Origin of the sequence: Rhizobium sp. B230/85, assembly GCF_019355735.1 — a bacterium.
GTDB classification, from domain to species: Bacteria; Pseudomonadota; Alphaproteobacteria; order Rhizobiales; family Rhizobiaceae; genus Rhizobium; species Rhizobium rhododendri.
On the sequence record NZ_CP072156.1, the window covers coordinates 403,700 to 445,000 of the forward strand.

Genomic DNA, 41,301 nt, shown 5'->3' on the forward strand with positions numbered 1-41,301 from the left:
GAGTGCCCCACCAGGTTGAGCATTCAGGCAGCCTGCGTGGCATCACCGAAATCCTCGAACTGGACGGCGAGCGCATCCTGCGTGTCAGCGGAATGCCGGAGCATGCCGGGCGGCGCATTGCAGCCTTCCTGAAGAAGGAAGCGCGCGCCGATCTGGAACGCCTGGTGAAATTGCACGCCGGCACCATCCGCGCCGATGTGGCATCGATCACCATGAAGGATACGCGCAGCCGCTGGGGCTCCTGTTCGTCGCAGGGCAATCTCAGCTTTTCCTGGCGGATCCTGATGGCGCCGCCCGAAGTCATCGACTATCTGGCTGCCCACGAGGTGGCGCACTTGAAGGAAATGAACCACGGCCCCCGCTTCTGGGCGCTGTGCAAAGAGCTTTGCCCGCACATGGAAGAAGCAAAAGCCTGGCTGAAGCGGCATGGCACCCACCTTCATGCCATCGATTTCGGCTAGCGCGGCAGGCTCTGAAATCCAGCAACTGTCGCGAATGGGCTCGACTCTTTTGCCATTTCGTGTCACTTGCCTGCCATGAAACCCGATATCAAGATTTGCGGATTGAAGACGGCCGAGACGGTCGATCGCGCTGTCGCGCGCGGCGCCACACACATCGGTTTCATCTTCTTTGAAAAAAGCCCGCGCTACATCGAGCCCGATCTGGCAGGCGTGCTGGCTGACCGCGTTCGTGGCAAGGCCCTCATCGTCGCCGTGGTGGTCGATCCGGACAATGACGATCTCGATGAGATTATGAACCTGGTTAGGCCCGACGTGCTGCAATTGCATGGCCATGAAAGTCCCGAGCGGGTTCTGACCATCAAGGCCCTCTACGACGTGCTTGTAATGAAGGCCTTTTCCGTGCGGGATGCCGAGGACCTCAGGCGTGTGGAGGCCTATATCGGCATCGCAGATCGCTTCCTGTTCGATGCCAAGGCACCCAAGGGTTCGGAACTGCCTGGCGGAAACGGCGTTGCTTTCGACTGGAGCCTGATGGCGTGGCTTGACGGCCGCGTCGACTACATGCTTTCGGGAGGCCTCAACAAAGACAACGTCGCCCTTGCGCTCGCCTCCACCAAGGCCTCGGGTATCGATATATCGTCCGGTGTGGAAAGTGCGCCGGGCGTCAAGGATCTGACCATGATCGACGAATTTTTCGACGCGGTTGCCTCGGCTCGCATGCCGGCAACAGCCTCAGGGAGTTGACAGTGAACGAGACGCCAAACGTAAATTCCTTCCGCGCCGGGCCAGACGAAGATGGCCGCTTCGGTATCTTCGGTGGACGATTCGTCGCAGAGACGCTGATGCCGCTGATCCTCGCCCTGCAGGCCGAGTGGGAAAATGCCAAGACCGATCCGACCTTCAAGGCCGAGCTCGATTATCTCAACACCCACTATATCGGTCGCCCAAGCCCGTTGTATTTCGCCGAGCGGCTCACAGCCGAGCTTGGCGGCGCGAAGATCTATTTCAAGCGCGACGAACTCAACCACACCGGATCGCACAAGATCAACAATTGCATCGGGCAGATCCTGCTCGCCAAGCGCATGGGCAAGACCCGCATCATCGCAGAAACCGGCGCCGGCCAGCATGGCGTGGCTTCGGCTACCGTTGCTGCTCGCTTCGGGTTGCCCTGCGTTGTCTACATGGGCGCAACCGATGTCGAGCGCCAGGCGCCGAACGTGTTCCGTATGAAGCTGCTCGGTGCCGAGGTCGTTCCCGTCACATCCGGCCACGGTACCCTGAAAGATGCCATGAACGAGGCGCTGCGCGACTGGGTCACCAACGTCGACGACACCTACTATATGATTGGAACTGCGGCCGGACCGCACCCCTATCCGGAAATGGTTCGCGATTTCCAGTCTGTGATGGGCCGCGAAGCCAAGGAACAGATGATGGCCGCAGAAGGCCGCCTGCCGGACATGCTGGTGGCAGCAGTCGGCGGTGGCTCCAATGCGATCGGCCTGTTCCATCCGTTCCTCGATGACAAGAGCGTCCAGATCGTCGGCGTCGAAGCCGGCGGCAAGGGCCTGGAGGGCGAGGAGCACTGTGCGTCGTTGACGGTCGGTTCCCCGGGCGTGCTGCATGGCAACCGCACCTACCTGCTGCAGGACAGGGACGGGCAAATAAAGGAAGGCCACTCGATCTCCGCCGGCCTTGACTATCCCGGCATCGGCCCGGAGCATTCATGGCTGAAGGATATGGGCCGCGTCGAATACGTGCCGATCATGGACACCGAGGCTCTGGCAGCCTTCCAGATGCTGACTCGCCTCGAAGGTATCATCCCGGCACTCGAGCCTGCCCATGCGCTGGCCGAAGTCATCAAGCGTGCGCCGAAGATGGATAAGGACCAGATCATCGTGATGAACCTCTGTGGCCGAGGCGACAAGGATATCTTCACCGTTGGCAAAATTCTCGGCGTGGAGCTCTGACATGACCGCACGGATGGACAAACGCTTCGCCGACCTGAAGACCGAGGGTCGCCCGGCGCTGGTTACCTATTTCATGGCTGGCGACCCAGATTACGAAACGTCGCTCGGCATCATGAGGGCGCTGCCGGAAGCAGGCTCCGACATCATCGAGCTCGGCATGCCTTTCTCGGACCCGATGGCCGATGGTCCGGCAATCCAGATGGCCGGTCAGCGGGCGCTGAAGGCAGGCCAGACGCTGAAGAAGACGCTGCAGCTTGCCGCCGATTTCCGTAAATCCGATGACGCCACGCCGATCGTACTGATGGGCTACTACAACCCGATCTATATTTACGGCGTCGAGAAATTTCTCGATGACGCGCTGGCATCCGGCATCGACGGCCTGATCGTCGTCGACCTACCGCCGGAAATGGATGACGAGCTCTGCATCCCGGCTATCCGCAAGGGCGTTAATTTCATCCGTCTGGCAACACCGACGACGGACGACAAGCGCCTGCCGATGGTGCTTCGCAATACTTCGGGCTTCGTCTACTACGTATCCATGAACGGCATCACCGGCTCGGCTATGGCCGATCCGTCACTTGTCTCGGCTGCCGTCCGCCGTATCAAGAGCCATACCGACCTGCCTGTTTGCGTCGGCTTCGGCGTCAAGACGGCCGAGCATGCGCGGGTCATCGGTGCGGCTGCCGATGGCGTCGTCGTCGGCACTGCGATCGTCAATCAGGTTGCGAATTCGCTGACCGCGGATGGCAAGGCGACTGCCGATACCGTGCAGGCGGTGGCAACCCTTGTTCGTGGTCTTTCAACCGGAACCCGCTCGGCGCGCCTTGTTGCCGCCGAATAGTTCCCCCACATTGGCCTTGGTCAATTCAGTCATTCAGGAGATCTCGATTTGAACTGGATCACGAATTACGTTCGCCCGCGGATCAATTCCATGCTGGGCCGTCGCGATGATATCGCCGAAAATCTCTGGATCAAATGCCCGGAAACCGGAGAAATGGTCTTCCACAAGGATCTGGAAGACAACAAGTGGGTCATTCCTGCTTCCGGCTTCCACATGAAGATGCCGGCAAAGGCCCGCCTGATCGATCTGTTCGACAATGGCGAGTACGAGGCCCTGGTGCAGCCGAAGGTCGCCCAGGATCCGCTGAAGTTCCGTGATTCGAAGAAATACAGCGACCGTCTGAAAGACAGCCGCGTCAAGACCGAGCAGGAAGACACGATTCTCGCCGGGGTCGGCAAGCTGCAGGGACTGAAGATCGTTGCCGTCGTGCACGAGTTCAACTTCATGGGCGGATCGCTCGGTCTCGCTGCCGGCGAGGCGATCGTCAAGGCATTCGAGCGCGCTATTGCCGAGAAATGCCCGCTGGTGATGTTCCCGGCTTCGGGTGGTGCCCGCATGCAGGAAGGCATCCTATCGCTGATGCAGCTGCCGCGCACGACGGTCGCAGTCGACCTCCTCAAGGAAGCAGGCCAGCCCTATATCGTCGTATTGACCAATCCGACGACCGGCGGCGTCACTGCCTCTTATGCGATGCTGGGAGACATTCACCTGGCCGAACCCGGTGCCGAAATCTGCTTCGCCGGCAAGCGCGTCATCGAACAGACGATCCGCGAAAAGCTGCCGGAAGGCTTTCAGACGTCGGAATATCTGCTCGAACACGGCATGGTCGACATGGTCATTAAGCGTCATGATATCCCGGATATGCTGGCACGACTGTTGAAGATCCTGACCAAGCAGCCGGCGACCGCCTCGCTTGAACCGAGCGAGATCGTGCTGCCGATGGCTGTCGGCGCCTGAGTCGACGAAGACCGAAAAGCGGAGGTGCGGAATGGGCTCCATAGATCACTCCACCAAGAGCCAGGCCGAACAGGTGATCGACGAGCTCCTGGGCCTGCACCCCAAGGGCTTCGACCTTTCGCTCGACCGCATCACGCGGCTGCTTGAGCTTCTCGGCAACCCGCAGACCAAACTGCCGCCGGTGATCCATGTCGCCGGCACCAACGGCAAGGGCTCCGTTACAGCGTTCTGCCGGGCGCTGCTCGAAGCGGGCGGCAAAAGCGTTCATGTCCATACGTCACCGCATCTGGTAAACTGGCATGAACGCTATCGCATCGGCGTCAAGGGCGGTCGAGGACAGCTCGTCGACGACGCCGTCTTTGCCGATGCACTGCGCCGCGTCGCTGATGCCAATGCCGGCCAGAAGATCACCGTCTTTGAAATCCTGACCGCAGTCACCTTCCTGCTGTTCTCGGAACAGCCCGCCGATGCGGCGATCATCGAGGTCGGTCTCGGAGGCCGCTTCGATGCGACCAACGTTATCTCCGACCCCGCCGTGTCCGTCATCATGCCGATCTCGCTGGATCATCAGCCTTATCTCGGCGACCGCGTCGAGTTGATTGCCGCTGAGAAGGCGGGGATCATGAAGCGCGGGCTTCCGGTCGTCATCGGCCACCAGCAATATGATGCTGCGCTAGAGGTCTTGACGACGACGGCCGAGAGGCTGCATTGCCCGACGGCAGTATTCGGCCAGGACTTTTCGGCCCATGAGGAATACGGACGGCTGGTCTACCAGGACGAGTTCGGCCTTGCCGATTTATCGCTGCCACGTCTGCCGGGACGCCACCAGCACGCTAACGCTGCTGCCGCCATCCGTGCCGTCAAGGCCGCCGGCTTCATCGTCACTGACGCCATGATGGAAAAGGCGATGACTACGGTCGAATGGCCCGGCCGACTGCAGCGCCTGACTGAAGGCAAGCTCTTCACTCGCGCGCCGAAGGGTGCCGAAATCTGGGTGGACGGAGGGCATAATCCGGGTGCTGGCGAGGTGATTGCCGAGGCGATGGCCGGCTTCGAGGAGCGTCAGGCCCGACCGCTGTTCCTGATCACAGGCATGATCAACACCAAGGATCCGATAGGTTACTTCAAGGCGTTTGCGGGTTTGGCGGAGAAAGTGTTCTGCGTGCCGATCGCCCATAGCGATGCGATGATCGATCCCGTCGTTCTCAGCCATGCGGCCTATGATGCCGGACTGGTCGCCGAGCCGATGTCGTCGGTCGGCGATGCGCTCGACGCAATCATGCGTGCTATGTCCCCGGATACCCTGCCCCCTCGCATCCTGATGGGCGGCTCGCTCTATTTGGTTGGCGAGGTATTGGCCGAAAACGGAACTCCACCGCAATAAAAAAACCCGGACAATGCCGGGCTTTCAACTCTGGTCGCTCTGGCGACGCAATCAGGCGGCGTTGGAAATCCAGCTTGCCAGCGCAGACTTCGGTGCAGCACCAACCTTGATATCGGCAACTTCACCAGCCTTGAAGAGGGCGAGCGTCGGGATCGAGCGGACGCCAAACTTGGCGGCGAGTTCGGGATTTTCATCGATGTTAAGCTTGGCCACCTTGACCTTGCCGGCCATCTCAACGGAAATCTCTTCGAGGCTCGGAGCAATCATCTTGCACGGGCCACACCATTCAGCCCAGAAATCAACCACGACTGGTTCTGCAGAATCTAGAACTTCCGCTTGGAAGTTCGAGTTATCGACTTTCACGGTAGCCATAAAAATGCTCCTTCACCGGAATTAACTGTTGAACCACATGTGATGTTGCGGTGCCGAATTTCAAGCTTTGGTATTTCACTTTGTCATGAGTTCGGCAAGCGCCGATCTGAGAGCTGCCTCCGACAGCGTGTGGACAGTCGCGTTCTCGGAGTAGACCAGCACGCAATCGATGCGCTTGCCCGGATAGAGCGGCGCCAGGATCTCGCGGTATATCGCCAGCTGAGCCTTGTGCGCGAAGGGTATGGCTTCGGCTGTAGCCGGCGGCACGCGATTGGTCTTGTAGTCGAGGATCACCACGCGATCGTCCAGCACCGCCAGCCGGTCGATACGGCCGGAGACCGCATAGGTCTGACGGTCGAGTGCAAGCGTCCCCATAATGGAAACTTCGGCTTGTGCGTGGCTACTGAAAACCCCCAGCAGGTCCTTGTGCGCCATCAGCGCCAAAACTGAGGCGACCAGCGCCTGGCGCTCCGTTGCCGGCCAGAAGCGCGTCGTCCGTTCGGCGTAGCGCGCGGCGGCCTCAGCGCGTTCGGCTGGAGGCAGATCCGGCAGCATCTGCACCATACGGTGGACCAGTCGGCCCTTTTCCAGCGCACGATCGGATGCACCCTTGTCGCCGAACAGCGGGGAAGCGACCGCCAGATTCCCGGCTTCGTCATCGATGATGGTGCCTGCTCCCGACGGGCTCAGCGGACGCGGGAGATGGCGGGGGGACGGAAGCGGTTGCAGCAGGGCAGGCGGCAGCGCCGTTTTGTCCCTTCGTGCCTCCGTCGACACTGCGGTTTCGAGATCTTTTGCCATTCCCCCGACGCGCCAGCGCAGGCCGGTCCAATCGCCGTCAGGTCCGGTGAAAGTGGCCTCAGTACAACGCTCGGGATGTTGTGCGAGGGTGGTCGCGATCATGCTGTGCCAGATGTCGGGGTTCTGTCGCACGCCGCGATAGCCGCAGACGATCAGTCTGTCAGCGGCCCGCGTCATGCCGACATAGAGCAGCCGGCGATATTCCTCCTCTGCCTGGCCCTGGATACGGCTGGCATTGGCCTGGGTCAGCGTGTTGCCGAGCGAACTCAGCGGCAGCCAGGCCGGCATCGGCACTTCTTCGCCGCGCCCCTCCAGCAGCCGCAGCTTCGGCAGATGGCTGGAAGTGAAGGATTTCGAGCCGCCATCGACGAGAAAGACAATCGGCGCCTCCAGCCCCTTGGCGGCATGCACCGTCATGATCCGCACCTCGTTGCGGCCCTTGTCCTGTTCGCGCTTGACGACCGGTGCTTCCAGTTCCAGCGTCGAGACGAAGGATTGCAGGCCGGGCAGCCCGGATGTCTCATGGTCGAGCGCGAATGTCAGGAACTCGTCGAGGATATCGCTGACTTCGCTGCCAAGCCGAGCCAGGAACTGACGCCGACCGCCATGGCTGCCGAGAATTCGCGCAAAGAGATCGTGGACCGAGTAGGTCTTCGACAGTGCCATGAAGAGTTTCAGTCGCTCGACTGCATCGGCAAAGGTATCGTTGCCGTCGGCTGCAAAGGCTTGGAGATGCTGCCAGACGCTGGTGCCATCGCCGCGCAGCGCCGCCACCATGAACACGTCGTCCTCGGAGAGGTCGAAAAGCGGGCTTTTCAGCACCGCCGCCAGCGACAGGTCGTCCTCCGGCAATAGCAGGAAGCGGCCGAGCGCCAGCAGATCCTGGATGGCGATATGGCTGGTCAGCACCAGGCGGTCGGCGCCGGCGACGGCAATGTTGCCACGTTTCTTCAGCGCACGGGTGAGGGCATTGACGAAAGCATCGCGCTTGCGCACCAGCACGAGGATATCACCCGCCTCTATCAGCCGCGTCTTACCCTTGTCGATAATGCTCTCGCGGCCGACCAGTGTATCCATCACATGAGCCATACGCCGCGCGAGAACTGCGGCCGGCGCGCTTTCAGGCGTCGAATCGAAGGGCGCCGTCCAATCCTCTTCCTTGGCGGCAGGCTCCGGCGCGATCATGTGCCAAAGGTCCACTTCCCCCGGATGACCGATACGACTGGAGCGATGGACGACGGCCTCATCGGTGGCGCTGAGGCCCCTGGCATTGTCCGGCGTCGAAAAAACGTGATCGACGGCTGATAGCACGTCAGATGTCGAGCGGAACGACAGCGGCAGCCGCACCGGCGAAAACGCCTGGCCACTGGCAAGCACGCGACGCCGCGTACGGTCGCTCTCCTCGGAGAAACGCTCCGGTCGCGCGCCCTGGAAGGAATAGATCGACTGCTTCTCGTCTCCGACCGCAAACAGCGTCCGCAGCGTCGGCCGGGCGCTGGCGCCGGAGAAAAAATCTTCCGCCAGAGACTGGATGACACTCCACTGGATCGGGCTGGTATCCTGCGCCTCGTCGACGAGAATATGGTCGATGCCCTGGTCGAGCTTGTAGTGGATCCACGGGCCGACACCGCTGCGCATCAAAAGATCGGCCGTTTGGGTGATCAGGTCCTCGAAATCGAGCTGGCTGCGCTGTTTCTTGAGTTCGGCATAATCGGCGTTCAGCCGGTCGGCAAGCGTCAGCGCGGCGCGTGTAGCGCGGTACATCTGCATGCGTTTCAGCCTGTCCCGGCAGTCCACGACATGGGCGCGCGCCGTCACGATGGCATCCGTCAGCTCCGGCGCCTCGGCCAGCATTGCCTTGACAACGAACTGGCCATCGGATTTTGGCTCGCCCTTGGCGGTCAGCATGACCTTTTCAAGGATTTCCACACGCTCGTTGGGATCTAGCGCGCGCATGACCAGCCTCAGGCCGTAGGCGATCTCCTGGGCCTTGCTCCCACCCTTGCTGTCCGCGAGCTCAAGATAGCGGTCCAGCATCGCACCTGACAGTCCCCTCAGCGGCCAGAACTGCTGTGCGATGTCGGCTTCCGTCTCGGTCGCCGACAGCCCCAGCCGCTGGCGCATCACCTTATCGAGGCCGCCGCGCTGTTCCGCATCGAGCGCGAAGCGACGGATGGCGTTACGGTGGGCAATGATCTCGCCCAGCAGCGTCTCGAGACCGGCTTCGTCCCCGAGATCGAGCACATGAGCAAAGGCCTCCGCCAGAGCAGCATCGTCTTCAGGCGTCGTTGCGGTTAGCAAGGAGCGTCGGGCGTCCGCCAGTAGCGTCGTCGCAGCGCGGTCGTCGAGCACCGAAAAATGACCGGCGACATTGGCTTCGAGCGGAAACTGGTGCAGTAGCGCCTCGCAGAAGGCATGGATAGTCTGGATCTTCAGCCCGCCCGGCGTTTCCAAGGCCTTTGCAAAAAGCCGCCGCCCCTCTGCCAGCTTGAAGACGTCCGGCACAGCACCCTCGACATCGGTAATGCGCTTGATCAGTGCTTCGTCCAGCAGTGTTGCCCATTCGGCAAGCCGGTCGAAGACGCGGTTCGACATCTCAGATGCTGCTGCCTTGGTGTATGTCAGGCACAGGATCGCCGAAGGCCGCGCGCCGGCCAGCAGCAGCCGGATCACGCGCTGCGTCAGGACATGCGTCTTGCCGGAGCCGGCATTGGCCGAGACCCACGCAGACCGGGTCGGATCGGAAGCCAGCGATTGCTGGACGGTCGTCCAGCCGATCCAGCTGCCGGCATCGTCGCCTTCCGGAAGCTCTGCCAGTTCACTCATCGTCTGCAGCCTCTTCCGCTTCGGCTGTCGACCATTCCGACACCCGCGCCAGATGGTCGTAATCGCCGCCGAATTCCTGCTGCTGGGCCGGGATCAGCCGCGAGGCGAAACCTTTTTCGCCGGATCGCAGCAGCAAAACGAACTGGCTGAGCTGTTCGATCGATTCGTGGCCGAGATCGAGCGCCGATTTCGGCTGTGTCCGGGCGCTGGCCTTGGCGAGCTCGTTGTTGACCTGATCCTCCCTGAATCGATCGCCCGGCCGTAGGCGCACGTAAAGCAGGTTTTCCGGCGTCAAAGTCCCGACATCGCGAAAGGCACCGGCCTGCAGCGCGTAGGCCTCGAGTGCCAGCTGCGGATCGAGCAGCGCCCGGGCCTGCTGCGGCGTAGGATTGAAGCCGGTCTTGTAGTCGATGATATCGGCCGCCTTGCCGCCCTTCAGGTCGATCCGGTCGGCAACGCCGGTCAGCCGGATGCCGGCGGCTTCGAGATCGACGGCGGCGCGGACTTCGGTAAATGTCTGGCGGATCTGCGGCTGCCGGGCCTTTTCCCAGTTGAGAAAGGCACGTGCGACCTCGCGAAAGCGCGGGCGCCAGACTGCATCGATATGCGGCGGCAACTGCTCGGCGTCGAACAGCTCCGTCAGGATGCGCTCCATTGCCTTCAAGGCATCCGGCGCCGTTGCCAGATGGCCCTCGCGGGTGAAGCGATCGACAATCCGGTGATAGAGCGTGCCGCGCTCGGCAGCGCCGGGGTCGCTGTTGAAAGGATTGACCGGGTCGAGCCGGAGGACGCGGCGGGCATAGATCGCGTAGGGATCGCGCCTCAGGCGTCCGACCTCGCTGAACGAATAGCTTTTCGGCTGCATCGCTGCCGGTGGCTTGGGCGAGGGGCGCTGGGCGGGTGCCTGGCGGTCGCCGGCATCGATCAGTGCTGCCCAGTCGCGAAAACAGTCGCCGCGCACCTTCAGCTCTTCTGCAAATTCCTTGCCGCCCAGCGCCATCAGCCTCTGCAGCCAACGCGAGGCGACTGTGGGCGTAGAGCCCTGGCGCAACGCTCTAGAATAGATGAGGTCCGCCGTGCCGTTTGCCATCTCGAAGTCATGGGCCAGCTGGCCGATGCGTCGCTCCGGCGGCTCCAGGCCGATCTCCGTCTTCATCATCCGCGACACGAATGGATTGTTGGCCGTCTGTCCGGGCCACGAGCCCTCGTTCAGGCCGCCGAGGATGAGGGTGTCGACGCTCTGCAAGCGGGCTTCCAGCGTGCCGAAGATGAACAGCCTGGGATGGCTGAGCGCCCGGGGCTTGACGGCCTGGCCGGCGGAAAGCGCCATCATGATGTCGATCCACTGCGGGCCGTCGGCTTCCATCTGGCCATCGGTCGCCATCACTTCGCGCAGCACGGTCGCCAGCGCATCGCCCGCTTCGGAAGACCAGAGCGCCGCAAGGTCGCCCTTCTCGTCGGCAACCACCGCTTCCAGAGCTCGCCCGGTGCGTTCGGCCCATTCCGACAATGTGAAGCTGGTCGTCAGCCGCCGATCCTCAGGACGGCGTCGGAGCAGGGCGCCAGCCAGCGGTTCGGTCGCGAGCCGCACACGATTGGCAAGTAAGGCCGCAATGTCAGCCGCTTCCGGCGGCAGGCTGTCGCGCCATCTCGGCGCATGGCGATCGTTCTCCTGGTCCGCCAATCGCTGTTCCAGAAGAGGCTCCAGCGTATTGATGTCGACCTCGCCGACGCCTCCGCGCAGGGCCAGCAACTCCAGCGCGTCGACGGCATGATCCAGCACGGATCGTTCCAGCCCGAAGCTCGCAAGGGGGTGTTTGAGCAGGCTGACGATGGCAACGGGGTCGCCGGGCCTGAGCGTTGCCTCGAGCAGCAGCGTCAACAGGCTGCCTTGCGGGGTGGAGGACAGGGGCGTGCCTGCCGAATCATCGGCAACGATGCCGAAGCGGGCAAGTTCAGCCGTCACGCGACGCGCCAAGTTCCGGTCGGGCGTAATCAGCGCCGCCTGGCTTTCATTGCCGTTACGGCCAGGCTTTTCCAGCGCCAGCCGCAGGGCAACCGCGATGGCCGTCGCCTCTTCGCGCTCGTTCGCAGCCTCGATCAGCGAGACATCGGCGAACGCCGCGCGAAACGCGCCGGGCGGCAGCGTCTTTTGCCAATCTCCCCAGCCGCTCGTAGCCTTGGCTGGCGCCAGCGCACGGGACAGGATTTCGGCACGCCGCTGCAGATCGACCGGCGCCGTCTCTATGGTATCGACCTCGGCCCGCTCCGTTTTCAGTTGCCGCAACAGGTGCGCAAGGCCGTATTGTGGATGGCTGCGGCTGGCCGGATCGACCCGATCGGCAATGCCGGCAATCGGCGCGACCATGGCCCAGTCCTCATCGGACATCGTCTGGTCGAGACCCGGCAATACGATGACGCCTTGCGGCAGGGCAGCGACGGCGGCTATCAGCTCGGCGGTGGCCGGCACGGAACCGGTCGAACCGGCGATGATGATCGGCCCTGTGGGCTGCGCGGTCGCCAGTCGTTTGGCCTCGGCGCGCAGGATGGCATTGCGATGCCGGGCTGGCGAGGACCGGCCAAGTTCGTCCAGGCGGGCCGGCCAGAAGGCGCTGGCGATCTGCAGAAATTCGGCTGTCAATTGCCACCAGAGAGCATGATCCTGGGCATCCAGCGTCGCGAGATCAGCCCAGTCGCGGTCTTCCGTCTCGATCGAATCGATCAGTTCGGCAAGATTGCGCGCAAGCCAGATCGCATCGGCCGGGCTGGCAGGCGCCACGAGCGGTGAATCGGAGTGGATGTCACGGACGATCTGCGGCAGCTTGTTGCGCCAAGCGAGGATCAAGCGGGCCAACTCCAACAGCCGGGCGGTGTTCGAGAGTGGCTGCAGCAGGTCGGCGGTAGCTGGCAAGTCCTCGTCGAAATAGCCGCTATCTTCATCGGTTTCGCCAAGGGGCCGGATAACGGGGAGGATCGCCGATTGGCCGCCGAGCAGATCGACAAAAGCGGAGCGCAGCACGCGGGCTGCACGGCGTGTCGGCAAATAGATCGTTACCTTGGCAAGGGACAGCGGATCGGCAGGATCGTGGCGAAAGTGTTCGGTCAGCCGCCCGTCGCACAGCGCTGCTGCAAGCGTCGCAAGGAAGGGCAGTCCCGCCGGTATCGTCAGGATGCGCTGCCGGTGCTTCATGATAGCTCGCTTGTGCCGATGCGACGGAGCGTCTCTTCCGCAGCTTCTATTGCATCCGGCGTCCCGACCGTCAGCCATTCGCCCTCAAGTATCACGCCGTAAAGCCTGCCGCTCGCTATGGCCCGGTCGAAATAGAGGTTGAGGTTGAAGGCTTCGTCCGGCGCGTCGTCGAACAGTGCAGGATGCAAGGCAATTGCGCCGGCATAAACCACGGGATTGGGCATTCCCTCGCGGTAGCGCGTCAGGCAACCATCGGCAGCCATAGAGAAATCCTTCTTGCCGTCATGGCCGGTCGTCTTTTCCAGCGGGACGCAAAGCAAGGCCATGTCCATGGTGCCCGCATTGAAGAAGTCCGCCAATCGCTCGAGGTTCGTTGGCGCCCCAGGCGTTTCGCCGATCCAGAAAAGGTCGGCGTTCATGACCAGAACCGGGTCGCGGCCGAGCAGCTTCAGGCCTTTGGCAAGACCACCGCCGGAGTTCATCAGGCCTCCGGTCTCGTCGGATACCACGATCTCCAGTCCCTCACGAGCTTGGAGATAAGCTCGCATCTGATCAGGATGATGATGAATATTGATTGCGACCCTGTCGACCCCTGCGGCGACCAGAAGGTCGAGCACATAGTCGAGCATCGGCTTGCCACCAATCTTCACCAGCGGCTTCGGGGTGTGGTCGGTAATCGGGCGCATGCGGGTTCCAAGCCCCGCTGCGAGCACCATGGCCTGTTTAATGGTCATCTGATCCGGTATTTATGATTCGCCTGCGCCTATACCAGCCCTTGCGCACCAATCGCGCAAGGGGGCAAGCGTTTCGTGCTCAAATGCACCCTGCAGGTAGGTGAGGGTACGCGGCATATGCTGGAGATAGCCCGGCTTTCCATCCCGCTGCTTCAACCTGACCCACAGTCCGGCCAGCTTGCAGTTGCGCTGCGCCGACATGATAGCCCAGCTTTTCAGGAACAACGGCTCGTCGAAGCCTGGCTGGGCGCGACGGAGCGCCAGGTAGTCACCCATCAGTTGCTCGAACAGCGGCCGCTCGATGGTGACGCGGGCGTCCTGTACGAGAGATGCCAGGTCATAAGCCGTCGGCCCGATCATTGCGTCCTGGAAGTCGATCAGGCCGATGCGGCGAATACCGACGTCCTCGCCACGCCAGATGATGTTCGGGGAATGCAGGTCGCGCAGCAGCAGGCTCTTTTCCGAGGCGGCGAGCTGGTCGATGAGATCGTCCCAGATTGCCAGATATTCTGCGCGTTCCGTGGTGCTGGCAGCTTCGCCGCGTTTCCAGGGCAGGTACCAGTCGAGCAGCAGGCGGGCTTCCATGCCCATCGCCGTACGGTCGAAATCCGGAATATGGTGGACATGATCTGAAGTCACCACGATATCGCGAGGCAGGGTTAGCCCGTGCAACTGTGCCAGGCAGGCGATGCCGGCTTGATATCGCTCCGGGATGGGTCTTCCGTGCGTGTCGAGAATACCATCGGTGCCGAGGTCCTCGATCAGCAGAATGCCTTGCTCGTAGTCGACATGATAGATTTCCGGCGTGGCGAAACCGTTGTCCCGCAGCGTGCCCGCGATCGCCACGAAGGGATAAGCGTCTTCGGCAAGGTGCGCGATCTTGGGGTAAGGTTTGCCGTCCAGCACCGGGGGTCCCTCCGGACGGCGTGGCCAGTCCATGAGGATGATGCGCTTGCTTCCGTCGGCAGGGTAGATCGATTCATAAGCGCGCATCGACGCATCGCCTGTCAGGAAGCGACGTTCGGCGCCTGCAAGCCCGCTCTCGTCGAGAAACGAGCGGATATCCAACACGCGCCGGATGCGGGCTGCCTGGCCTGGCGGTGCCGATATAGTCGCGCGGCGCCCTTGGCCTTCGGTCTCGAGACGAAGTGTAATACGACTTGCGGGTAATTCCGTCTCCGCCATTTCAGGCCATTCGACCAGGCAGATACCGGTATCGAGCGCCTCGTCGAAACCCAGTTCCACGAGTTCCGTCGGATCGCCGAGACGATAGAGATCGAAATGCGAAACTGGAATGCGCAGCGCATAGCACTGGACAAGCGTGAACGTCGGGCTAGACACTTCCAGGCCCTCGTCGTCGGCCATCGCCCGCAGGAAGGCGCGTGCCAGCGCCGATTTGCCTGCGCCAAGATCGCCGCTCAGCGCCAGGCAGTCGCCCACCGTAAGCGCGAGCGCCAGATCTTCGCCGAGTTGGCGTGTCGCCGCGTCATCTTGCAGAAAGACCGAGATCGGGGCGTCCATGGACGTCACTCGGCAGCGGCAATCGATTGCGGCACGTCTGCAGACGGAATGCGGCAGCGCACGATGGTTCCCTTGCCGGGCTGGCTGTCGATGGAAACTTGGCCGTTATGCAGGCTGACGAAGCTTTCGACGATCGACAGCCCGAGACCGGCGCCGCTGCGCTTTCCGCCCTTGCCGTTGGACGCGAAGCGTTTGAATACCGTTCCCATTACGTCTTCCGGGATACCCGGGCCTTGATCGGCAACAGAAAACAGGAAGTCGGTGCCGTCACGGTGGCATTTCAGCGAAATGACCGAGCCTTCGGGCGCAAAATTGGCGGCATTGTTGAGAAGCTTCAGCAAAATCTGCTTCAGGCGCTGCTGGTCGGCAACGACGCTGCCAAGTTGTGCTGGGACAATGATTTCCAGCGTTACGCCACTCTCCTGCAGCCTGTCCGCGATTTGCAGCGAGACGTCATCCAAAAGGTCATCGAGCAGGATGTTACTGCAATTGAGCCGCATGATACCAGCATCGACGGTCGCCAGATCGAGAATGTCGTTGACGAGCGTCAGCAGCACCGAAGAAGATGTGGCGATATGGTCGATATACTCGGCCTGCCGCTCGCTGAGCGGTCCGATACCGGGCGTCTTCAGGAGGTCGGTAAATCCGATGATGTTGGTCAGCGGCGAGCGCAGTTCGTAGGATACGTGCTGGACGAAATCGTTCTTCAGCTCGTCTGCCTTGCGCAGCGCCTCGTTCTTTTCCGTCAAGGCGCGCTCGGCGCGGACGCTGTCCGTCATATTGACGAAAGTCAGCATCGTCTGGGCATTCGGCAGCGGTGTCACCGCATAATCGAGCACCAGCCCGGAGAATAGCTCGAGCGTCCCTTGCGAAGAAGGTCGCTCGTCGTTGAAGCTGGTGATCTGTTCGGCAAAGGATTTCCAGCCGTCCGGCTTGTCATAGGAGGCGAGGCAGGCATCGGCCACCATGCGGATATGGGTTCCGGGCTTGGCTTCAGTCTCGCTGATGCCCCATAGCGCGCGGAACGCCGGGTTGGACAGCCGCATGCGACCGTCGGGCCCGAACACCGCCACACCTTCCGAAAGGTGGTCGATGGTCTCGCCCTGGACTTTGACGAGCGTATTGTAGCGTGTTTCGAGATCCACCTGCTCGGTGAGGTTTTCGAACACCCAGGTGGCGCCACCCTGGGGATGCGCGGTCGCGAAAACGCGCAGGATCTGGCCGTTCGGCAGATGCCAGAGGTCGGATTGCGTATCCAGCGCCCGGTAGACGGAGAGCACGCTTTCCTTCCAGGTCTTCCAGTTCAGCGGTTCCGGCAGCTTCTTGGCAGCGCGCAGCCGGTCCAGCAGTTCGCTGTTGTCGGGCTTCGATTCCAGGAACGAGATATCGAGTTCCCAGAGCTGCACGAAGGCCTGGTTGTAGAATTGCAGACGACGGTTGCCGTCGAAGATGGCAACGGGTGTCGCGAGATGGTCGAGCGTCTCGGCATGGCTCTTCAGCGTGCGCTGTAGTTCGGCGCGTACAGCCTCTGTCTCCGACACGTCGATTGCCATGCCTGCCGAACCGCTGCGGGCGCGCACGTCGACCACGTCGAAAAACGTACGGTTGCCGCGGACGACAGTCGAAATCTTGTCGTGGAAAGGCGAGTCGGGCGTTGCGGAGGCGCGGATGCGTTCGCGGGCGATGGTGCTCAGGAACTCACGACCCTCGCGGATCGCTTCCTCCGGTGAAACGGCTTCCACGGCTTCGCCATAGGCATGATTGACCCATGTCAGCTTGCCGTCTGGATCACGCTGCCAGACGGGAAGGTCGATGGCATCGAGCAGGTTCTGAAAGGCCGAGATGGACGTCAGCAACCGGTCCCGCTCGATCTTGATTTCAGCCAGTTCGGCACGGAGGTTGTTCAGCGCGACAAATCGCACAAACGCTCGCCCGCCGGAGATCCGGCCCTGCGCTTCGAGAATTTCGTCGCGGTTGGTTTCGACGACCATGTCAAAGCCTTGGCCGCTGCTGCGCAGTTTGTCGATTGCCTTGTCGAGATCGCCGGCCGACCATGATTTCATCCAGCGCCCGAATGCCAGAAACTCGTTGTCTTGCGGCGCGCCGGTCTCGACAGGAAGCTGACCCAGCAGTTCCGGCCGTGTGTTGGGCCCGTCCCAGATGACGATGCGGCGGTTCTTGTCGGCGATCAGCGCCTGGTAGCGGGAGATGCGCTGGTTGGCGTCTGACAAGGCTGTGCGGATCTCGCGGCTTTCCGTCTCGAGGTTGCCACGCTGGCGGACGAGCCACAGCGTCGACAACAGGGCGGCAGAAACGACGCCGATCACTACAGAGAAGGTGACCATTTCCGACGATGTGAACAAGCGGGCGGCGGTCGGCATCTGCGCCTGGGCGAGCGCCGGGCCTGCGAGTGCCGCGATGGCGGTTCCGGAAGCAAGAAAGGAAAGGATGGCGAGGAAGCGCGACGATTTACGCGGCGCGCGCTGGCGATTGCAATCAGCCGCCTGTATTCCGTCTTGCCTTGGCAAGCCTGGACCGCAGGGTCGCGCGTCAGCCTGCTCTGGCAGGCTTTCGTTCATTTCCATCAGCGGTCTGTCTCCGTCCTGTAATGTGCCGTATCTCGACAAGACATCCCAATTTCGCAGGGTCCCGAAGCTCGGTTCAATGCGAATCAAGTCCCAAAAGGATACAGTTTTAACGATTCCGCGAAAAGACTCCTGCCCAAAAAAGAAGCCGCAGCATTTGTCAATGCTGCGGCCACAAGATGTTGTGGATATAGAGAGTAAAATTAGTACCTGTAGTGGTCAGCCTTGAAGGGGCCCTGAGCCGGGACGCCGATATAGGCAGCCTGCTCCGTCGAAAGTTCGGTCAGCTTGACGCCGAGCTTGGCGAGATGGAGGCGGGCAACCTTTTCGTCGAGGTGCTTCGGCAGAACGTAGACGTCGTTCTTGTATTCGCCAGGCTTGGTGAACAGTTCGATCTGGGCCAGCGTCTGGTTGGTGAACGATGCCGACATCACGAAGGAAGGATGACCGGTGGCGTTGCCGAGGTTCAGCAGGCGGCCTTCCGACAGCAGGATCATGCGGTTGCCCTTGGGGAACTCGATCATGTCGACCTGCGGCTTGATATTCGTCCACTTCAGGTTCTTCAGCGAAGCGACCTGGATTTCGTTATCGAAATGGCCGATGTTGCCGACGATTGCCATGTCCTTCATCTCGCGCATATGCTCGATGCGGATAACGTCCTTGTTGCCGGTGGTGGTGATGAAGATGTCGGCCGAAGAGACCACGTCTTCGAGCGTAACGACTTCAAAACCGTCCATGGCAGCCTGCAGGGCGCAGATCGGGTCGACTTCCGTGACCTTGACGCGGGCGCCAGCGCCGAGCAGCGAAGCGGCCGAACCCTTGCCGACGTCACCGTAACCGCAGACAACGGCAACCTTGCCGGCCATCATCACGTCGGTACCGCGGCGGATACCGTCGACGAGCGATTCCTTGCAGCCGTACTTGTTGTCGAACTTCGACTTGGTGACGCTGTCATTGACGTTGATTGCCGGGAATGGCAGCAGGCCCTTCTGGCTGAGTTCGTAGAGGCGATGAACGCCTGTGGTAGTTTCTTCGGTAACGCCCTTGATGGCATCGCGCTGCTTGGTGAACCAGCCGGGCGAAGCGGCCATGCGCTTCTTGATCTGTGCCATGAGGATGACTTCTTCCTCGGAGGTCGGCGTCGACAGCACATCTTCGCCGGCTTCGGCGCGGGCGCCGAGAAGGATGTACATGGTGGCATCGCCGCCATCGTCGAGGATCATGTTGGAAAAGCCACCGTCGGCCCACTGGAAGATCCGGTCGGTGTAGGTCCAGTAGTCCTCAAGGGATTCACCCTTGATGGCGAAGACCGGAATGCCCGAGGCGGCAATCGCGGCGGCAGCATGGTCCTGGGTCGAGAAGATGTTGCAGGAAGCCCAGCGAACTTCCGCACCCAGCTTGACCAGGGTTTCGATCAGCACGGCCGTCTGGATGGTCATGTGAAGCGAACCGGTGATGCGCGCGCCCTTAAGCGGCTGCGTCGGGCCGAATTCCTCACGGCAGGACATCAGTCCCGGCATTTCGGTTTCGGCAATATCGATTTCCTTGCGACCAAAGTCGGCAAGCGCGATATCGGCGACAACGTAGTCCTTGTCAGTGCTCATTGAATTCTCCAGCCTGGACAGGGCACCCGGACCACCGGCTTGCGGCGACGGAATGCGTGGGGGATTTTTGGGGCGCAGTCGCGCCGACAGAGACCCCGTCTAGCAGGCCGGACGGCAAAATGCAACCATCATATAAAGAAGTCTTTATGTCTTTATATGATTTACCGTTTACATTTCCTCGCCAAATTTATTGGCAATCAGGGCATCCAGGGCGTTCAGCGCCTCTTCCGCCTGGTTTCCGCTGGCGGTGACCAGCACGCTGCAGCCTGGGCTTGCAGCAAGCATCATCAGGCCCATGATCGAATTTCCCCCCACGGTCGTTCCATCCCTGGACACCGTGATAGCGGCATCGAAGGCTTCGACGGTCTGGACGAATTTTGCCGAGGCGCGAGCATGCAGGCCACGTTTATTGATGATGAGCAGTTCGCGGGAATGCGATGTCATGGGCGAGATAGCCGCTCCGTCACTTGCCGCTCAAGACGCGGCTGGCCACATTGATATATTTCCGTCCGGCTTCCGATGCTTCGACCAGCGCCCTTTCCATATTGTTTTCGCCGCGCACGCCAGCCAGCTTTATCAGCATCGGGAGGTTGACGCCGGCAATGACTTCCGTATGGCCGCTGTTCATCACCGAGATCGCCAGGTTGGAGGGCGTGCCGCCAAACATATCTGTGAGGATAATCACTCCGTGGCCGTCATCGGCACCGGCGACGGCCTGGATGATGTCCTGTCTCCGGCGATCCATATCGTCTTCCGGGCCGATGGAGACGGTTTCGATGAATTTCTGCGGACCAACGACATGCTCGACGGCATGACGAAACTCTTCAGCCAGCTTGCCATGTGTGACAAGCACAAGTCCGATCATGATATTACTGCTCCCATCGCATAAGCAAACAGGTGGCCCTTATCGCAACGCAGCAATCGCGTCCACCGGTGGGGGGACATCTTGGCCATGAAAAGCCGAAGTGCAAGCGTAAAATGCGGAGATTGGCCCTCATCCTTTGCTCGGGTTGCCGCCATCAGAAGCACTGCGGATGCATCGCCATGATGATGGCAAGCGGATTGATACTTGTTTTTGAAAGGTGGATCGCCGGCAGAACGATGCCCTCGGAGACCTCGATCTCGGCACCTTCCGGCGGAAGCCTTTCGGCGGTCGCAAGGTCGACAGGCAAGACTGCGAAATGCATCTGGTTGGAAAGGACGCTGCCGATCCGGAGGATCCCGGTGCCGCGGATCTCGATGAGCCCTGCGATGGACGGTGGACATTCGGCAATGACGCTGCCGTCGCGACGCGCGACAAGCACGCGATCGTCAGCTACGAGCGCCGACGACAGCCCCAACTGTCTGGCCGATGCGAGACAGGCAAAGGCGAGGGCCGATTTTCCGATGCCGGAGGGTCCGAGAAAGAGCAGCCCGGTCGCGCCGACCACGATAGCGGTGCCGTGGATGTTGATCGCCTCTCGCATCAGGCGCTGGCCTCGGCGGGGAGGGACAGGATAAAGCGAGCGCCGCGCGATTTTCCGGTGTCGGCATCGATGATGTTTTCCGCCCTCAGCGAACCGTTATGCGCCTCGGCAATCTGCCGGCTGATCGACAGGCCGAGCCCGGAATTCTGTCCGAATCCTTCGGCTTCAGGTCTGTCTGTGTAGAAACGCTCGAAAATCCTGTCGATGTCTTCCGCCTGGATGCCGGGACCGTTGTCTTCGATGTGCACCAGGCAACGTGTTCGCGTCCGTGACAGGCGCACGACGATCTTGCCGCCGTCGGCTGGGACGAAGGACCTGGCATTTTCGATCAGGTTGGTGATGATCTGGCTGATGCGCAGTTCGTGACCGTTAATGAGGAAGCGTGTTTTTGCTCCCGGCTTGCGGTCGACGACATAGTCGATCTCTACGGCTTTCTTGCTATGGCGTACCTGCTGCGACAGGTCGACCATGTCACGCAGCAGGACTTCCATGTCGATCTGCTCGGCATCGCTGCGCGCCAGTTCGGCATCCAGGCGCGACGCGTCGGAGATGTCGCTGATCAGGCGATCAAGCCGCCGGACATCGTGCTGGATGACATCCATCAACCGCTTTTTGGAATCGTCGTTGCGTGCGAGCGGCAGCGTTTCGACGGCGCTGCGCAGCGACGTCAGCGGGTTCTTGAGCTCGTGGCTGACATCGGCCGCGAAGCTTTCGATGGCGTCGATGCGGTCATAGAGGGCAGTCGTCATTTCCCTGAGCGCAATCGACAGATTGCCGATTTCGTCTTGGCGAGCGGAAAAATCGGGGATTTCCTCGCGCACTTTCGAGCCTCTGCGCACCCGGATGGCCGCAGCCGACAGTCGCCGTAGCGGATTGGCGATCGTCGATGACAGCAGCAGCGACAGCGCCACATTGACCAGCGTCGCGACGCCGAAGACGCGCATGATAGCCAGTCGTTCTGCGTGAACGATCTTGTCGATATCGCCGGCCTGGGTGGACAGAAGCAGGACGCCAAGCACGGCGCGGGCGCGCTGCACAGGGACGGCGACGGAAACGATCAGCTCGCCCTTTTCCGTGCTGCGGACAACTGCGCCACGCACACCGGTGAGTGCGTTCATCACCTCGGGATAGATGGAACCGTCGCCGCCAGGGGCTTCCTTGTAGACCGGCAGGTTGGCCGGTTGCAGCATCTTGTTGAGAAGCCCGCTGAACCAGTCCGACCAGCTCTGGACTTCGTCGTCGACCGGCGGCAGATCGTAACGCAATACTTGGCCGCGCGAATAGAGATGACGCGAATCCAGCAGCAGGTTGGCATCGGCATCGAAAATGCGAGCCCGGGTGCGGGTCGGCGAAATAAGCCTCCGTAGTACCGGTGCTACCTTTTCCGGATCGATCGGGAACTCCAGGTCATCGTCGTTGGGCGCCGGCGTGATGCTCTGGCCGGCCTGCAACTCGAGTAGCTTTTCCGGATCGATGGTGATCGAGTTGGTGTCGACCGAGGCGGATGCGGAGACTGCGCCGGCGATGATTTCGCCTTGCGTCAAAAGGCTTTCGACGCGGGCATCGATCAGGCCCTCGCGAAACTGGTTGAGATAGAGAATGCCGCCAACCAGCACGATGAGCGCCGCAAGGTTGAAGAAAAGGATGCGGCGCGTGAGACTGGAAAAAACGGCGTTGCCGAAAATGCGGCGGATCAGCGTGAACGGATGCGTCCAGCGGCTGCCGGCCTGTCCCTCCGCCTCTTCCGTATCCCTATGCTGCACAAGCTGTGCCACGCCGCGGCCCTTTCGAAGGGCGTGGCCGGTATTTCCGCCAGCTCACCCCATACGTATCCGCCATCGAAGCTTCAGCCTCAGGCAGCTTCGCGGAAGCGATATCCGACTCCGTAGAGCGTTTCAATCATATCGAAATCCGTATCGACCATCTTGAATTTCTTGCGCAGCCGCTTGATGTGGCTGTCGATCGTCCGGTCGTCGACATAGACCTGTTCGTCATAGGCAGCATCCATCAGTGCATCGCGACTTTTGACCACGCCGGGCCGCTGTGCAAGCGAGTGCAGGATCAAGAATTCCGTCACGGTCAGCGTGACCGGTTCACCCTTCCAGGTGCAGGTATGGCGTTCCTGGTCCATGACCAGCTGGCCGCGCTCGAGCGAGCGCGCCTGCAGCACGGCGCCGGCCTTCGGTGTGCCACCGCTATTACCGGCTGTCGCCGAAGCTTCGCGGTTGGAGGCGCGACGCAGGACCGCCTTGACGCGTTCCACGAGCAAGCGCTGCGAGAAAGGCTTGGTGATGAAGTCATCGGCGCCCATCTTCAACCCGAACAACTCATCGATTTCCTCGTCTTTCGAGGTGAGGAAGATGACCGGGATGTCGGATTTCTGACGAAGGCGACGAAGAAGCTCCATGCCGTCCATGCGCGGCATCTTGATATCGAAGATCGCCAGCTGCGGCGGCCGCGCCAGAAGCCCGTCAAGAGCGGAAGCCCCGTCCGTGTAGGTCTCGACCTTGTATCCTTCGGCTTCCAGAGCGATGGAGACCGAGGTGAGGATATTGCGGTCGTCGTCTACGAGCGCGATTGTCAGCATGCTGTTGGTCTCCGTCATCTAAGCGCATCTCCCGGAATTGGACCCCGACCCAGGCGGTCTGCCGAATTGATCGGCCTCAACCAGGCGCGCTTATGGAGGATAAAGGTGGAACAAATTGTGGCAAAGATAAAGGGTCGATATTTTCGAGGACATTCTCGGGTACCAAAAGTTGTGGCGATAAAATTACCAAACGACAAAATTCAAACGATTTAAATAATGTGACAGAAATTTAAATCGATTAAATATTTGAAAACATTGATTTTTTAAGATTTTTCTCTCTTGCGTCTCCAAGTTTTTGCTCTTAAGGCTGTCATCATTCAATGGCGATTGCCGGAACAGGGGATGAAATGGCGATGCAAGTTTTTGGAGACCACAACCCGGCAGTCGGTCTGGAAACAATCGGATTGGGCAGCGTCGCCAGCGTTCGATACAATCTGCCCGAAGCGCAGCTTTACGAAGAGGCGATTCGACGCGGCGAGGCCGAATTGACCGCCCACGGTGCGCTTCGTGCGCTGACAGGCCAGCACACCGGCCGTTCCCCAAAAGACAAGTTCGTGGTCCGCGACGAAACCACGGAGGACCAGATATGGTGGGACAACAACAAGCCCATGTCGCCGGCGCACTTTGCGCAATTGCACCAGGACATGCTTGCCCACGCCGGCGGGTTGTCCCTGTTCGTGCAGGACCTGGTCGGCGGTGCCGATGTCGACTACGCGCTGCCGTCGCGCGTGATCACGGAATTTGCCTGGCATTCGCTGTTCATTCGTAATCTGTTGATCCGGCCGGATAGGGCGACCTTGGCAAACTTCGTGCCCAGGCTGACGATCATCGACCTTCCCAGTTTTCGCGCAGATCCGGAACGCCATGGTTGCCGGACGGAAACCGTGATCGCCTGCGACTTCACCAGGGGCCTGGTGCTGATCGGCGGCACGTCCTACGCTGGCGAAATGAAGAAGGCCGTCTTCACGGTGCTGAACTACCTCTTGCCGGCCCGCAACGTCATGCCGATGCATTGCTCGGCAAATGTCGGTCCAGATGGAGACGCCGCTGTCTTCTTCGGGCTGTCGGGCACCGGCAAGACCACGTTATCTGCCGATCCCAGCCGTACGCTGATCGGCGATGACGAACATGGCTGGGGCGAAAATGGTATCTTCAATTTCGAAGGCGGCTGCTACGCCAAGACCATCCGATTGTCGGCAGAAGCAGAGCCTGAGATTTACGACACTACGCGCAGGTTTGGCACGGTTCTGGAAAATGTCGTGCTCGATGCAGAGGGCGTGCCCGACCTCGACGATGGCTCGCTGACGGAAAATACCCGCAGTGCCTATCCGCTGCACTTCATTCCGAATGCCTCGGAAAGCGGCATGACCGGCCACCCACAGACGATTATCATGCTAACCGCCGACGCATTTGGCGTCATGCCTCCGATTGCCCGGCTGACACCCGACCAGGCCATGTATCATTTCCTGTCCGGCTACACCGCCAAGGTCGCAGGAACCGAAAAGGGCGTCACCGAGCCGGAAGCTACTTTCTCGACCTGTTTTGGCGCCCCGTTCATGCCACGTCATCCGGCCGAATACGGCAATCTCCTGAAAGAGCTGATTGGCCGTCATGGCGTCGACTGCTGGTTGGTCAACACCGGCTGGACAGGTGGCGCCTATGGCACCGGCCGCCGCATGCCCATCAAGGCAACACGGGCACTGCTCGCTGCCGCACTGAAGGGCGACCTGGACAAGGCGGAGTTCCGCATCGATCCGAACTTCGGTTTTGCCGTGCCGGTTTCGGTCGCGGGCGTAGATGGCAATATCCTCGATCCGCGCTCCACCTGGGCCGATCCTGCAGCCTACGATGCCCAGGCCAGCAAGCTCGTGCAGATGTTCGTTACCAACTTCACGAAGTTCGAGCAACATGTCGATGGGGGAGTGCGCGACGCAGCACCGGGCATGCGGGTTGCCGCCGAATAGGCATCCGTATTTGGTGATTCACGTGAAACCCGGCGGTCTTTCCGCCGGGTTTAGCTTTTGCGCGCTCCCCTGTTTTCAAGCGTCCGGCAATATGGGATAGACGGGCCTGGAGAGACCAATGGCCAGCGACGCACTTTACATCAACGACCGGATCACCATCGCCGGCTGGGAACTGACGGAACAGTTCGTTCTTGCCGGTGGTCCCGGGGGCCAGAACGTCAACAAGGTGTCGACTGCTGTTCAGCTGTTCTTCACCCTCGTCAACTCGCCGTCGCTGAGTGAACGTGTCAAAGCCAATGCCATCAAGCTGGCTGGCCGGCGGCTGTCGAAGGACGGCGTGCTGATGATCGAGGCAAGCCGTTTCCGAAGCCAGGACCGTAACCGGGAGGATGCCCGCGACCGCCTGAAGGAACTGATCCTCGAGGCGGCGTTGCCGCCTCCGCCGCCCCGTCGTAAGACCCGGCCTACCAAGGGATCCGTCGAACGCCGGTTGAAGGCGAAGTCCGGGCGCTCCGAGGTAAAGAAATTGCGCGGAAAATCCGACGGCAGCGATTGAGCACTGTTTGTCGGCATTCGTCACCCCAAATCACTGTCAGGATGATCGCGGAGCACCGACCATGATGCTGTCGAACGGAATTCGTCACCTGCCGGGTTATCTCGATCGCACTGCGCAGGAGGCGCTGGTCGAGCAGATCCGCGCGGTTGTCGCCGAGGCGCCGCTATTCGTTCCGGCCATGCCCGGCACCGGCAAGCCGATGTCGGTGCGCATGACAAACTGCGGCCCGCTTGGCTGGGTCACGGACAAGCAGCGGGGCTATCGGTATCAATCGACCCATCCGGGCACCGAGCGGCCATGGCCGGCAATCCCGGAGTCTCTGCTGGCGCTTTGGGTCGAGGTGGCCGGCTATGAAAAGCCGCCGGAAGCCTGCCTCGTCAATTTTTACGACGACGACGCAAAGATGGGTCTTCATCAGGACAAGGACGAGCAGGATCTGGGCGCACCCGTCGTCTCCATCTCGCTCGGCAACAGCTGTCTCTTCCGCATCGGCGGGGCCTCCAGGACTGACAAGACATCGTCCATCAAGCTTGCCAGCGGCGATATCGTCGTGCTGGGAGGCGAAGGCAGGCTCTGCTTCCACGGTGTCGACCGCATCTACCCGTCAACCTCGACGCTGCTCAGGAGCGGCGGTCGCATAAACCTCACATTAAGACGCGTGAAGCCATAGTTTGCAGGAAACCCGGGGACCTCGACATGACTGACAGACATGCATTTGCGCGGGGACTCGCCGTGTATGTCGTGGTCTTAGGCCTGTATCTCGGTGTCCGACAACTTTTCCTTTTATGGACTTTAGACGCGCACGGCCTTTCCGAGGTTTCGCAGAAATTACCGTACTGGGATTTCACCAATCTCTGGGGCGGTGCCGTCTTGGCGCTCAGGGGACAGGTTGCCGATCTCTTCAATGTCGATATTTATAGGCATGACTTGAGGGCCTTGATATCACCGTTCATGCCGGACCAGGAATGGAGTTACCCGCCGTCCTTCCTGCTGTTGGGTCTGCCGCTTGCCGGTTTACCGCTGCTGCCCGCCTATCTCGTCTGGACATTTGCAACATTGTTGCCGCTGTTCGCCTCCCTGCAAATGCTCTCGCTTCCACTATGGGTGCGCCTTCTAGTCATCATATCTCCGGCCGCTGTGATGAACGTGATATTTGGTCAAAACGGCGCGCTAACCGCTGCCTTGCTGCTATCCGGACTGCTACTCGCGCCGTCTCGACCCGTCATTGCGGGCATTATCCTTGGTCTGCTGACAGTAAAACCACAGATAGGGCTATTGGTACCGTTCTGCCTGCTGGCAAGCGGAAACTACCGCTCCATCGTCGCCGCAGCCGTGACCGCCTCGTTTCTGGCCGTGATAGCAGGTGCCGTATTCGGCTGGGAAAGCTGGGTGCTGTTTTTCACCAAGACGCGGCCGATGATGACCGCAATCCTCGAGGCGCCATACCCGCAAGGCTATCAAAGCAACGGCATGACGTCCTTCCTCCTCTCCCGATCGCTGGGACTGGGGGTCGGCGCTGCCTATGCGGTACAAGCCGTCTTTTCCGCTGCCAGCATCGCGGCGGCATGTTGGCTTTGGCGGCCACGCCGCCGCGTCGATCATGCCACGCGCACCTGTCTCACGGCGGTTCTGGCGATCGTCGCCACCCCTTACGGCTATGTTTACGATGCAATACCGCTGAGTGTCGCGGCGGCGCTGTTCTTCTGTAAACGTCGGGAACCGACCATCTTGTTGGGGGTCGCCTGGTTTTACCCGCTGGTCAATCATATCCTCGTCCGGAGCCTGCCGCTGATTGGCGTCCTCGTGCCGACGATTGTTGCCGCCTGGACATGCTGGAATATCTGGCGGGACGAACGCCGGATTGGCGATTGTCTGGAAACCGCTAAAGCTTGCGGAGAGCCACCTGTTCGATCAGATGATCCTGACCCTTGCGCAGGATCAGGTCCGCCCGCGGTCGCGTCGGCAGGATATTCTGTCGCAGGTTCCGCAAATTGATGTTCTTCCAGAGGCCTTCGGCCGTCAGGAGAGCCTCTTCCTCGGTGATCGACGCATAGCGATGGAAAAACGAGTTCGGGTCACGGAAGGCCGTTTCACGCAATTTCATGAAGCGTCGCACGTACCATTTGCGGACCAGCTTCTCGTCCGCATCGATGTAGATCGAAAAGTCGAAAAAATCCGACACCATCGGCACGATCTTCCCATCGGCCGGCAGATGTCGGGACTGCAGCACGTTTATGCCTTCGAAGATGAGGATATCGGGACGGTCGACGATCTTGAATTCGTTGGGCAGCACATCGTAGACCAGATGCGAGTAGCAGGGAGCCGCCACATTGGGCCGGCCTGCCTTGATCGCCGACAGGAAGCGCAGCAGCGCCCCGGTGTCGTAGCTGTCGGGAAAGCCCTTGCGCTGCATCAGGTTGCGCCGCTGCAATTCCGCATTGGGGTGCAGAAATCCGTCCGTGGTGATCAGGTCGACCTTCGGGCTGGACGGCCAGCGGCCAAGCAGTTCCTTCAGGATACGGGCCGTTGTCGATTTGCCGACTGCGACCGATCCGGCGATGCCAATGACAAAAGGCGTCTTGGCGACATTTTCGAGGCTGAGAAAGCGATTGCGCTGTTCGAACAGGATTTGCGACGATTCGACGTGGGCCGAAAGCAGCCGGGATACGGACAAATAGATGCGCCGGACCTCATCGAGGTCGATCGGATCGCCCATCGACCGCAGTCTGTCGACTTCGTCGGCCGTCAGGGTCAACGGCGTATCGGCGCGAAACTTCGCCCACTCCCCGGACGAGAAGAAATGATAGGGCGAATAGGCGTTGGCCTGAAAATGGTCCAGCGGTTCGGGCGCAGATGCGGGCTTGCTGAGTGACGTCATGAGCTCTGCCGACCGGCCTTTTCAGTGAGGCCGGATTGCAGAGTGCGTCTTTCAAGCTCGGCTAGAACGTCATTGAGAGGGATCTCGGCGATGTTCAGCACCACCATCAGATGGTACAGGAGATCAGCGGCCTCATAGGTGAGGTTCTCGCGATCGTTGACAACGGCAGCCATCACCGCCTCGATCGCCTCTTCGCCGAGCTTTTTGGCAGCCTTGGCCTGGCCTCCCGCGACGAGCTTGGCAGTCCAGGATTCTTCGGCGCCCGCCCGAGAGCGGTGGTCGACGATCTTTTCCAGATCGGAAAGGGTAAATCCGCTCATTTCGCCTCGTTTCCCCCGGTCAGTCGAGCCGCATGGCTATGCCATGCTTCGACATATAGCGCTTTGCCTCGCCGATCGAATAGGTGCCGAAGTGAAAAATCGATGCTGCCAGAACGGCAGTGGCGTGACCTTCTGTGACGCCGGCAACAAGGTCGTCCAGCGTGCCGACGCCGCCGGATGCAATGACCGGCACGCGCACGGCATCGGCAATCGCCCGCGTCAGCTCCAGATCGTAGCCACTCTTCGTGCCGTCCCGATCCATAGACGTTACCAGCAGTTCGCCGGCGCCGCGTTCCACCATGCGCGCAGCAAATTCAACCGCATCGATGCCTGTCGCATTGCGCCCGCCATGGGTATAGATCTCCCAGGCGCTCACATTATCCTGGCCGACGCCCTGGCTGCGGCGACGCTTGGCATCGATCGAGACGACGATGCACTGGTTGCCGAATTTGTCTGCGGCTTGCGCGACGAAATCCGGATTTGCAACGGCGGCGGAGTTGATCGCCACCTTGTCGGCACCCGCCAGCAGTAGCCGGCGAATATCGGAGACGGCGCGGACGCCGCCGCCGACGGTGAGCGGCATGAAGCAATGCTCTGCCGTCTGGGCTACGACCTCGAAAATGGTATCGCGACCGTCGGAAGAGGCTGTGATGTCGAGGAAGCAAAGTTCGTCGGCACCGGCCGCGTCATAGGCCTTGGCGGCTTCGACGGGGTCACCGGCATCGATCAGGTCGACGAAATTGACACCCTTGACGACGCGTCCGTCCTTGACGTCGAGGCATGGGATGATGCGCGCCTTGAGGGTCAAAGTGCCACCTCCGTAGTGCGAGCATCCTTGATCAGCCTGAGCGCTTCGGTCGGATCTATCCGTCCATCGTAAAGCGCTCGGCCGGAAATCGCGCCTTCGAGCTTGGCTGCGTCTGGTTGCAGCATGCGCCGGATGTCGTCGATCGACGCCAGGCCGCCGGAGGCAATCACGGGGATGGAAACTGCCCCGGCCAGTTCTAATGTCGATGGCCAGTTGATGCCGGCGAGAATGCCGTCGCGGTCGATGTCCGTGTAGATGATCGCGGCGACGCCAGCGCCTTCAAATTTCCGGGCGAGGTCTATGACGCCGAGTTCCGAGGCTTCGGCCCAGCCCTCGACAGCCACCTTGCCACCCTTGGCGTCGATGCCGACCGCGACTTGGCCCGGAAAGTTGCGGCAAGCTTCGATGACCAGCGCCGGATCGCGCACTGCAACGGTTCCAAGAATGACGCGGGCTAGACCGCGCGAAAGCCAGCTTTCGATATGCTCCAGCGTCCGAATGCCGCCGCCGAGTTGCACCGGATTACTGGTTGCCTTGAGAATGTCATCGACAGCGTTGCCGTTGACGCTCTTGCCTGCAAACGCACCATTGAGATCGACCACGTGCAACCACTCGAAACCCTGGTCCTGGAAGGTCTTTGCCTGTGCTGCCGGGTCCGGATTATAGACAGTGGCCTGGTCCATGTCGCCGAGCTTCAGCCGCACGCACTGGCCGTCCTTGAGGTCGATGGCGGGAAAAAGGATCATCGTATCGGTCCGTTCAGGGCGCGCGCCATCAGGGCTGCCAGCGCAGGAAATTGGAAATCAGGGTAAGGCCGAGCGTCTGGCTCTTCTCAGGGTGGAACTGGGCCCCCACCATATTGTCCCGCCCGACGAAAGCCGTCATCGCGCCGCCGTAGTTCGTGGTGGCGATGATGTCACCGTCGTCAGCCGCTGCCAGGTGATAAGAATGCACGAAATAGGCATGCAGGCCGTCCTGCCCCGTCTTTATGCCGTCGAACAGCGCATGCGGACGACGCAGGTCGAGCGTGTTCCAGCCGATCTGCGGGATTTTCAGCGACGGATCGGATGGCGTCATTTCCACGACGTCGCCCTTGATCCAGCCGAGACCTTGCGTGGTGGTCTTCTCCAGCCCGCGCGACGACATCAGCTGCATGCCGACGCAAATGCCGAAGAAAGGCCGAGCCTTATGCTCGACGGCTTCCGCCAGCGCCTCGGACATGCCGTCCACGGCGCCAAGCCCGCGGCGACAATCGGCGTAGGCGCCAACGCCCGGCAGCACGATCCTGTCGGCAGAGGCGACGCGCTCGGCCTTGTCGGTCAGCTCGATGTCGGCGTCGATGCCAATTTCTCGGGCAGCGCGCTCGAAGGCCTTGGTGGCCGAGCGCAGGTTGCCCGAGCCGTAGTCGATAATGACAACGCGCATTGCTCAGCGTCCTCCGTCGTAGCCGATGAGGCCGAGGGCAGCACCCTTGTGTGGGTTGCCAGCAGAGTTTTCTCGAATATCCCAGCGTGCAGCGCGGATATCCTCCGGCACTTCCTCCGAAAGGCCACTGAAATAGATATCTTCGGCCTCGGCGAGATTGCGCGTCGACACCAGGCCACCGGCAACGAAGCCGTTGGCCAAAAGGCGGCTGGCAAACAGCATTCGCCCTTCAACTGCAGAGAGGACACTGACCGCAAGCAGCAGCGACACTCCGGCAGCCCAGAGAGCGGGCGTCCGCATCAATTCCATCCCGATGCCTTGGAGAAGCAAGGCGCCTATCCCGAGCAGCCAGAAACGATGGCAGAGCAGCCAGATGCCGGGAAAGAAGAATGCGGTCAGCGAAAAGCCATCGCGTACGAAGCGCGTTTTCTCGTGATCTCTGCCCGGTCCGCTCTCGGGTGTCAGAACTATAAAACTCGCCATCGGGGCGCTCCGCTAAAAATTCCGGTTCAGGCGAGGGTGCCCTTGGTCGATGGCACGCGACCCGCCTGGCGGGGATCGATCTCGGTGGCCGTCCGCAATGCACGGGCCACGGCCTTGAAGCAGGTTTCAGCGATATGATGGTTGTTGGCGCCATAGTGGTTGAGAATATGCAACGTGATGCCGGCGTTCTGTGCCAGTGCCTGGAAAAACTCGCGCACTAGCTCTGTGTCGAAGCTACCGATCTTCGGCGCACTGAACTGCACGTTCCAGACGAGGAAGGGCCGGCCGGAGAGATCGACGGCGGCCATGGTCATCGTCTCGTCCATGGCAAGATCAATCGAGGCGTAGCGGGTGATACCCCGCCGGTCGCCCAGCGCCTTGGAGATCGCCTGGCCGATGGCAATACCGGTGTCCTCGACAGCATGATGATCGTCAACGTGGAGATCGCCTTTGGTCTCGATTTCCATGTCGATTAGCGAATGGCGCGATAGCTGGTCGAGCATATGGTCGAAGAACCCGACGCCTGTCGAGATTTTCGAAGCGCCGGTGCCGTCGAGGTTGACGGTAACCGAAACCGAGGTCTCGTTGGTCGCGCGGGAAATGCTCGCCGTGCGTTTGGCTGCGGTGTCTGCCATGGCCTGCTCCATCGGATAATGGCCGTCCATATCAGCCACATGCGAAAATATCCAGAAGTTCCCGCACAACGGGCGCGCCTTTGCGCCGTGAGGCGAACCGGAACCGAAAAGAGTGATATTTGCAATCGCCGGAAGCCCACTTACATAGGCTTCAACAGGGCCGATGCGCGGCTCACTGAAACCGCCCGATCATCGGGCAGACAGGTGCTTTATGACAACGATTATTACCGTCCGGAAGGGCAACCAGGTGGTCATGGCAGGCGACGGACAGGTCAGCCTCGGCCAGACCGTAATGAAAGGCAACGCTCGCAAGGTCCGTCGCATTGGCAAGGACGGCGAGGTCATCGCCGGTTTTGCCGGCGCCACAGCCGATGCCTTCACGCTGCTGGACCGCCTTGAGAAGAAGCTCGAACAATATCCGGGCCAGCTGATGCGCGCTGCCGTCGAACTTGCCAAGGATTGGCGGACAGACAAGTACCTGCGCAATCTCGAAGCGATGATGCTTGTCGCCGACAAGACCACTACCCTGGCGCTGACCGGCAACGGCGACGTGCTGGAGCCGGAACATGGCACCGTCGCTATCGGCTCCGGTGGCAACTATGCCTTTGCCGCCGCCCGCGCGCTGATGGACACGGATAGATCGGCCGAGGAGATCGCCCGCCGCGCGCTCGATATCGCCGCCGACATCTGCGTCTACACCAACCACAGCATCGTCATCGAATCGATCAATTCTGACTCCTGAGTTTTCTCTCCTGATCGTTTCCAGCCCCGATGGGAAAGCAGTATAATGACCAATTTCTCCCCCCGCGAGATCGTCTCCGAACTCGACCGTTACATTATTGGCCAGCATGAGGCCAAGCGCGCCGTCGCAATCGCGCTCCGCAATCGCTGGCGTCGCCAGCAGCTGGAGCCCGACCTGCGCGATGAAGTCATGCCGAAGAACATCCTGATGATCGGACCGACCGGTGTCGGCAAGACGGAAATCTCCCGTCGCCTCGCCAAGCTTGCCGGTGCGCCCTTCATCAAGGTGGAAGCCACGAAGTTCACCGAAGTCGGCTATGTTGGCCGCGACGTCGAGCAGATCATCCGTGACCTCGTCGAGGTCGGCATCGGCCTGGTGCGCGAGAAGATGCGTGCCGAGGTGGAATCGAAGGCCCACATGAGCGCCGAGGAACGTGTGCTCGACGCTCTCGTCGGCGCCACTGCCTCGCCGGCCACCCGCGAAAGCTTCCGCAAGAAGCTGCGGGACGGTGAACTCGACGACAAGGAAATCGACATCGAAATCGCCGATACTGCTTCCGCCGGTTCGGGTTTCGAGATCCCCGGCATGCCTGGCGCCAATATCGGCGTTCTCAACCTGTCTGAAATGTTCGGCAAGGCCATGGGCAACAAGACCAAGAAGGTCCGCACCACGGTCAAGGCTTCCTACGCCGATCTGATACGGGATGAATCTGACAAGCTGGTCGATAATGAAGTTGTCCAGCGAGAAGCGGTACGCTCGGCCGAGAACGACGGTATCGTTTTCCTCGACGAGATCGACAAGATCGCTACCCGTGAGGGCGGCATCGGCGCGGGGGTGTCCCGCGAAGGCGTCCAGCGCGACCTGCTGCCGCTGGTCGAGGGCACCACCGTGTCGACGAAATATGGACCTGTTAAAACGGACCATATTCTGTTCATCGCATCGGGCGCCTTCCATGTCTCCAAACCATCGGACCTGCTGCCCGAACTCCAGGGCCGCCTGCCGATCCGCGTCGAGCTTAAGCCGCTCAGCAAGGATGACATGCGCCGCATCCTGACCGAGACGGAGGCAAGCCTCATCCGCCAGTACAAGGCGCTGATGGACACCGAAGGCTTCTCACTCGATTTCACCGATGACGCGCTCGACGCGTTGGCGGATGTCGCCGTACACCTGAACTCTTCGGTCGAGAATATCGGTGCCCGTCGCCTTCAGACGGTGATGGAGCGCGTGCTGGACGACATCTCCTACAATGCACCTGATCGCGGCGGTGCGTCGCTCACCATCGACGCGGCCTATGTTCAGAAACACGTCGGCGATCTCGCCGCCAACACCGATCTGTCGCGTTACATCCTTTAGCGCCAGCGCTGCCCTCGGTCCCCTCCTTGTGTCGGGACTGGGGGCCCACGATGAACGCGGCATTCATCGGCCATTAAGCTAAATGAAATATATTAGTCACTATGAGTTGGCTTCGATTCGTTGGGTTCAGGCCCAGTTCCCGAGCCTTCGTGGAGGTGGCAATGTTTAAGAAGACCGTTCTATCAATGCTGATCCTGGCGTCGGTCGCCGGAGGCGCGCTTAGCACCGCAAGCACTGCCGAAGCCCAATACCGCCGTCCTCCGCAGGACGATGGCTGGGACCGTGGCCCGCCACCCCCGCAGCGGCGCCATCACCACAATAACAATGGCGGCATCATTGCCGGTGGCATCGCCGCCGGCGTACTTGGCGGCCTGATCGGCGGCGCTTTGGCCAATGGCAACGACGGTGGCTATGGTTACGCACCGCCGCCCCCACCTCCGCCGCCCCGCTGCTGGTTCGAGGATCGCCCGGTTCAGAACCAATATGACGACGGCTGGCACCGGGAACAGATCCGCGTCTGTAACTAAGGTCGCGCTTTCGCAGCGCAGCGCCGACGCATCGATATCCAGTTTGTAGCAAACGACAGACGCGACCTGACACGCTGCAGGTCGCGTCCTTTCTGTTTGACAGACTTTCGACCTCTGCAGTCAGCGCCCGACGTTATTCCTGGTTTTTCAACCATAACCTCTCGACACCGGGCCGTTAACTTTTTAGGTGATGGTCAGTTTCCTTGGGGCGTCGGCGTCGGGTTGGCATTATTCGGCCAAGATTGTGATCCACGCCTCCGGAAAGACCGATAAACCTTCGACGGGGCAGCCAATCGTGCGACGCATTCTCATTTCCCTCCTGGTTGCCGTCCTGAGCCTTGGCTCGATCCCTGCAAATGCTGCCGGTATCCTGACTGTACCCCCCGGTAACCGCAATGCCGAGCAACCTGACATCCCGGGCGCCTCTGTTCGCCGCACCAAGGGCACCAATTCCAGTTTCGATCGCAAGTACCAGAAGGTCCGCCAGTTGCTGGCAACCGACAGCAAGCTGATGTCGAAGATCAAAGCTGTGTCGCGCGCCTATGGCATCGATCCCATCCATGTCGTCGGGGCACTCGTCGGCGAGCATACCTATAATGTCGATGCCTATGACGGCCTGCAGTCCTATTACGTCAAGGCTGCTTCCTACGCCGGCGAAAGCTTCAAGTTCGCCTACAATGGCGAGAACGTCGATGATTTCGTCGCCCGTCCACAGTTTGCCAAGTGCAACGGAAAAAGCGATTCCTACAGCCTCTGGACATGCCGCGAGGATGTCTGGAACGACGCCTTCAAGGGAAAAACCGTCGACGGAAAATCTTTTCCCAACAATCGCTTCAGCGCCGTATTCTTCCAGCCCTTCTACGCTGGCCAGACCTTTGGCCTCGGCCAGATCAATCCACTGACGGCACTGATGCTGTCTGACATGGTGTCGCGAACATCAGGCATCCCGAAGCTCGACGAGCGCAAGGCCGGCGATGTCTATCACGCCATCATGGATCCGGATATCTCGCTCGCCTTCGTTGCCGCCGCTGCCCGCCGCTCGATAGACGACTACCGCTCGATCGCCGGCATGGATATTTCCGGCAACCCGGGCCTCACCGCCACCCTCTATAATGTCGGAAATTCCCGTCAGCGCGCCACGGCCCTTGCCGCGCGCAACAGGGGCGCCAGCCAGCCTGTCTGGCCTGAAGAGAATTATTACGGCTGGCTGATCAATGACAAGCTGGATGATCTGAAGTCGCTGCTTTAATCTCTGCGCGACCCCGCACGCAAATCAGCGAGTTGAGCCAGCGGCGTTTTTCCCTGAGCGTCGATCTTTGCGAGGCCAGTGACACTGGCTGCGAAAAGGGAACAGTCATACTGCCCCCGCGACCCGATCCATACCAATAAAAAAGGCTGCCGGAAGTTATCCGGCAGCCGCTGATGTCGATGAGATGTGAAATCTACTGGATGACGACGACTTTGGTCGTATGGCCCGGGAGGACGCGGCTGTAGAGATCGATGACGTCCTGGTTGATCAGGCGAATGCAGCCCGAAGATGCTGCCGTACCGATGGATGCCCATTCCGGCGTTCCGTGCAGGCGGAACAAGGTGTCCTGGCCCTTGTCGTTGTAGAGATACATTGCACGGGCGCCGAGCGGGTTTTCGAGGCCTGGATTCATGCCGCCTTCAACAAACTTGGCGATTTCCGGCCGGCGCTCTGCCATTTCCTTCGGCGGGTGCCAATTTGGCCATTCCTGCTTCCAGGCAACGTAGGCGTTGCCCGACCAGGCAAAGCCAGCCTTACCGACGCTGATGCCGTAGCGCATGGCCTGGCCATCCGGCAGGATGTAATAGAGATGACGTTCGCGGGTGTTAACGATGATCGTGCCCGGCGATTCCGTTGTCTGATAGCTGATGATCTGGCGGCGGAACTCCGGCTTGACCTTCTGGATCGGGATAGCAGGAAGCGAGAAGCCAGAATCCTGGGTGACCCCGTAGTCGCCGTCAAACGTCTTCAGCGTTTCGACCGAAGAGCTAGGCGCGGTAATCGGCGCAGCCATCGCTGTGGAAGAATAGCCGGCCGCGGCAAACGCCGCGACAAGGCCCAATACAGTCATTGCATTGCTGAAGCGCATGGGGTCTCTCGATTTTGTGTCCGGAATTCAGGGTTTTGCCAACCATCTCTGGGAAGGTTTATTTTCGATATCACCGCATTGCAAGCAAACGCGTCGCACAAATAATCGTGTGAGCCGCGATTTGGGAACCCATGGTTTTTTTGCAACAAAACTTGGTCTAGACTGGTTAAATCATGACGATTCTCAGCCTATACAATAACAATCCGTTAATAGATGGTCGCCAGTCCGAGCGGGCGATGCTGGTGCGCAAGGGCGCCCAGCGCCTGCTCCACGAGATGAGGCATGCAGTCCTGCCGGAGTTGACGCTCGCCGGCGGCAGGCGGGCCGATCTCATCAGCCTCAGCGAAAAGGGCGAGATCTGGATCATCGAGATCAAGTCGTCCGTGGAGGACTTTCGCGTCGATCGGAAATGGCCGGACTACCGGCTGCAATGCGACCGCCTGTTCTTTGCCACGCACAAGGACGTGCCGCTCGATATCTTTCCGCAAGAATGCGGCCTGATCCTGTCCGACGGCTACGGCGCCCACATGGTGCGTGAGGCGCCTGAGCACAGGTTGCCGCCAACCACCCGCCGCGCCGTCACGCTCAATTTCTCGCGCGTCGCCGCTCAACGACTGCTCGCGGCAGAATGGGCAATCGGCAAACCGCTTCCGATCGAATAGCCCGCTATTTAGGCGCCCGCTTGGCCAGGATCCGCTGTAGCGTACGCCGATGCATATTGAGACGCCGCGCCGTCTCCGAAACGTTGCGCTCGCACATCTCGTAGACCCGCTGGATGTGTTCCCAGCGCACCCGGTCGGCTGACATCGGGTTTTCCGGCACGTCGGCCTTTCCGCCTGGCCTCTGCGTCAGCGCTGCATAAACATCGTCGGCGTCAGCCGGCTTGGAGAGATAGTCCACCGCACCAAGCTTCACGGCGGTGACGGCGGTAGCGATGTTGCCGTAGCCGGTTAGGACGATCACTCGGGTGTCGCCGCGGCGCTGCCGAATGGCTTCGATGACGTCGAGGCCGTTACCGTCGCCCAGCCGCAGGTCGATGACCGCATATTTCGGCGGGTGGGCCTTCGATTTCGTCACGCCTTCCGCAACGCTGTCGGCCGTTTCGACGAGAAAGCCGCGTGCTTCCATAGCCCGGGCGAGCCGCCTCAGAAACGGGCCGTCGTCGTCGACGATCAGCAGGCTCGGATCCGGGCCGATATCACCGTCGCTGGAGGCAAGTGTCTCGATGTCGTGGTCTAGATCTGTCATTCCGTGATCCCGGCGGTTTTCCGCCTGCATATATCCTGCGTGTATATATATAGCGTCGTGAGCACTGGTCATAAGCCCGTCGGCTCAGTTTGTCGAATTGCTGTCTATCAAGACACGAGGCCATTCGATGCGGATCCGTGCCCCTGAAGTCTCCGCCTCGCGGTTTCCAAATGTCAGGGTTGCGCCGGAGCGCTCCAGCAGTGTCTTCGCAATAAACAGGCCAAGCCCGAGACCGCCTGCGGCATCGTCACGCTGCCGTGTCGTTACATAGGGCTCACCGATGCGGGTCAAGATATCGGGCGCATAGCCGACCCCGTCGTCTTCAATGGTGATCGCCAGAGTTTCGGCATCGAACGCTACCGTGACAGTCACCATCTCGCGGGCATAGTCGACAGCATTTTCCACCAGGTTGCCGAGCCCGTACATGATCCCGGCATTCCGGTTGAGCACCGGCTCGCCGGCCCTGGGGGTCTCCTCGACCAGCGTCAGCTTGATTCCGAATTCGCGATGCGGGGCGAGAATTTCCTCCATCATCGATGACAGCGTCAGATAGCGCATATGCGCCTCGTTTTCCGCTGACAACGTCGTAATCCGCCGCAGGATGTCGCGGCAGCGCTCGCTCTGGCTGCGCAGCAGCGCCACGTCCTCCCGGTAACGCTCGTCGTGACCGAGTTCCCGCTCCATCTCCTTGGCAACGATGCTGATCGTCGCCAGCGGCGTTCCGAGCTCGTGTGCCGCTGCCGCCGCCAGTCCGTCCAGCTGCGATAGATGCTTCTCCCGCTGCAGCACCAGCTCGGTCGCCGCCAGCGCATCGGCCAGCTGGCTCGCCTCCATGGAGACGCGATAGGCATAGAAGGCGGCGAAGGCCATCGTCGATGCGATGGAACACCAGACGCCGAGCTGCATGACCTCATTGATGGAGACGATGCCCCCGGCATACCAAGGGAGCGGGAAAGGCGAAAAGGCAAGCGACGTGATCGCCACCATCGCCGCAAGGATCAGCGTCATGCTGTAGCGGATGGGCTGGGAAGCGAAGGAGATGATGACGGGCACGCAGACCAGGATCGAAAACGGATTGGCAAGGCCGCCGGTGATGAACAGCAGGCCGCACAGCTGCAGCAGATCCAGTCCCAGAAGGGCGAAGGTGGCCGGCGCATCCAGCCGGTGCGTCGGCGGATAGCGCAAGGTCAGGAACAGGTTGATCCAGGCAAGGCAGGCGATCAGCACGCAGCAGGGCAGTAAGGGTAGTGGAAACTGCAGCCAGAAGGCGACGATGGCCACCGTCGCGGCCTGGCCACCGACGGCAAGCCAGCGTAGGCGGACCAGCGTCTGCAGCCGCACGCGCCGGCTGGTGTGGTGATTGCCCGGCAAGAGGCTTTCATTTTCGGCAATCATGCTGCTCACTCCTTCACGGCGGATGCACTCAAGTGCCGCGCGGCTTCACGCGGGTGGTCGGCGCGGCGGCTGCCGGATCCTCGGGCCAGGGGTGGCGAGGATAGCGACCGCGCATGTCGGCGCGCACGTCCTTCCAGGTTCCGGCCCAGAAGCCCGGCAGATCGCGCGTCGTCTGGATCGGCCGGTGCGCCGGCGAGGTCAATTCCAGCACCAGCGGCAAACGTCCGCCGCCGATGGAGGGATGCTGGCGAAGCCCGAACAGCTCCTGCACCCGAATGGTCAGCAGCGGCTCCGTCCCATCGTAATGGATGGGGTGGCGCTGCCCCGTCGGCGCCTCGAAATGCGTCGGTGCCATCCGGCCGAGTTCCCGTTGTAAATCATGCGGCAGCAACGACATCAGCCCGTTCGATAGTCCGCCGGTGGAAATATCGGATAGCCCCCGCGCGTCGCCCTGATACGGTACGAACCAATCGTCGAGCCGGATGAGCAGGGCCTCGTCGCTCATATCTGGCCAAGGCTCCCCGATCGTTCGGTGCAGAAAGCCGATCCGGTCGCGCAGCTGGGCGGCTTCCTTGGAGAAGGTGAGTACGCCAAGCCCGAGTTCGCGGATCCCCTCTGCCAGCGCCGCAGCTACCTCGCGCCCGGAGGGACGCGGCAGGGGCGTCTCATCGAGGACAATGGCCCCGAGCCGCGTCACCCGCCGGGCCCGGACTTGCCGGCTCGTCTTGTCGAATAGGCATTGATCTTCAGTCACGATGCTATCCGGCAGCTCGGTTTCGACATCGCCGCGCGTAATCTCGGCAGCACTGAGAATCCGGCCCTGCGCGGCACGACCGGTAAGGTCCGCGACGACAAGCATCGTTGCACCCGACAGCCGCTCCGTCTCCGGCAGCTCGGCACCACGGCCATTGGCCATGACGAACCGGCCGCGACCGCCCCGCTGCAGGGCGATACGATCGGGAAAGGCGTGCAGCAGCAGCGTTCCGGCCATCACCGGTTCGCCGCCGCCTTTGCTGCCCCCGGCAGTTGCCACCAGTCTTGCCACCAGTCGTCGCGCTGCCTCGGCCCGCTCGCTTTTTTCGCCCCGAAACCGCCGCAGCCGTTCCTCCAAGTCGATGCTTTGCCCTCCCAACCCCTGTTCGGTCAAAAGCACGGCCAGCATCGCCGCCTCGCGTGCCTGGCCGTTTCCGGCGGCTGAGATCACCATCGCCGCCAGGCGGGGTGGAAGTGCCATCGCCCGCATCGTCCGGCCGCGTGTGGTAAGCCCGTTAGCGTGATCGAGCCCTCCCAGTTGCCTGAGCAAGCTCCGCGCCTCGAAAAGCGTCCCGGCCGGCGGCTGATCGACGAAGGCGAGACTGCCGGGATCCTCGACGCCCCAGTGGGCAAGGTCGAGCGCCAGACTTGAAAGATCGCTGGAGAGTATCTGCGGCGGTGTAAACGCCGGCAGCGCCGCCGTCTGGCCGGGATGCCAGAGCCGGATTGCAATACCCGGCTCCGTCCGTCCGGCGCGTCCCGCTCGCTGGTCTGCCGAAGCGCGAGACACCCGCACCGTTT

Annotated in this window: 38 protein-coding genes (2 of these 38 only partly in view); 15 read left to right on the forward strand and 23 right to left on the reverse strand. The window is 61.1% G+C overall.

The features are described 5' to 3' along the window. The 6 genes from J5289_RS01915 to J5289_RS01940 all read left to right on the forward strand — a co-directional run. Positions 1-461, forward strand: partial view of a M48 family metallopeptidase gene (locus J5289_RS01915; RefSeq protein ID WP_209185440.1) — the 3' portion only. The gene continues 301 nt to the left of window position 1, outside the view; only the last 461 of its 762 coding nucleotides appear in the window; its start codon lies beyond the left edge, outside the window; its stop codon occupies positions 459-461. 75 nt (positions 462-536) lie between these two features. Next, a complete protein-coding gene (locus J5289_RS01920; RefSeq protein WP_209185441.1) occupies positions 537-1,205 on the forward strand; it encodes a phosphoribosylanthranilate isomerase in 669 nt (222 codons plus the stop codon). Between the two features lie 2 nt (positions 1,206-1,207). Further along, complete coding sequence (trpB, locus tag J5289_RS01925) at positions 1,208-2,428, forward strand: tryptophan synthase subunit beta (RefSeq protein WP_142828685.1); 1,221 nt, start codon at positions 1,208-1,210, stop codon at positions 2,426-2,428. A 1-nt stretch (position 2,429) separates the two neighbouring features. Next, positions 2,430-3,269, forward strand: a complete 840-nt coding sequence (gene trpA / locus J5289_RS01930; RefSeq protein WP_142828683.1) for a tryptophan synthase subunit alpha — start codon at positions 2,430-2,432, stop codon at positions 3,267-3,269. Positions 3,270-3,317: 48 nt separating this feature from the next. Continuing rightward, positions 3,318-4,226 (forward strand): acetyl-CoA carboxylase, carboxyltransferase subunit beta, encoded by a 909-nt coding sequence (gene accD, locus J5289_RS01935; protein ID WP_142828681.1) that lies wholly within the window; start codon positions 3,318-3,320, stop codon positions 4,224-4,226. Between the two features lie 31 nt (positions 4,227-4,257). Further along, complete coding sequence (locus J5289_RS01940) at positions 4,258-5,610, forward strand: folylpolyglutamate synthase/dihydrofolate synthase family protein (protein WP_142828679.1); 1,353 nt, start codon at positions 4,258-4,260, stop codon at positions 5,608-5,610. Positions 5,611-5,661: 51 nt separating this feature from the next. Here J5289_RS01940 and trxA read toward each other — a convergent pair whose 3' ends face one another. The 12 genes from trxA to J5289_RS02000 form a co-directional block, all read right to left on the reverse strand. Beyond that, positions 5,662-5,982, reverse strand: coding sequence for a thioredoxin (trxA, locus tag J5289_RS01945; RefSeq protein ID WP_111222142.1), 321 nt, complete (start codon positions 5,980-5,982; stop codon positions 5,662-5,664). Between the two features lie 75 nt (positions 5,983-6,057). Further along, positions 6,058-9,609, reverse strand: coding sequence for a double-strand break repair helicase AddA (gene addA / locus J5289_RS01950; protein WP_209207477.1), 3,552 nt, complete (start codon positions 9,607-9,609; stop codon positions 6,058-6,060). Further along, positions 9,602-12,799, reverse strand: coding sequence for a double-strand break repair protein AddB (gene addB / locus J5289_RS01955; protein WP_209185443.1), 3,198 nt, complete (start codon positions 12,797-12,799; stop codon positions 9,602-9,604). The genes addA and addB overlap by 8 nt, the downstream gene beginning before the upstream one ends. Continuing rightward, the gene (locus tag J5289_RS01960; protein ID WP_209207476.1) at positions 12,796-13,533 is read right to left on the reverse strand and encodes a nucleotidyltransferase family protein; all 738 of its coding nucleotides are present in this window, start codon (positions 13,531-13,533) and stop codon (positions 12,796-12,798) included. The genes addB and J5289_RS01960 overlap by 4 nt, the downstream gene beginning before the upstream one ends. Before the next feature lie 12 nt (positions 13,534-13,545). Beyond that, positions 13,546-15,054: a tRNA (adenosine(37)-N6)-threonylcarbamoyltransferase complex ATPase subunit type 1 TsaE gene (gene tsaE, locus J5289_RS01965; RefSeq protein WP_247749241.1), complete on the reverse strand. Its 1,509-nt coding sequence runs from the start codon at positions 15,052-15,054 to the stop codon at positions 13,546-13,548. A gap of 5 nt (positions 15,055-15,059) precedes the next feature. Next, entirely contained in the window at positions 15,060-17,642 is a 2,583-nt protein-coding gene (locus J5289_RS01970) for a PAS domain-containing sensor histidine kinase (RefSeq protein WP_209185486.1), read from the reverse strand. A 200-nt stretch (positions 17,643-17,842) separates the two neighbouring features. Then, positions 17,843-19,243, reverse strand: a complete 1,401-nt coding sequence (gene ahcY, locus J5289_RS01975; protein ID WP_142828668.1) for an adenosylhomocysteinase — start codon at positions 19,241-19,243, stop codon at positions 17,843-17,845. A 168-nt stretch (positions 19,244-19,411) separates the two neighbouring features. Continuing rightward, positions 19,412-19,687 (reverse strand): HPr family phosphocarrier protein, encoded by a 276-nt coding sequence (locus J5289_RS01980; RefSeq protein WP_111222148.1) that lies wholly within the window; start codon positions 19,685-19,687, stop codon positions 19,412-19,414. Between the two features lie 19 nt (positions 19,688-19,706). Next, on the reverse strand, positions 19,707-20,108 hold the full coding sequence (locus tag J5289_RS01985) for a PTS sugar transporter subunit IIA (protein WP_209185446.1): 402 nt from the start codon (positions 20,106-20,108) through the stop codon (positions 19,707-19,709). Positions 20,109-20,262: 154 nt separating this feature from the next. Further along, complete coding sequence (locus J5289_RS01990) at positions 20,263-20,709, reverse strand: HPr kinase/phosphorylase (RefSeq protein WP_209185447.1); 447 nt, start codon at positions 20,707-20,709, stop codon at positions 20,263-20,265. Further along, complete coding sequence (locus tag J5289_RS01995; RefSeq protein ID WP_209185448.1) at positions 20,709-22,484, reverse strand: sensor histidine kinase; 1,776 nt, start codon at positions 22,482-22,484, stop codon at positions 20,709-20,711. Before J5289_RS01995 ends, J5289_RS01990 begins: the two co-directional genes overlap by 1 nt. A gap of 77 nt (positions 22,485-22,561) precedes the next feature. Further along, positions 22,562-23,296: a response regulator transcription factor gene (locus J5289_RS02000; protein WP_202617211.1), complete on the reverse strand. Its 735-nt coding sequence runs from the start codon at positions 23,294-23,296 to the stop codon at positions 22,562-22,564. 353 nt (positions 23,297-23,649) lie between these two features. On the opposite strand from J5289_RS02000, the gene J5289_RS02005 reads away from it, so the two are divergent. From J5289_RS02005 to J5289_RS02020, 4 genes are all read left to right on the forward strand, one after another. After that, positions 23,650-25,260, forward strand: a complete 1,611-nt coding sequence (locus tag J5289_RS02005) for a phosphoenolpyruvate carboxykinase (RefSeq protein WP_142828811.1) — start codon at positions 23,650-23,652, stop codon at positions 25,258-25,260. 118 nt (positions 25,261-25,378) lie between these two features. Further along, entirely contained in the window at positions 25,379-25,816 is a 438-nt protein-coding gene (gene arfB, locus J5289_RS02010) for an alternative ribosome rescue aminoacyl-tRNA hydrolase ArfB (RefSeq protein ID WP_142828663.1), read from the forward strand. Positions 25,817-25,877: 61 nt separating this feature from the next. Beyond that, positions 25,878-26,486, forward strand: a complete 609-nt coding sequence (locus tag J5289_RS02015) for an alpha-ketoglutarate-dependent dioxygenase AlkB (RefSeq protein ID WP_142828661.1) — start codon at positions 25,878-25,880, stop codon at positions 26,484-26,486. Between the two features lie 26 nt (positions 26,487-26,512). Continuing rightward, complete coding sequence (locus J5289_RS02020) at positions 26,513-27,811, forward strand: glycosyltransferase family 87 protein (protein WP_209207475.1); 1,299 nt, start codon at positions 26,513-26,515, stop codon at positions 27,809-27,811. On the opposite strand, the gene coaA is transcribed toward J5289_RS02020, so the two are convergent. Genes coaA through hisB form a run of 7 tightly spaced genes read right to left on the reverse strand, consistent with a single transcriptional unit; the run spans position 27,699 to position 32,365 of the window. Continuing rightward, positions 27,699-28,694, reverse strand: coding sequence for a type I pantothenate kinase (gene coaA, locus J5289_RS02025; protein ID WP_209185450.1), 996 nt, complete (start codon positions 28,692-28,694; stop codon positions 27,699-27,701). The two genes, J5289_RS02020 and coaA, sit on opposite strands and share 113 nt — an antisense overlap. Then, positions 28,691-29,014: a phosphoribosyl-ATP diphosphatase gene (locus tag J5289_RS02030; RefSeq protein ID WP_209207474.1), complete on the reverse strand. Its 324-nt coding sequence runs from the start codon at positions 29,012-29,014 to the stop codon at positions 28,691-28,693. The genes coaA and J5289_RS02030 overlap by 4 nt, the downstream gene beginning before the upstream one ends. 19 nt (positions 29,015-29,033) lie before the next feature. After that, a complete protein-coding gene (hisF, locus tag J5289_RS02035) occupies positions 29,034-29,822 on the reverse strand; it encodes an imidazole glycerol phosphate synthase subunit HisF (protein WP_209185452.1) in 789 nt (262 codons plus the stop codon). Continuing rightward, complete coding sequence (hisA, locus tag J5289_RS02040) at positions 29,819-30,568, reverse strand: 1-(5-phosphoribosyl)-5-[(5-phosphoribosylamino)methylideneamino]imidazole-4-carboxamide isomerase (RefSeq protein ID WP_209185453.1); 750 nt, start codon at positions 30,566-30,568, stop codon at positions 29,819-29,821. Before hisA ends, hisF begins: the two co-directional genes overlap by 4 nt. 28 nt (positions 30,569-30,596) lie before the next feature. After that, on the reverse strand, positions 30,597-31,247 hold the full coding sequence (gene hisH, locus J5289_RS02045) for an imidazole glycerol phosphate synthase subunit HisH (protein ID WP_209185454.1): 651 nt from the start codon (positions 31,245-31,247) through the stop codon (positions 30,597-30,599). Positions 31,248-31,250: 3 nt separating this feature from the next. Then, the gene (locus tag J5289_RS02050; protein WP_209185455.1) at positions 31,251-31,730 is read right to left on the reverse strand and encodes a DUF2628 domain-containing protein; all 480 of its coding nucleotides are present in this window, start codon (positions 31,728-31,730) and stop codon (positions 31,251-31,253) included. 26 nt (positions 31,731-31,756) lie between these two features. Next, positions 31,757-32,365 (reverse strand): imidazoleglycerol-phosphate dehydratase HisB, encoded by a 609-nt coding sequence (hisB, locus tag J5289_RS02055; protein WP_209185456.1) that lies wholly within the window; start codon positions 32,363-32,365, stop codon positions 31,757-31,759. A 211-nt stretch (positions 32,366-32,576) separates the two neighbouring features. On the opposite strand from hisB, the gene hslV reads away from it, so the two are divergent. From hslV to J5289_RS02075, 4 genes are all read left to right on the forward strand, one after another. Next, complete coding sequence (gene hslV, locus J5289_RS02060; protein WP_209185457.1) at positions 32,577-33,107, forward strand: ATP-dependent protease subunit HslV; 531 nt, start codon at positions 32,577-32,579, stop codon at positions 33,105-33,107. A gap of 45 nt (positions 33,108-33,152) precedes the next feature. Continuing rightward, positions 33,153-34,460 (forward strand): ATP-dependent protease ATPase subunit HslU, encoded by a 1,308-nt coding sequence (gene hslU / locus J5289_RS02065; protein ID WP_209185458.1) that lies wholly within the window; start codon positions 33,153-33,155, stop codon positions 34,458-34,460. A 161-nt stretch (positions 34,461-34,621) separates the two neighbouring features. Continuing rightward, positions 34,622-34,987, forward strand: a complete 366-nt coding sequence (locus J5289_RS02070; protein ID WP_209185459.1) for a hypothetical protein — start codon at positions 34,622-34,624, stop codon at positions 34,985-34,987. A 295-nt stretch (positions 34,988-35,282) separates the two neighbouring features. Beyond that, positions 35,283-36,236 (forward strand): DUF1402 family protein, encoded by a 954-nt coding sequence (locus tag J5289_RS02075; RefSeq protein WP_209185460.1) that lies wholly within the window; start codon positions 35,283-35,285, stop codon positions 36,234-36,236. 193 nt (positions 36,237-36,429) lie between these two features. Here the strand turns inward: J5289_RS02075 and J5289_RS02080 are convergent, their stop codons facing one another. Then, a complete protein-coding gene (locus J5289_RS02080; protein WP_142828638.1) occupies positions 36,430-37,104 on the reverse strand; it encodes a L,D-transpeptidase in 675 nt (224 codons plus the stop codon). A 173-nt stretch (positions 37,105-37,277) separates the two neighbouring features. On the opposite strand from J5289_RS02080, the gene J5289_RS02085 reads away from it, so the two are divergent. Beyond that, complete coding sequence (locus J5289_RS02085; RefSeq protein WP_142828636.1) at positions 37,278-37,766, forward strand: MmcB family DNA repair protein; 489 nt, start codon at positions 37,278-37,280, stop codon at positions 37,764-37,766. 4 nt (positions 37,767-37,770) lie between these two features. Here J5289_RS02085 and J5289_RS02090 read toward each other — a convergent pair whose 3' ends face one another. From J5289_RS02090 to hrpB, 3 genes are all read right to left on the reverse strand, one after another. Beyond that, complete coding sequence (locus tag J5289_RS02090; protein ID WP_142828634.1) at positions 37,771-38,352, reverse strand: ActR/PrrA/RegA family redox response regulator transcription factor; 582 nt, start codon at positions 38,350-38,352, stop codon at positions 37,771-37,773. Between the two features lie 84 nt (positions 38,353-38,436). Next, complete coding sequence (locus J5289_RS02095) at positions 38,437-39,747, reverse strand: ActS/PrrB/RegB family redox-sensitive histidine kinase (RefSeq protein ID WP_209185461.1); 1,311 nt, start codon at positions 39,745-39,747, stop codon at positions 38,437-38,439. A 28-nt stretch (positions 39,748-39,775) separates the two neighbouring features. After that, positions 39,776-41,301, reverse strand: the 3' portion of a protein-coding gene (hrpB, locus tag J5289_RS02100) for an ATP-dependent helicase HrpB (protein ID WP_209187662.1). 940 nt of this gene lie beyond the right edge of the window; 1,526 of the gene's 2,466 nt are visible here — the last part of the coding sequence; its start codon lies beyond the right edge, outside the window — the gene reads right to left on this strand; its stop codon occupies positions 39,776-39,778.

Bases quoted from the DNA above. Each gene is read 5' to 3' on its own strand.
- J5289_RS01920 (WP_209185441.1), top strand. From the start codon at position 537: ATGAAACCCGATATCAAGATTTGCGGATTGAAGACGGCCGAGACGGTC.
- trpA (WP_142828683.1), top strand. From the start codon at position 2,430: ATGACCGCACGGATGGACAAACGCTTCGCCGACCTGAAGACCGAGGGT.
- J5289_RS01940 (WP_142828679.1), top strand. From the start codon at position 4,258: ATGGGCTCCATAGATCACTCCACCAAGAGCCAGGCCGAACAGGTGATC.
- trxA (WP_111222142.1), bottom strand. From the start codon at position 5,982: ATGGCTACCGTGAAAGTCGATAACTCGAACTTCCAAGCGGAAGTTCTA.
- addA (WP_209207477.1), bottom strand. From the start codon at position 9,609: ATGAGTGAACTGGCAGAGCTTCCGGAAGGCGACGATGCCGGCAGCTGG.
- addB (WP_209185443.1), bottom strand. From the start codon at position 12,799: ATGAAGCACCGGCAGCGCATCCTGACGATACCGGCGGGACTGCCCTTC.
- J5289_RS01960 (WP_209207476.1), bottom strand. From the start codon at position 13,533: ATGACCATTAAACAGGCCATGGTGCTCGCAGCGGGGCTTGGAACCCGC.
- tsaE (WP_247749241.1), bottom strand. From the start codon at position 15,054: ATGGACGCCCCGATCTCGGTCTTTCTGCAAGATGACGCGGCGACACGC.
- ahcY (WP_142828668.1), bottom strand. From the start codon at position 19,243: ATGAGCACTGACAAGGACTACGTTGTCGCCGATATCGCGCTTGCCGAC.
- J5289_RS01980 (WP_111222148.1), bottom strand. From the start codon at position 19,687: ATGACATCGCATTCCCGCGAACTGCTCATCATCAATAAACGTGGCCTG.
- J5289_RS01985 (WP_209185446.1), bottom strand. From the start codon at position 20,108: ATGATCGGACTTGTGCTTGTCACACATGGCAAGCTGGCTGAAGAGTTT.
- J5289_RS01990 (WP_209185447.1), bottom strand. From the start codon at position 20,709: ATGCGAGAGGCGATCAACATCCACGGCACCGCTATCGTGGTCGGCGCG.
- J5289_RS02000 (WP_202617211.1), bottom strand. From the start codon at position 23,296: ATGCTGACAATCGCGCTCGTAGACGACGACCGCAATATCCTCACCTCG.
- J5289_RS02005 (WP_142828811.1), top strand. From the start codon at position 23,650: ATGCAAGTTTTTGGAGACCACAACCCGGCAGTCGGTCTGGAAACAATC.
- arfB (WP_142828663.1), top strand. From the start codon at position 25,379: ATGGCCAGCGACGCACTTTACATCAACGACCGGATCACCATCGCCGGC.
- J5289_RS02015 (WP_142828661.1), top strand. From the start codon at position 25,878: ATGATGCTGTCGAACGGAATTCGTCACCTGCCGGGTTATCTCGATCGC.
- J5289_RS02020 (WP_209207475.1), top strand. From the start codon at position 26,513: ATGACTGACAGACATGCATTTGCGCGGGGACTCGCCGTGTATGTCGTG.
- coaA (WP_209185450.1), bottom strand. From the start codon at position 28,694: ATGACGTCACTCAGCAAGCCCGCATCTGCGCCCGAACCGCTGGACCAT.
- J5289_RS02030 (WP_209207474.1), bottom strand. From the start codon at position 29,014: ATGAGCGGATTTACCCTTTCCGATCTGGAAAAGATCGTCGACCACCGC.
- hisA (WP_209185453.1), bottom strand. From the start codon at position 30,568: ATGATCCTTTTTCCCGCCATCGACCTCAAGGACGGCCAGTGCGTGCGG.
- hisH (WP_209185454.1), bottom strand. From the start codon at position 31,247: ATGCGCGTTGTCATTATCGACTACGGCTCGGGCAACCTGCGCTCGGCC.
- J5289_RS02050 (WP_209185455.1), bottom strand. From the start codon at position 31,730: ATGGCGAGTTTTATAGTTCTGACACCCGAGAGCGGACCGGGCAGAGAT.
- hisB (WP_209185456.1), bottom strand. From the start codon at position 32,365: ATGGCAGACACCGCAGCCAAACGCACGGCGAGCATTTCCCGCGCGACC.
- hslV (WP_209185457.1), top strand. From the start codon at position 32,577: ATGACAACGATTATTACCGTCCGGAAGGGCAACCAGGTGGTCATGGCA.
- hslU (WP_209185458.1), top strand. From the start codon at position 33,153: ATGACCAATTTCTCCCCCCGCGAGATCGTCTCCGAACTCGACCGTTAC.
- J5289_RS02070 (WP_209185459.1), top strand. From the start codon at position 34,622: ATGTTTAAGAAGACCGTTCTATCAATGCTGATCCTGGCGTCGGTCGCC.
- J5289_RS02080 (WP_142828638.1), bottom strand. From the start codon at position 37,104: ATGCGCTTCAGCAATGCAATGACTGTATTGGGCCTTGTCGCGGCGTTT.
- J5289_RS02085 (WP_142828636.1), top strand. From the start codon at position 37,278: ATGACGATTCTCAGCCTATACAATAACAATCCGTTAATAGATGGTCGC.
- J5289_RS02090 (WP_142828634.1), bottom strand. From the start codon at position 38,352: ATGACAGATCTAGACCACGACATCGAGACACTTGCCTCCAGCGACGGT.
- J5289_RS02095 (WP_209185461.1), bottom strand. From the start codon at position 39,747: ATGATTGCCGAAAATGAAAGCCTCTTGCCGGGCAATCACCACACCAGC.